At 63.7% G+C, this 57,671-nt stretch carries 41 protein-coding genes and 13 pseudogenes (2 of these 54 running past the window's edge); 16 read left to right on the top strand and 38 right to left on the bottom strand.

From position 1 onward, the window contains the following. The 6 genes and pseudogenes from ACETMP_RS31910 to ACETMP_RS31885 form a co-directional block, all read right to left on the bottom strand. Positions 1 to 1,080 (bottom strand): annotated as a pseudogene (locus ACETMP_RS31910) (AMP-binding protein); it reaches 463 nt to the left of the window's first position. Further along, a complete protein-coding gene (locus tag ACETMP_RS31905; protein ID WP_375159239.1) occupies positions 1,073 to 1,591 on the bottom strand; it encodes a (2Fe-2S)-binding protein in 519 nt (172 codons plus the stop codon). The pseudogene ACETMP_RS31910 and the gene ACETMP_RS31905 overlap by 8 nt, the downstream one beginning before the upstream one ends. Next, a complete protein-coding gene (locus tag ACETMP_RS31900) occupies positions 1,588 to 2,400 on the bottom strand; it encodes an FAD binding domain-containing protein (protein WP_375159238.1) in 813 nt (270 codons plus the stop codon). Before ACETMP_RS31900 ends, ACETMP_RS31905 begins: the two co-directional genes overlap by 4 nt. Further along, complete coding sequence (locus ACETMP_RS31895; RefSeq protein ID WP_375159237.1) at positions 2,397 to 5,402, bottom strand: molybdopterin cofactor-binding domain-containing protein; 3,006 nt, start codon at positions 5,400 to 5,402, stop codon at positions 2,397 to 2,399. The genes ACETMP_RS31900 and ACETMP_RS31895 overlap by 4 nt, the downstream gene beginning before the upstream one ends. 128 nt (positions 5,403 to 5,530) lie before the next feature. Then, positions 5,531 to 6,370, bottom strand: a complete 840-nt coding sequence (locus ACETMP_RS31890) for a helix-turn-helix transcriptional regulator (protein ID WP_375159236.1) — start codon at positions 6,368 to 6,370, stop codon at positions 5,531 to 5,533. Between the two features lie 124 nt (positions 6,371 to 6,494). Continuing rightward, positions 6,495 to 6,782 (bottom strand): annotated as a pseudogene (locus ACETMP_RS31885) (UbiD family decarboxylase); the annotation flags it as partial. A gap of 97 nt (positions 6,783 to 6,879) precedes the next feature. Here ACETMP_RS31885 and ACETMP_RS31880 point away from each other — a divergent pair. The 9 genes and pseudogenes from ACETMP_RS31880 to ACETMP_RS31840 all read left to right on the top strand — a co-directional run bounded on the left by ACETMP_RS31880 (position 6,880) and on the right by ACETMP_RS31840 (position 16,322). Beyond that, a complete protein-coding gene (locus ACETMP_RS31880) occupies positions 6,880 to 8,274 on the top strand; it encodes an ABC transporter substrate-binding protein (RefSeq protein ID WP_375159235.1) in 1,395 nt (464 codons plus the stop codon). A gap of 3 nt (positions 8,275 to 8,277) precedes the next feature. Further along, complete coding sequence (locus ACETMP_RS31875; protein WP_375159234.1) at positions 8,278 to 9,213, top strand: carbohydrate ABC transporter permease; 936 nt, start codon at positions 8,278 to 8,280, stop codon at positions 9,211 to 9,213. Continuing rightward, a complete protein-coding gene (locus ACETMP_RS31870; protein ID WP_375159233.1) occupies positions 9,210 to 10,049 on the top strand; it encodes a carbohydrate ABC transporter permease in 840 nt (279 codons plus the stop codon). The genes ACETMP_RS31875 and ACETMP_RS31870 overlap by 4 nt, the downstream gene beginning before the upstream one ends. Beyond that, positions 10,046 to 11,098 carry an ABC transporter ATP-binding protein gene (locus ACETMP_RS31865; RefSeq protein WP_375159232.1) on the top strand — a complete coding sequence of 351 codons (1,053 nt, stop codon included), beginning with the start codon at positions 10,046 to 10,048 and terminating at the stop codon, positions 11,096 to 11,098. Before ACETMP_RS31870 ends, ACETMP_RS31865 begins: the two co-directional genes overlap by 4 nt. Positions 11,099 to 11,102: 4 nt before the next feature. Beyond that, positions 11,103 to 11,591 (top strand): annotated as a pseudogene (locus ACETMP_RS31860) (GntR family transcriptional regulator); the annotation flags it as partial. A 49-nt stretch (positions 11,592 to 11,640) separates the two neighbouring features. Beyond that, the gene (locus ACETMP_RS31855) at positions 11,641 to 11,862 is read left to right on the top strand and encodes a UTRA domain-containing protein (protein WP_375162038.1); all 222 of its coding nucleotides are present in this window, start codon (positions 11,641 to 11,643) and stop codon (positions 11,860 to 11,862) included. 46 nt (positions 11,863 to 11,908) lie between these two features. After that, on the top strand, positions 11,909 to 13,552 hold the full coding sequence (locus ACETMP_RS31850; RefSeq protein ID WP_375159231.1) for an arylsulfatase: 1,644 nt from the start codon (positions 11,909 to 11,911) through the stop codon (positions 13,550 to 13,552). 3 nt (positions 13,553 to 13,555) lie between these two features. Further along, the gene (locus tag ACETMP_RS31845; protein WP_375159230.1) at positions 13,556 to 14,530 is read left to right on the top strand and encodes a formylglycine-generating enzyme family protein; all 975 of its coding nucleotides are present in this window, start codon (positions 13,556 to 13,558) and stop codon (positions 14,528 to 14,530) included. 1 nt (position 14,531) lies between these two features. Next, positions 14,532 to 16,322 carry a chloride channel protein gene (locus ACETMP_RS31840; RefSeq protein ID WP_375159229.1) on the top strand — a complete coding sequence of 597 codons (1,791 nt, stop codon included), beginning with the start codon at positions 14,532 to 14,534 and terminating at the stop codon, positions 16,320 to 16,322. Between the two features lie 748 nt (positions 16,323 to 17,070). On the opposite strand, the gene ACETMP_RS31835 is transcribed toward ACETMP_RS31840, so the two are convergent. The 9 genes and pseudogenes from ACETMP_RS31835 to ACETMP_RS31795 form a co-directional block, all read right to left on the bottom strand. Continuing rightward, entirely contained in the window at positions 17,071 to 18,474 is a 1,404-nt protein-coding gene (locus ACETMP_RS31835; RefSeq protein ID WP_375159228.1) for an amidase, read from the bottom strand. 87 nt (positions 18,475 to 18,561) lie between these two features. Further along, a pseudogene (locus ACETMP_RS31830) lies at positions 18,562 to 19,322 on the bottom strand (SDR family NAD(P)-dependent oxidoreductase). Between the two features lie 46 nt (positions 19,323 to 19,368). Continuing rightward, a complete protein-coding gene (locus tag ACETMP_RS31825; protein ID WP_375159227.1) occupies positions 19,369 to 20,094 on the bottom strand; it encodes an ABC transporter ATP-binding protein in 726 nt (241 codons plus the stop codon). Beyond that, a pseudogene (locus ACETMP_RS31820) lies at positions 20,084 to 20,804 on the bottom strand (ABC transporter ATP-binding protein). The gene ACETMP_RS31825 and the pseudogene ACETMP_RS31820 overlap by 11 nt, the downstream one beginning before the upstream one ends. Positions 20,805 to 20,806: 2 nt before the next feature. After that, on the bottom strand, positions 20,807 to 21,871 hold the full coding sequence (locus ACETMP_RS31815; RefSeq protein WP_375159226.1) for a branched-chain amino acid ABC transporter permease: 1,065 nt from the start codon (positions 21,869 to 21,871) through the stop codon (positions 20,807 to 20,809). A gap of 15 nt (positions 21,872 to 21,886) precedes the next feature. Continuing rightward, a complete protein-coding gene (locus ACETMP_RS31810) occupies positions 21,887 to 22,753 on the bottom strand; it encodes a branched-chain amino acid ABC transporter permease (RefSeq protein ID WP_135169740.1) in 867 nt (288 codons plus the stop codon). 90 nt (positions 22,754 to 22,843) lie between these two features. Then, entirely contained in the window at positions 22,844 to 24,085 is a 1,242-nt protein-coding gene (locus ACETMP_RS31805; RefSeq protein ID WP_375159225.1) for an urea ABC transporter substrate-binding protein, read from the bottom strand. Positions 24,086 to 24,118: 33 nt separating this feature from the next. Continuing rightward, positions 24,119 to 25,115: pseudogene (locus ACETMP_RS31800) on the bottom strand (acetamidase/formamidase family protein). A 17-nt stretch (positions 25,116 to 25,132) separates the two neighbouring features. Then, the gene (locus ACETMP_RS31795; RefSeq protein WP_375159224.1) at positions 25,133 to 26,533 is read right to left on the bottom strand and encodes an amidase; all 1,401 of its coding nucleotides are present in this window, start codon (positions 26,531 to 26,533) and stop codon (positions 25,133 to 25,135) included. A gap of 412 nt (positions 26,534 to 26,945) precedes the next feature. Between ACETMP_RS31795 and ACETMP_RS31790 the strand changes: the two genes are divergently transcribed. The 4 genes and pseudogenes from ACETMP_RS31790 to ACETMP_RS31775 all read left to right on the top strand — a co-directional run bounded on the left by ACETMP_RS31790 (position 26,946) and on the right by ACETMP_RS31775 (position 30,057). Next, entirely contained in the window at positions 26,946 to 28,121 is a 1,176-nt protein-coding gene (locus ACETMP_RS31790) for a transporter substrate-binding domain-containing protein (protein WP_375159223.1), read from the top strand. Then, positions 28,118 to 28,705, top strand: coding sequence for an ANTAR domain-containing response regulator (locus ACETMP_RS31785; protein WP_375159222.1), 588 nt, complete (start codon positions 28,118 to 28,120; stop codon positions 28,703 to 28,705). Before ACETMP_RS31790 ends, ACETMP_RS31785 begins: the two co-directional genes overlap by 4 nt. A 219-nt stretch (positions 28,706 to 28,924) precedes the next feature. Next, positions 28,925 to 29,137, top strand: a pseudogene (locus tag ACETMP_RS31780) (transposase); the annotation flags it as partial. A gap of 362 nt (positions 29,138 to 29,499) precedes the next feature. Next, entirely contained in the window at positions 29,500 to 30,057 is a 558-nt protein-coding gene (locus ACETMP_RS31775; protein ID WP_375159221.1) for a GNAT family N-acetyltransferase, read from the top strand. A gap of 99 nt (positions 30,058 to 30,156) precedes the next feature. On the opposite strand, the gene ACETMP_RS31770 is transcribed toward ACETMP_RS31775, so the two are convergent. After that, positions 30,157 to 30,351 carry a hypothetical protein gene (locus ACETMP_RS31770; protein WP_375159220.1) on the bottom strand — a complete coding sequence of 65 codons (195 nt, stop codon included), beginning with the start codon at positions 30,349 to 30,351 and terminating at the stop codon, positions 30,157 to 30,159. Between the two features lie 538 nt (positions 30,352 to 30,889). Further along, positions 30,890 to 32,117: pseudogene (locus tag ACETMP_RS31765) on the bottom strand (aminotransferase class III-fold pyridoxal phosphate-dependent enzyme). Positions 32,118 to 32,261: 144 nt separating this feature from the next. Between ACETMP_RS31765 and ACETMP_RS31760 the strand changes: the two are divergent. Continuing rightward, positions 32,262 to 32,966 (top strand): annotated as a pseudogene (locus tag ACETMP_RS31760) (GntR family transcriptional regulator); the annotation flags it as partial. A 109-nt stretch (positions 32,967 to 33,075) separates the two neighbouring features. On the opposite strand, the gene ACETMP_RS31755 reads toward ACETMP_RS31760, so the two are convergent. The 11 genes and pseudogenes from ACETMP_RS31755 to ACETMP_RS31705 all read right to left on the bottom strand — a co-directional run. Continuing rightward, a complete protein-coding gene (locus tag ACETMP_RS31755) occupies positions 33,076 to 34,752 on the bottom strand; it encodes a N,N-dimethylformamidase beta subunit family domain-containing protein (protein WP_375159219.1) in 1,677 nt (558 codons plus the stop codon). An 80-nt stretch (positions 34,753 to 34,832) separates the two neighbouring features. After that, positions 34,833 to 37,094 (bottom strand): N,N-dimethylformamidase beta subunit family domain-containing protein, encoded by a 2,262-nt coding sequence (locus ACETMP_RS31750; protein ID WP_375159218.1) that lies wholly within the window; start codon positions 37,092 to 37,094, stop codon positions 34,833 to 34,835. Then, complete coding sequence (locus tag ACETMP_RS31745) at positions 37,084 to 37,434, bottom strand: hypothetical protein (protein WP_375159217.1); 351 nt, start codon at positions 37,432 to 37,434, stop codon at positions 37,084 to 37,086. The genes ACETMP_RS31750 and ACETMP_RS31745 overlap by 11 nt, the downstream gene beginning before the upstream one ends. Positions 37,435 to 37,482: 48 nt before the next feature. Next, entirely contained in the window at positions 37,483 to 38,550 is a 1,068-nt protein-coding gene (locus ACETMP_RS31740; RefSeq protein WP_375159216.1) for an ABC transporter substrate-binding protein, read from the bottom strand. A gap of 34 nt (positions 38,551 to 38,584) precedes the next feature. After that, entirely contained in the window at positions 38,585 to 39,379 is a 795-nt protein-coding gene (locus ACETMP_RS31735) for an ABC transporter permease (protein ID WP_375162037.1), read from the bottom strand. Continuing rightward, the gene (locus ACETMP_RS31730) at positions 39,376 to 40,254 is read right to left on the bottom strand and encodes an ABC transporter permease (RefSeq protein ID WP_375159215.1); all 879 of its coding nucleotides are present in this window, start codon (positions 40,252 to 40,254) and stop codon (positions 39,376 to 39,378) included. Before ACETMP_RS31730 ends, ACETMP_RS31735 begins: the two co-directional genes overlap by 4 nt. After that, positions 40,251 to 41,359: pseudogene (locus ACETMP_RS31725) on the bottom strand (ABC transporter ATP-binding protein). Before ACETMP_RS31725 ends, ACETMP_RS31730 begins: the two are co-directional and overlap by 4 nt. Positions 41,360 to 41,452: 93 nt before the next feature. After that, positions 41,453 to 42,241, bottom strand: a complete 789-nt coding sequence (locus tag ACETMP_RS31720; RefSeq protein ID WP_375159214.1) for a shikimate dehydrogenase family protein — start codon at positions 42,239 to 42,241, stop codon at positions 41,453 to 41,455. A gap of 13 nt (positions 42,242 to 42,254) precedes the next feature. Then, positions 42,255 to 42,902 carry a class II aldolase/adducin family protein gene (locus tag ACETMP_RS31715; RefSeq protein ID WP_375159213.1) on the bottom strand — a complete coding sequence of 216 codons (648 nt, stop codon included), beginning with the start codon at positions 42,900 to 42,902 and terminating at the stop codon, positions 42,255 to 42,257. Next, positions 42,899 to 44,185 (bottom strand): 3-oxo-tetronate kinase, encoded by a 1,287-nt coding sequence (gene otnK, locus ACETMP_RS31710; protein WP_375159212.1) that lies wholly within the window; start codon positions 44,183 to 44,185, stop codon positions 42,899 to 42,901. The genes ACETMP_RS31715 and otnK overlap by 4 nt, the downstream gene beginning before the upstream one ends. 168 nt (positions 44,186 to 44,353) lie before the next feature. Further along, positions 44,354 to 44,467: pseudogene (locus ACETMP_RS31705) on the bottom strand (acyl-CoA dehydrogenase family protein); the annotation flags it as partial. 45 nt (positions 44,468 to 44,512) lie between these two features. Between ACETMP_RS31705 and ACETMP_RS31700 the strand changes: the two are divergent. Together ACETMP_RS31700 and ACETMP_RS31695 are read left to right on the top strand one after the other, a co-directional pair. Continuing rightward, the gene (locus tag ACETMP_RS31700; RefSeq protein ID WP_375162036.1) at positions 44,513 to 45,259 is read left to right on the top strand and encodes an alpha/beta hydrolase; all 747 of its coding nucleotides are present in this window, start codon (positions 44,513 to 44,515) and stop codon (positions 45,257 to 45,259) included. A 1,687-nt stretch (positions 45,260 to 46,946) separates the two neighbouring features. Next, entirely contained in the window at positions 46,947 to 47,807 is an 861-nt protein-coding gene (locus ACETMP_RS31695) for an alpha/beta hydrolase (protein WP_375159211.1), read from the top strand. A gap of 147 nt (positions 47,808 to 47,954) precedes the next feature. Here ACETMP_RS31695 and ACETMP_RS31690 read toward each other — a convergent pair whose 3' ends face one another. The 10 genes and pseudogenes from ACETMP_RS31690 to ACETMP_RS31645 all read right to left on the bottom strand — a co-directional run. Beyond that, the gene (locus tag ACETMP_RS31690) at positions 47,955 to 48,260 is read right to left on the bottom strand and encodes a Rieske (2Fe-2S) protein (RefSeq protein ID WP_375159210.1); all 306 of its coding nucleotides are present in this window, start codon (positions 48,258 to 48,260) and stop codon (positions 47,955 to 47,957) included. 74 nt (positions 48,261 to 48,334) lie between these two features. Beyond that, positions 48,335 to 48,939: pseudogene (locus ACETMP_RS31685) on the bottom strand (ABC transporter ATP-binding protein). A gap of 10 nt (positions 48,940 to 48,949) precedes the next feature. Next, the gene (locus ACETMP_RS31680) at positions 48,950 to 49,732 is read right to left on the bottom strand and encodes an ABC transporter ATP-binding protein (RefSeq protein ID WP_194388169.1); all 783 of its coding nucleotides are present in this window, start codon (positions 49,730 to 49,732) and stop codon (positions 48,950 to 48,952) included. After that, a complete protein-coding gene (locus ACETMP_RS31675) occupies positions 49,732 to 50,778 on the bottom strand; it encodes a branched-chain amino acid ABC transporter permease (RefSeq protein WP_375159209.1) in 1,047 nt (348 codons plus the stop codon). The genes ACETMP_RS31680 and ACETMP_RS31675 overlap by 1 nt, the downstream gene beginning before the upstream one ends. Beyond that, positions 50,775 to 51,647: a branched-chain amino acid ABC transporter permease gene (locus ACETMP_RS31670; RefSeq protein WP_028176798.1), complete on the bottom strand. Its 873-nt coding sequence runs from the start codon at positions 51,645 to 51,647 to the stop codon at positions 50,775 to 50,777. The genes ACETMP_RS31675 and ACETMP_RS31670 overlap by 4 nt, the downstream gene beginning before the upstream one ends. Positions 51,648 to 51,932: 285 nt before the next feature. Beyond that, positions 51,933 to 53,087, bottom strand: coding sequence for an ABC transporter substrate-binding protein (locus tag ACETMP_RS31665; RefSeq protein ID WP_375159208.1), 1,155 nt, complete (start codon positions 53,085 to 53,087; stop codon positions 51,933 to 51,935). A 77-nt stretch (positions 53,088 to 53,164) separates the two neighbouring features. Next, positions 53,165 to 54,352, bottom strand: a complete 1,188-nt coding sequence (locus tag ACETMP_RS31660) for a 2Fe-2S iron-sulfur cluster-binding protein (protein WP_375159207.1) — start codon at positions 54,350 to 54,352, stop codon at positions 53,165 to 53,167. Next, positions 54,349 to 55,185 (bottom strand): FAD binding domain-containing protein, encoded by an 837-nt coding sequence (locus ACETMP_RS31655; protein ID WP_375159206.1) that lies wholly within the window; start codon positions 55,183 to 55,185, stop codon positions 54,349 to 54,351. Before ACETMP_RS31655 ends, ACETMP_RS31660 begins: the two co-directional genes overlap by 4 nt. Beyond that, a pseudogene (locus ACETMP_RS31650) lies at positions 55,182 to 57,574 on the bottom strand (xanthine dehydrogenase family protein molybdopterin-binding subunit). Before ACETMP_RS31650 ends, ACETMP_RS31655 begins: the two are co-directional and overlap by 4 nt. A gap of 9 nt (positions 57,575 to 57,583) precedes the next feature. After that, on the bottom strand, positions 57,584 to 57,671 hold the end of the coding sequence (locus ACETMP_RS31645; RefSeq protein WP_375159205.1) for an amidohydrolase/deacetylase family metallohydrolase. It continues 1,190 nt past the right edge of the window; 88 of the gene's 1,278 nt are visible here — the last part of the coding sequence; the start codon falls outside the window, past its right edge; the stop codon is at positions 57,584 to 57,586.

The following is a 57,671-nucleotide window of genomic DNA, read 5'->3' as shown; positions in this document are numbered from 1 at the left end:
GTCGCCGGCCAGCGTTGCGATGATCTCACCCTCCTCACCGACCGCGGCAAGCTCCGCAGCCGAACGCGCACCGATGCGCACGACCTTGACGTGCTGGTTCAGGCCCGCCTTGCCGGCCGAGCCGGGTTTCGCCGCGGCCTTCTGGTCGACCGTGAAGGTATAGATCTCCGAGCTGCCGTAATGGTTGACGAACAGCTCCGGCCTGAACGCCTCATTCAGCTTCCTGAGCAAGCCATCGGTCATCGACGCGCCGGCGAAGCCGAGCTTGCGTACGCTGGAGACGTTGGTCGCGGCGAAGTCTTCGTGATGGACGAGATCATGATAGAGCGTCGGCACCAGATAAAGGTTGGTAATCTCTTCTCTCTCGATGAGGGCCAGCGCCTGACGGCTGTCATAGCGCGGCAAGCAGATGAATGTGCCGCCGATCAGCGACATCGCCAGCAGCGAGCGGACCCCCATGGTGTGATAGAGCGGCATCACCCCGAGCGTGCGCTCGCCGCGGCCGTAAAGATTCTGCGCGACATGGGCGATCGCTGCGGCGCGCTCGACGCGATGCCGCCGCGGCACGCCCTTGGGCCGCGAGGTGGTGCCCGAGGTGTACAGCATGATCGACCAGGCGTCGGCGCCGACGCGCGGATCGGCCTCCGGCGCGGTCTCCTTGATGAGATCGGCAAAACAGGTCGCACCCGCTCCGGTATCAACAGACACGCGCAGCAGCCTGCCCGTTCACGCCGAGCCCCGCACCGCCTGCGCGGAGATGTCCTGATAGAACACTGCGCAGGCTTCGGCATTCTCGATGCAGTAGTCGAGTTCGTCGGCCTTGGAGCGCCAGTTAATCGGCGTGATGACGAGGCCGGCGAACTGGCAGGCCCAGTGCAGCGTCGCCGCTTCCCAGCGGTTCTGCAGCAGCGTGAGGACGTGATCACCGGGCTTGAGCCCCAGACGGCGGAAGGATGCCACGAGCGAAGAGATCTTGTCGTACCATTGCCGATAGGTCAGGCGGAGATCGCCGTCGACCAGGGCAATGACGTTTGGATCGCGCGCGGCGCTGGCCACGAAGCTGCTGGCGAGATCAAGCATCGGACGTCTCTTTTGGGGATGAAGCGAGCCGGGCGGCAGCCTCTAAGGCGGCGCGAATGATCGGGGTGTAACCGGTACAGCGACAAATATGTCCGCTGAGGAGATTGCGGATCTCCGCTTCGGTCGGTGCCGGATGTGAGGCGAGATAGTGGTCGAGCGATATCAAGATGCCCGCGGTGCAGAAGCCGCACTGGAGCGCGTGGTTGCGGCGAAACGCCTGCTGCAACACGCCGAGCCGGTCGGCCGATGGCGCGAGGCCTTCGACCGACTTCAGCTCGCAGCCGTCGACTTGCGCTGCCAGCGTCAGACAGGACCGGGTCAGCATGCCGTCGACGACGATGGTGCAGGCGCCGCAGACGCCGTGCTCGCAGCCGACATGGGTGCCGGTCGCACCCAGCTGGTGGCGCAGGAAATCAGAGAGCAGCGTGCGCGGCTCGGCCTCGCCCTCCACGGACCTGCCGTTGAGCGAGACGCGAATGGAATGGCGGCGATCCGCCTTGAGTCGGGTCATTGCAGCACCTCGCCGATCAAGTCCCGGCCGATCATGCGCACGAGGTCGCGGCGATACCGCGCGGTGGCGTGGACGTCGTCGCGGGCGCCGAGCTCATAGGCAAAGGCGTTGAGCGCATCGTCGAGTGCGCTACCCTCCAGCCGCGGCCAGTCGCGCGCGGTCGGCACGTCAGCAACGCCGCCAACGGTGAGGCGCACGCCGGATGACGTCTCCATCGCGGCACACGCGACGATGGCAAAATCGCCGTGACGGCGCGCAACCTCGCGGAAGGCGACGCGCGATCCGCTGACAGGCAGCGAAATGCCCTCGATCAACTCATCATCGGCACGGGCGGTCAGCATCATGCCGGCGAAGAAGTCCTTTGCAGCGACGCGGCGGCGGCGCTTGACGCTGCGCAGGAGCACCTCGCCACCGAGCGCAACAAGCGCCAGCGGCATCTCGGCGCTGGGATCGGCATGCGCCAGCGAGCCGCAGATCGTGCCCCGGCTCCGGGTCTGCATGTGCCCGACCCAGGGCAGCGCCAGTGCAACCAGCGGCAGCGCCTCGGCGAGATCAGGCCATGCGAGCAGGTCCGCCTGGCGAACTCCGGCGCCGATGACGACAGCATCGCCCTTGCGCTCGACCTGGCGAAGCTCCCTAATCCGCATGATGTCGATCAGCAGCTTTGGCTTGGCGAGGCGCATGTTTAGCATCGCCATCAGCGACTGGCCGCCGGCGAGGACGCGGGCATCGCCACCCTGCTGCGCGAGGCCTTCGAGGACATCGCTGACGGATTCGGCGCGGAGATAGTCGAATGCGGGCGGTTTCATCGGCGCGCCCCCAACAGGCTGGCCACCTTTGCCAGCAGCGCGAACAGCGAGAAGCCGCCGCCCTCGGCGCCACCACCGCCGGCTTTGCGGGCCAGTGCGGTGAAGAACTGGCCGATGATCACGCGCGTCGCGCCATCGAGCAGACGGCCGCCGATGCTCGCGACCTTGCCGCCGATGGCGGCGTCATAGCTGTAGGTCAGCTTGGTTCCGCCGTTGCCGTCGGTCGCGAGCGTGATGCGTCCTTCCGCGTTGCCGAAGCCGAGCGCACCGGTGGCGCTGCCGCGCAAGGTGACGGCGCGCGGCGGATCGAGATCGAGCAGCTCGACATCGGCGCGATAGCGTCCGGTGACGGGACCGATGCCGAGCGTGACGTCGGCGCGGAAATGCGTCTCGGTGACCCTGTCGACGCGCTGGCAGCCGGGAATGACCGATTGCAGCGTGGCGGGGTCGAGCAGCATGGCCCAGACCTGCTCGGGCGCGCCCTTCACCAAGGCCTGTCCCTCGCCGCGCAGCCGCCGGTCGCCTTCGCGCACGGGCACGACGGTCGCTCCGCCTACGGGCGGCGGCGGCTCCGCGCCGCGCACGAGCTCCGCCAGTCGCGCCGGCACCAGCGGCAGGGTGATATCGGCGACGCCGAGGGCATCCGCGACCGCATTGGCAAGGCACACCGGTGTCGACATGCAATTGCCTTCGCCGACGCCCTTGGCGCCGAGCGGCGTGAACGGCGACGGCGTCTGCATGTGGAAGATCTCGGGCTCGGGGACCTCTGTCGTGGTCGGCAGCAGGTAGTCGGCGAGCGTTCCCGTCAGGAAGCTGCCGTCCTCGGCGTAAGCGTATTCCTCGTAAAGGGCAGCGCCGAGCGCCTGGGCGAAGCCGCCGCGGATCTGGCCGTCGACCATGCCGGGATGCAGGATGGTACCGCAATCGTGCATGGTGACGTAGCGATCGATCCGCGTCTGGAGCGTGACGCGATCGACCTCGACGCCGCAGAAGTCGAAGATGAATCCGTGACAGAGCGAGGAGTTGATGCGGTCATCCTCGTCCGGCGGTGTCAGCTCCGGCGGCGTCCAGAACACGGTCTCGCGGATGGTCTGGCCGGCATCGTCGGGCAGCGAGCCCGGCGACCAGTGGCTGAGGGCTGCGACGCGCGAGAACGCGATCCGGTTCTCCGGGTTCTGTCTTGAGGCAACGAAGCCGTTCGCGAACACGATGTCCGCGGCCGCGACGTTGAGCTGGCTGGCGGCGATGCGGGCAAGACGGCCGGCGACGCGTTCCGCCGCCAGCTTCGCCGTGCCCGCCACGGCCGCGGCGAAGCGGCTGGCGTAATTGCCCGACGCGATCGACCAGGCATCCTTGGCGGTGTCGATCTCGGTGTTGACGCGGATGTCCTTGGGCTGAAGGCCGAACACGTCGGCCACGACCTGCGACAGCACGGTGCGATGGCCCTGCCCTTGCGGCACCGAGGCGACGTGGACCGTGACGCTGCCGACCGGATCGAGACCGACGGTCGCGGTCGCCTGCGCGCCGTTCTTGGAACCTGCCTTGCGGCGCTCAGCCGCCGTCAGCACGGTCGTGATGTAGCCCATGTTGGACACGCTGGGCTCGACCACCGCAGTGAAGCCGATGCCGTAAAGACGGCCCTCCGCCCGCGCCTCGTCGCGCTTTGCCTTCAGTTCAGCGAGTCTGCCCTGCTGCACCGCCCGCGCGACGGCTTCCTGGTAATTGCCGGAATCGAGCAGTGCGCCGGTCGCGGTCCGATATGGAAATGCGCCCGCATCGATCAGGTTGCGCTTGATAACATCGAGCGGGTCGAGCTTGAGGCCTGTTGCAATCCGCTGCACCAGACGTTCCAGCGCGAAATAGACTTGCGGTCCGCCAAAACCGCGATTGAGGCCGGTCGGCGTCTTGTTGGTGACAACGACGCGGTTGCGGACGCTGACGTGGCTTATGTCGTAGGCGCCGGTCAGGTTGCCGTGCATGCGATAGAGCGTCGCGGGCTCGGGCGCGCGCAAGTGAGCGCCGCAATCCTCGACCTGGTCCCAGTCGAGCGCGAGGATCTCTCCGTCGGCAGCGACCGCCGCCGACAACGTCGTCGCGCGGTTGGTCGCCGACACCGACGCGGTGAGATGTTCGAGCCGGTCCTCGATCCATTTGACCGGACGCTGCGTGACGCGCGCGGCAGCAGCGATCAACACGATGTATGGAAACACGCCCTGCTTGACGCCAAAGCTGCCGCCGGAATCCGGCGGCGTGCGCAGCCGCAGGCGATTGCCCTGTACTTTCAGCGCGCGGGCGATCACGGTGTGGATGCTGAACGGACCCTGAAAATTGGCCAGCACCTCATAGGCATCCTCGCCGGCATCGTGCGAGGCGACGACACCATAGGTCTCGATCGGCGTGCAGGAGTTACGGGGATAGCGAACGTCGATCGAGAAACGATGCGGCGCGTCCGCAAAGGCCTTCTCGGGGTCGCCATAGCGGAACGTGCGATCGCTGGCGAGGTTGCCGGGAAAGCCTTCATGCAGCACGGGCGCGCCAGGCGCGAGTGCGCCGAGCGGATCGACGATGGCGCCGCGCGGACGATACTCGACGTTGATGAGCTCCGCCGCATCCTCGGCGCGGGCGCGGTCGATCGCCACGATGACCGCAACGGGTTCGCCGACATAGCGCACGCGATCGATCGCGATCGGCCAGCACTCGACCGGCGCCTTCACGCCGACGACGAGGCTGTTGGTGATGGCCTTGATGTCACTGCCGATCAGAACCGCCGCAACACCAGCCAGGCTCCTGGCAGCTTCAACGTCGATGGAAAGGATGTCGGCATGCGCGTACGGCGAGCGCAAGATCGTCGCGTGCAGCGTGCCGGGCGGGACGCCGAGATCGTCGATGAAGCGGCCGCGGCCAGAGAGCAGCGCGGCGTCCTCGACGCGCTCGATCGAACGCCCGACCCACGGCTCAGCGCGACTTTCCGAATTTGCGGATTGAACCGCAGCCTGCACCATGTCCCGCCATACCTCCCGACGCGTTCTTTGACGCGACGGTGACGTTTGTCAGGACAGGGTTGCAGGGCCCATACCGCCCGCTCTCACGACTTACCAAATCGTCTCATTCGAGAGCGTGCGGCGCAATATCAGCCAGCAAGACGCGAGACGTTGCGAAACTCGCGCGGGCTGACGCCGGCATGATCGCGGAAGAACCGCGTGAAATGGGCGGGTTCCGGAAAGCCAAAACGCTCGCTGAGCTCGCCGAGCGGAGTGTCCTCACGCATAACCGCATCGAGCGCGCGCTCCATGCGGACAACGTTCAGATAGATCTTTGGCGGCACGCCGAGCGAGGTTTCGAACAGGCGGAAGAACTGCGCGCGCGAGAGCCCGGCACCCTTCACGAACTGATCGACATTGCCATAGGAGTCGTGCGTCCGCATCGCGTCCATCGCACGCCGGATGCGCCAGTCGCAGCTCACCGCGCTCATGCCGCGGATCGAGGTCGGGAAGCTGCGCCACTCAGTGAAGCGCTCGATCACAGCAATCATCAGGTCGGACAGCGTCTCCTCATGGGTCCGCACCGCGTCCGGATTCGCCATCATTTCAGCCGCCAGATGCAGCGTGAGCTGGCGGATGCGCGGTGACACCTCGCCCGAAGGCCGCTCGAAAAAGCCCGGCGCGCCGCTTGCGGCCCAGCCGGGGCGGAACTCCTTCAGCCATTCCGGCTCGATATAGAGCGCCAGGATGAGCGTGCGCGGACGATTGATGTCGTGCACGTAGGCGTGCGGCTTCCAGCCGTCGACGAGCACGGCGGCGCTATCCGTGAGCGGCGTGACCTGATCGCCGACCATGAACTGCGTGTCGGCGCCCTCGACCTTGAGCAGGACGTGGCAGTGATGGTGGGCGTGGCGGACCAGCGAACGGTCCATGTCGAGCAGAGCGACCCTGCCGAAAGCGCCATGAGCGATGCGCAGGGCCGTCGACATCAGTTCCTTCCTCCCAGCATTGCGCTGCAAAATGGTTGCTTGGTTGGCGCGGCACGATAAGCAGCACCCGCTTCATATTCCAACGACGCAAACCGACGCAAGTCGCTTGGAGGCGCCAACCGGCTCATGTCCGAGCCTCCGCAAGCAGCCGCGCGACCGCGGCGCTGGGGTCGGCCTGCAACGCGGTGGCGTGATCCACATTCTCCTCGCCCTTGATGCGGATGCGCTTGAAGGCAAGCTCCGGCGCGTTGACCGGCGCGGTCGCATCGAGGCCCATCTTGGCGCCGATGCCGTTGTCGGTGGTCGGATCGAGCTTCGAGCCGAGCGCGCCGGAGACCACCATAAGGTCACGATCGGCCTGGAAGCGCATCGCCACCGCCCGTTCGATCTTCTCCGACGAGGAGATGTCGACGGCGCGAACCCGGACCGACACATATTGACTTGTTATAACATTCAGGCAAATGTTCTAACTAATCGGATATATAAATCCGGATTTTAGGGAGGACAGCATGCCGTCATTCAAGCCGACGCGACGAACCCTACTCCAGACCGGAACCGCAGCCGCCGCGCTCGCGATGGTCGGGCCGGCCTTCCTGAGGCGCGCTGCCGCACAGGACGCCGACCTCGCGCCCTACAAATCCGCACAGATCGACTGGCAGCAGGTTTCCGGCGAGACCATCACGGTGGCCGTGATTCCTGCGAGCTATTTCGAAAACCTCATCGCGCTGACGCCGCAATTCAAGGCGTTGACCGGCATCGACATCCGCTTCGAAAAAATTCCCCCGGCGCAGATCCGGCAGAAGAGCGTCATCGACCTGACCTCGAAGACCGGCACCTACGCGACTCACGCAGCGGATCCCATGTATTACGCGCTCTACGCCGCGAACAAATGGGTCGAGCCGCTCGACACTTATCTCGCCGACAAGTCGCTGACCGACCCGGCATGGTTCAAGCTCGACGACATCATCCCGGCCTGGCGCAGCGCCAACGGCATCGACGGCAAGCTCTACGGCATGCCCTATGACGGCGAAGTCACCATTCAGGTCTATCGCAAGGACCTCTATGATGCCAAAGGCCTGAAGCCGGCCGACACGCTAGAGGCCTACATGTCCAACGCGGCGGCGTTGAACACGCCGAACGATCGCGTCTGGGGCGCGGCGCTGCGCGGCGTCGCGGGTGCCGGCCAGAACATGTACATCTATCCGTCGATCTTCCGCGAGTTCGGCGGCGATTGGATGAAGGGCGGCAAGCTCACCGTCAACGGTCCCGAGGCGGAGGCGGCGCTCGCTTGGTACGTCGACATCATGAAGAAGTACGCACCGACCGCGGCAGCCAACTGGAACTGGCCGGATATCGCTGATGCCTTCTCGCAAGGCACCGTCGCCAGCTACATCGACGCGCATTCGTCGGCTTCGGTCATCAACAATCCCGAAAAATCCAAGGTGATCGGCAAGGTCGGCTATGCCCGCTGGCCCAAGGGTCCCTCGGGCAAGCGCACGACGTCGATCTGGAACTGGGGCTTCCCGATCAATTCCGCGCTGCCGGAGAAGAAGCGCAAGGCGACCTGGCTGTTTATCCAGTGGGCCGCGAGTGCCGAGACCCAGGCGCGCACCGCGCACAAGTTCGCCGGGCCCACCAAACGCTCCGGCGTCAACCGCACCTCGGTGTGGAAGGACCCCGACTACATCAAGCTGATGAACGGCTTTGGCGAGAACTTCGTCGAGGCCACGATGGGCGCCCTGCAGGAGGATACCGACGTCGACTGGCGTCCGCGCGTGCCGCAATGGCCGGCGATCGGCGACACCATGGCCACCGCGATTCAGTCGGCCCTCTCCGGCCAGGCCACGATCAAGGCCGCACTGGACGATGCGCAGCGCCGCATCGAGCCGATGATGCGCGGCTGAGCCATGGCGACCACAGCGGTGACATCGGCCGGGATCGCGAGCGAGGAGCCTCGCAGCGATTTCGGCCGCGTGCTGGCGCAGCGCGAGCGCCGGTTTGCGGCAACCCTGCTTGCACCGGCGTTTCTTGCGCTGCTCGCCACGACGACGTTTCCGCTGCTCTTTCTGGTGTACACCAGCGCGTTCCGGATGGATCTGGCGATGCCGTTCACCAACGGCTTCGTCGGATTCGAGAATTATCAGGTGCTGCTCTCCGACGAGCGCTTCTGGACCTCGCTGCTGGTGAGCCTCGTCTATACCGGCTCGACGGTCGTGCTGCAGGTCATCATCGGGCTGGCGCTTGCCCTGCTCGTCATGGACATGAAGCGCGGCCAAGGCTGGTTCAGGGTCATCGCCATCTTGCCCGTGGTGCTGTCGCCGGCCGTGGTCGGCATGATCTGGCGCACCTTCATGCTGGCACCGGAATTCGGCATCGTCGACTTCCTCGCCATCAATGCCGGGCTCGGCAGCAAGAACTGGCTCGGCGATCCCACGCTGGCGATGGTCTCGGTGATCGCGATCCACACCTGGCAGTGGACACCGTTCGCGTTCATGGTGCTCCTGGCCTCGCTCGCCTCACTGCCTGAGGATATCTACGAAGCGGCGCGGCTCGATCGCGCCTCCGCCTGGCAACGCTTTCGCCGCATCACCCTGCCCTTGCTGCGCCCGGCGATCGTCATGGTCATCATCATGCGGACCATGGTGGCGTTGACCGCGTTCGCGGCGATTTTCACTGTCACGGCCGGTGGCCCCGGCACCGCGACCGAGATTCTCAACCTCTATGCCTACCGGAAATCCTTCACCGAGTTGTCGATCGGCTACGGCTCGGCGCTCGCGGTCGCGCTGCTGATCGTGACCATCATGATCTCCGGCATCCTGTTCGCGATGCGGAGGGCGAAATGACCGCAAAGCGCCTCCGCATCATTGCCCTGCTCGCGATCTCCACGATCTTCCTGCTCGCCTGGGCGTTTCCGATCGTCTGGAGCGTGCTGAACTCGCTCAAGACCGATTCCGACGTACTGGCCTATCCGCCCAAGCTGGTGTTCGCGCCGACGCTGGAAGCCTATCGCGACGTGCTGTTCGGCTCAGGATCGATCCTGCCGAACCTGCTCTCCAGCGTCATCATCTCGGTCGGAACCACCATCGTCACCATGCTGATGGCGGTGCCGGCGGCCTACGCGCTGGCGCGCCTGCGCTTTCGCGGCAAGAAGTTCGCGGGCTTCTACGTCCTAGCCACGCAGATGCTGCCCCCGGTCGGCATCATCATCCCCTACTTCCTGGTGCTCCGGAACATCGGCTGGATCGATACCTATCAGGGCATCATCCTGATCTATCTGTCGTTCTCCCTGCCCTTCGCGATCTGGCTGCTGGTCTCCTATTTCGAGGACATTCCCTTCGAGATGGAGGAAGCCGCCTATCTCGACGGCGCCAGCCGACTGAAGACCTTGTGGCGGATCATCATTCCGCAGGTCCGTGGCGGCATCGCCGTAACGATCGTGTTCGTGTTCCTCAATGCGTGGAACGAATTCCTGTTCGCCGTCGTGCTCAGCGGCAACACAGTGCGGCCGGTCACGGTCGCCATGTTCAATTTCGTCTCCGTCGAACAGACCCTGTGGGCGAAGCTCGCTGCGGTGTCAGTCCTTGCCATGCTTCCCGTCGTCGTTCTCGGCGTGGTCGCGCAGAAGCATATCGTGAAGGGGTTGACGGTCGGTGCAGTCAAGGGCGGAGGGCGCCGATGAGCGGTCAGGGTCAAGTCAGTTTTCGCAACATCGTCAAGCTGCACGGCCAGTTTGCCGCATTGAAGAACGTGAATTTCGACATCAAGCCGGGGGAATTCTTCGCCCTGCTCGGCCCGTCGGGCTCGGGCAAGAGCACAACGCTGCGTATCCTGGCCGGCCTCGACGCGCCGACCACGGGCCGCGTGCTGATCGACGACAAGGACGTCACGTCCACCGACGCGCGCGACCGCGACATTGCCATGGTGTTCCAGAGCTACGCGCTCTACCCCCATATGACGGTAGCCGAGAACATCGCCTTTCCGCTTGAGATGGCCAAGCTGCCGAAATCAGAGATCGCGCCCGCCGTGAAAGACGCGGCGCGCAAGGTGAAGATCGATCATTTGCTCGACCGCAAGCCGGGCCAGCTCTCGGGCGGTCAGCAGCAGCGCTGCGCGCTCGCCCGCGCCATCGTGCGCAAGGCACGCCTGTTCCTGCTCGACGAACCGCTGTCGAACCTCGACGCAAAGTTGCGGCTGGAAACGCGCGCCGAGCTGAAGAAGCTGCAGCGCTCGCTCGGCGTCACTGCCGTCTACGTCACTCACGACCAGGAAGAGGCCATGACGCTCGCCGACCGCATGGCGGTGTTCATGTCGGGCGAGATCCAGCAGGTCGGCACGCCGGCCGAGGTGTTCGCCCGCCCGAACTCGATCGACATTGCCGGTTTCATCGGCAATCCCCCGATGAACCTCGTCCCCGCCCGGTACGTGGATGGCGACGTCATCATCGCAGGCCATCGCCTGAAGACAACGACCACGATCGCGGGCGAGCGCGACGTGGTGGTCGGCCTTCGGCCCGGCGCCCTGCGCAGGGCGGAAGGTGGACTCGACGCGCGCGTCGATCTGATCGAGGATCTCGGCGATACCGCCGTACTCGATCTCGACTGCGCCGGCACCATGATCCGCATGCGCGTCGCCGACGGAAACATTCCCGGCGAAGGCGACACGATCTCGATTACGGCCCGTCCGCAAGACATTCACCTGTTCGATCCAGCAACACGCATGCGGCTCTGACACCATGGCTGTTCAAACGCGCAAGAAGAAGCCCGTACCGCTCGGCAACGATGCGGTTCCGGAGGGCTCGACGCCCCTGCATATCAAGATCCGCGAATCCATTCGCAGGCAGGTCCGCGACGGCAAGTTGATCGACGGCACCGGCCGCCTGATGACCGAGGCCGAGCTCGGCCGTCATTTCGGTGTCAGCCGCATCACCATCCGCAACGCCATCGCGCCCCTCGTGAACGAAGGCATGTTCGACCGCTCGCGTGGCCGCGGTACCTTCCTGCGATCGAACCAGCCTGAGAACTGGGTCGGCCGTCTCATGGGCTTCTCGGAAACCATCCGCGACGCCGGCTACCAGGCCGGCGCCAAGATCCTGCAGCAGGGCATGACCAACCGGCACGACGCCGCTGTTCGCGAGCAGCTGCGCGAACGCGCCGTCTGGCAGCTTCGGCGCTTGCGTCTCGCGGACGACACGCCGATCGCCATCGAGCACGCCTTCTATCCCCCGGATATCGGACTCGAGCCTCGAGAAGCGCGACCTGGTCTCGATCATCATGTACCGCGTCTTCGAGGACGAGCTTGGCCTCGCCATCAAGGACGCTCAGCAGACCATCAGCGCCGACCTCGCCGACGCCGGCAGCGCCAAGCTGCTGGGGGTGAAGGTCGGCTCGCCCTGCTCTCCATCGAGCGCGTCACCTTCGGCAAGGACGGACGGGCTCTCGAGCTGCTGCGCGCCGTGTACCTGCCGAAATATTTCCGCCTCAGCATCAGCCTGACGCGCCGCCACTAGCAACGCCACACGTCAAGAACGAGGACACAAACATGCCGAATGGCGCAAAGACCCCCGATAGCCCCAACATCCTGCTCATCCTCAACGACGACATGGGCTTTTCGGACATCGGCTGTTACGGCGGCGAGATCCAGACACCGAACCTCGACCGCCTCGCGGCCAATGGCTTGCGCTATTCGCAGTTCTACAACACCGCCCGCTGCAGCCCTTCACGCGCCTCGCTGCTCACCGGCTTGCATCCGCACCAGACCGGCATCGGCATCCTCACCTACAGCAACGGCCCCGAGGGCTACGCTGGCAATCTGAACAAGAGCTGCGTGACGATCGCCGAGGCGCTGAAGAGCAAGAACTACACGTCCTATCTCAGCGGCAAATGGCACATTGCCAGCAGCCTGACGGAACCGACCGACGCATGGCCGATCCAGCGTGGCTTCGACCATTTCTACGGCACCATCATCGGGGCCGGCAGCTTTTACCATCCCAACACGCTCACCCGCGGCAACGACAATATCGAGCACGAGGCGGAGAAGGATCCGTCGTTTTTCTACACCGACGCGATCAGCGATCAGGCCGCCGCGTTCATCCGCCAGCACAAGGCGCAGAAGCCCAACGCGCCGTTCTTCCAGTACGTCGCCTACACGGCGCCGCACTGGCCGCTCCATGCCCATGACGAGGATATCGCCAAGTACAAGGGCCGCTTCGATGCGGGCTGGGACAGGCTGCGCGAGGAGCGCCTCAAGCGCCTCGTCGACGACGGCATCATCCATCCGAACTGGCGCCTGACCGACCGCGATCCGACCCAGCCGCCGTGGACCGACGCCGAGCAGCGCGAATGGACACTGCGCTGCATGGAGGTCTATGCAGCCCAGATCGACCGCATGGACCAGGGCATCGGCCGGATCCTGAAGGCGCTGGAAGAGACCGGCCAGATGGACAACACGCTGATCATCTTTCTCTCCGACAACGGCGCCTGCGCCGAGGACATTCCGGAAGGCGTCACGGCAAAGGAGCTGGTCGACCAGCTCATGATCGCCCAGGCCAAGACACGCGACGGCAGGCCGGTGCGTTTCGGGAATGACCCGACCCTGATGCCCGGCGCCGAGGACACCTACCAAAGCTACGGCATCGCCTGGGCCAACCTATCCAACACGCCATTCCGTCTCTACAAGCACTGGATCCACGAGGGCGGCATCGCGACCCCGTTCATCGTACATTGGCCGCGCGGCATCTCCGAAAAGGGCGGCCTGCGGCACAATCCGAGCCAGCTCACCGACGTGATGGCGACTATTCTCGACGTCACCGGCGCCACCTATCCCAAGGAGTACAACGGCAACGCCATCCTGCCCTGCGAGGGCGAGAGCCTCGTGCCTTCATTCGCATCGGCCTATGGCAACCGCGGCCCGCTGTTCTGGGAGCACGAGGGCAATGCGGCCGTGCGTGTCGGCAAGTGGAAGCTCGTCCGGAAGTATCCCGGCCCCTGGGAGCTCTACGACATGGAGACCGACCGTACCGAGATGAACGATCTCGCCGCGCAGCAACCCGATCGCGTACGCGAGATGGCGGCACAGTATCAGCAATGGGCCAGTCGCTGCGGCGTGATCCCGCGCGAGAAGATTCTGGAGTTGATGAAGGCGGAAGGCGGCACCGCTTTCTGGGAAGAAGAGAAGCAGAACTAGGACATGACTGGGGATCGCTCACATTGTTGCATCCAGCGTGCCGCCGGCAACGAATTGCCGACGGGCGAAGATACGCAAGCAGCGATCCCTCCCGGTCCAACCCCGATCCAATGCCGCTGGAGCTCGCTGATCGGCGGAACCTTCCACATGGGATCTGCCGGCATCGGCTTTGTCGAAGACGGCGAAGGGCCGGTAAGACCCGTCACGCTGTCGCCGTTTGCCATTGCCTGCCATGCCGTGAGCAATCTGCAATTCGGCGACTTCGTGCGTGCGACGGGCTACACGACGGACGCGGAACGCTTCGGCTGGAGCTTCGTCTTCGAGGGGCTGCTGCCGCAAGATACACGTGCGACCCACACGACGCGCGTTCAGGAAACGCCATGGTGGGTCCCGGTGACACGCGCTTACTGGGCACAGCCGGAAGGGCCGTCGAGCAGCATCCTCGACAGGCTCGATCACCCCGTCGTCCACGTCTCCTGGAACGACGCACAGGCCTACTGCCAATGGTCCGGCACGCGCCTTCCAACCGAGGCGGAATGGGAGATGGCCGCCCGCGGCGGGCTGGACCAGGCCACCTACCCCTGGGGCAACGAGCTTCAGCCCGGCGGCGAGCATCGCTGCAATATCTGGCAGGGCAATTTTCCCGACCGCAATACTGTCGACGATGGCTATTTCGGTACGGCGCCCGTTCACAGCTTTGCGCCCAACCGATATGGCCTGCACAATGTCGCCGGAAATGTCTGGGAATGGTGCGAGGACTATTTCTCGCCGAGCTATCACCGCCTCACGCCATCACGAGACCCCCTGAACCGCGAGCCGGCTCCCAATCGATCGATGCGCGGCGGATCCTTCCTCTGCCACGAATCCTACTGCAATCGCTATCGCGTCGCGGCGCGAAGCTCCAATACGCCCGACTCCTCGTCGAGCAATATTGGCTTCCGCGTCGTGCGCACCGAGCCGCCGCAGGATTCGGCCTAGGATGGCGCAGGCGTCAAATCCTGCGAAGCCTGCCACGGTACCCGGCATCCGCCTGCTGCCGTTGTTCCTGCGCAATTTCGTGCGTAACCGCGAGACCGGCCTTGTGCTGGTCGCCATCGTGGTCGGAATGCTCAGTGGCTTACTGGTGGCCGCGATCTCGAGCCTCAGCCAGGTCTCTCACGCCCTGCTGTTCGACATTCCCTTCGACACCCACCTCAGCGCCACCGGCGTGATCTCTTGGCAGCGCACGCTGCTCGTCCCGATGCTCGGCGGTCTGGTGCTCGCGCTGATCGGACTGTACTTCGCCCGGCGCGTGAGGGGACAGCAACTCGCCGACGCGATCGAGGCCAATGCGCTCTATGGCGGCCGGGTATCCTTTCGCGGCAGCCTGCTGATCTCGATCCAGACACTGCTGTCCAACGGGTTCGGCGGATCGGTCGGGCTGGAGGCCGGCTATACGCAGATCTGCTCGATGTTCGGCTCTCATGTTGGTCAGCGCCTGGCCGCCCGCCGCAACGACATGCGGCTGCTGGTGGCCTGCGGCGCCGCGGGGGCGATCAGTGCCGCGTTTTCTGCACCGCTCGCCGGCGCCTTCTACGCCTTCGAGGTCGTGCTCGGCGCCTATACGTCCGCCGGTCTCGTGCCGGTCATCGCCAGCGCCGTCACCGCGTGGCTCGTCGCGCGGCAATTGACGCACCAATCCTTCTTGATGGTGCCCGGCTTCCCCTCACCAGTTTCCGTCGAGATGATCGGCCAGACGGTGCTGATCGGCATCATCTGCGCCTTCGTCAGCATCCTCGTGATGCTCGCCGTCGCATTCTCCGAGCGCTGCTTTCAGCGCATCGCGGTGTTCAAGGGCCTGCTGCGGCCGATTCTCGGCGGTCTCCTGCTCGGTAGCCTCGCCCTGCTGACGCCGACCGTGCTCGGCGCCGGCCACGGTGCCATGCAGATCCTGCTGGTCAGCAATCCGACCTGGCTCCTGCTCACGACCACAATCGTGTTCAAGATCCTGGCCTCCGCCATCTCGCTCGGCTCGGGCTTTCGCGGCGGCCTGTTCTTCGCCTCGCTCCTGCTCGGCGCGCTGATCGGACAGCTCTACAGCGTCGTGTTGACGGGCCCTCTTCCCACGCTGGCGCTTCAGCCCGGTACCGCCGCGATCGCGGCGCTCGCTGCGCTCGGAACCGGCGTGCTCGGAGCGCCCTTCAGTATGGTCTGTCTCGCGCTCGAAATCACCGGCGATTTCTCCGTCACCGTTGGAGCGGTGGTCGCGTCATCGGTCTGCGCGCTGATCGTTCGCGAGCTGTTCGGCTACAGCTTCGCGACATGGCGCTTTCATCTGCGCGGCGAGGCGATCCGCGGCCCGCAGGACATCGGCTGGGTCCGGCAGATGAGCGCAGCCTCCCTGATGCGCACCGATTTCGAGAATGCGCTAACGACGATGCCGATCGGCGAAGCGCAAATGCTGTTCTCGCCGGCGCAGGTCCGCCAGATCGTGCTGCGCGATCCCAACGGCATCTATGCGGGAATCGTGCCCGCCGCGACGCTGCATTCCGTCGCCAATCAGGACGAGGAGCTGCTCGGGTCGCTGGCGCAGCAACAGGACGAATACCTGCTTCCGACCACGCCGGTTCGCGAGATCCTGAAGGCCTTCGAACGCAGCGAGGCTGACGTGCTCGCGGTTGTCGACCGCTCCGACCATCGCGCCACGATTGGCACCCTGAGCGAAGCTCACGTTCTGCGAACCTACGGGGAAGAGCTCGAACGCCGGAACCAGGAGCTGTTCTCACGTTAAGGTGTGCTGGGGCCGTAGATCCATGCCGGTCCGCAAGAAGCTCAGCGCAGTTTATAGGCAGGGACAGCAATGAACGTTTGGGATATGGAAGCAATTCCAGATGAAGGCGGTCCTCGGCCGCCAAGGCTCCTTCGTATTCGTCTGTCGGTCAACTTCCTCTCCACCATCTCCGACGGCAGCGGTGCACCTCGATTGTCGTGCCCGTTCACCGCGCGGGGGTTTGGGACGGGCGGAGATCGCGGTCGTGCGGAGGTGACACGTCGGGCGACCCGACCACCGCCGGCAGCTATGAGGACCCTTGGCATGTCCGTCCCCCATCGTCCCTCAATCCCGCTTCGTCTCGCCGTTCGCCCCGCTCCTCTTCAACCGTGTAGTGTCGATTACTTTTGCTGACAAACATTCACCTGAAGCCCGCCAGAGTACTTGATTCTACTCCACAGTACTCCTCCTCACTCCCACTCAATCATTTAGCAAGAGGCTTTGTCGTTGTCCTGCAATCACAAATCGCCACGTCTGACGGACAAATCCCGACGGTATATCCGCCGCAATTTTTCGATCTTGGATTTACAGGATAACTTGCGCCGCTCGAAGTCTTGGCGATTTCGCTACCTATCAGAGTCGATGGATTGAATAGCTTGTAGAAGTGGCGAAAATCTCAAATCTCCATTGCATGTACTCCACGGTGTAATTCACATACCGTGAGTGATGCGAAAATCGGTGGTTCGGCCCCCGACCGGGCCAAAAAAAGTCAATCGATCGGGGCACGACGAGTGTGCCAGTCCGTCACCGACTGGAACGCATGCCCGGCGCGGGCGAGCACATCCTCCGACAGATGCGGGCCGACGAGCTGCATGCTGAGCGGCAGGCTATCCGACGCCATGCCATTCGGCAGCGTGATAGTCGGACTGCCCGAGAAGTCGAACACCGCGGTGAAGCGCAAGATGCTGAGGAGCACGTTCGGATCCGCGCCGTACTCGCCCATCTTGGTCAGCGTCGGAATCGGCACGGGCATTGTGGGGATCAGGAGCAGGTCGATATCGGCAAACAGGGCCGCCAAGCTGCCACAGAACTTCAGCCTCTCGTGATGGATCTGCGCGATCTCGACGCCGCTCATCGATCTGCCCTGCTCGATCAACTGCGCTAGATCGGGGCCGTATTCCGACTTCCGGGACGGATAGGTTTCGAGATGCGCCTCTGCGGTCTCGATCGAGCACATCGGAATCCACATGCTTACGAGCTTCTCGTAGGCCGGGAACTTAACCTCGCGGATATCGGCCCCAAGCGCAGCGAGCGTCCGCTCGGCTTCCAGCAACGCGGCAACCACTTGCGGATCGATTCCGTTCTGGGTGTAGCTGCGGTCTACGCCGATCCGCAGGCCCCGGACCCCGCCACCGATACCTGCGAGATAGTCCGGCACCGGCGCCTGCAGGACCGTGGGATCGTTGACATCCGCCCCTGCGATGATGCCGAGCATGGCGGCCGCATCGGACGCGCTCCGGCACATAGGCCCGATATGGTCGAGCGAGTCCGCCAGGGGAAAGACCCCATAGCGGCTGACGCGTCCCCAGGTCGGCTTGATCCCGGTCAGCCCGCATGTTGCCGACGGAAACCGGATTGAGCCGCCGGTGTCGCTACCGATCGAGCCGAAGCAGAGCCCCGCCGACGTCGCCACGCCCGATCCGCTCGAGGACGAGCCGACCCAGTAATCGACACCCCAGGGATTGAGCGGCGCCTGGTCGTTCGGATGGTGGCTGGTGTAGGCGCCCTCGGTCATTTTTAGCTTGCCAAGCGTGACGGCGCCGGCCTGTTCGAGCCGGTCCACGATCGTCGCGTTGAAGGACGGGACGAATTTGGCGTGGATCGTGGTGCCACCGGCCGTCGGCGCAAAGGTCGTGTAGCAGAGGTCCTTCAGTCCGATCGGCACGCCGTGCAGCGGCCCGCGCCAGATGCCCTTGGCGAGCTCGGCGTCACAGCGCTTGGCCTGTGCGATGGCGCGCTCGGCAAGGACGAGCGCATAGCCGTGGAATTTGCCGTCGAGCCTGGCGATCCGGCTCAGCATGGCCTCGGTCACTTTCGAGGGCAGAAGCTCGCCGCGGCGGAACAGCTCGGAGAGCTCGGTGATCGACTTGTAGTGGATTGGATCTGCTGACATCTGACAGCCCTGTTATTGTCGGAAAATGGCCCTACCCGCCGGCGCCGCTGACGGCCCGGTTTCGTCGCTGCACGGCTCGGAATGCGCCTAAAACTGCACCCCGCGCGTGAGCGCACCGTCGACCACGAGGTTGGTCCCGGTGATAAAGCTCGCAGCCTTGCTGGCAAGAAAGACCGCGCCGTTTGCCATTTCCTGCGGCGTGCCCATGCGGCCGGTCGGATTGAGCGCCAGCGCAGTCTTGTACAGCTCGGGATTGCCGTCCTTGATCTGATTCCAGACACCGCCCTCGAAAATGTGTTGCCCGGCGACACCGAGTTGGCGCGGATGCCCTTGCCGGCAAGCTGGAAGGCGAGTCCCTGCGTGTAGTGGATAATCGCGGCCTTGAATGTGCCGTAGGGACCGCTGGCGAAATCGACCTCGCGGCCCGACACGCTGGAGATGGTGACGATCGCGGCGGCCTTGCTCTTCTCCAGATATGGCATCGCCGCATTGATCAGCCGCACCGTGCCCATCATGTCGGTGGAGAACTCCTTCTCCCAGCTCTCCTCGTCCTGCCCGATCGATAACGCGCTGACATTGGCGACGACGATGTCGATGCCGCCGAGCTTGGAGGCCATATCCTCTACCCAGGCCTTGAGCGCCGGACCATTGGAAACGTCGACCGAGCTGCCGAACGCGGCGACGCCCTTCGCCTTGATCGCAGTGACCGCGCTGTCGACGTCCGCCTGGTTGCGCGCGCAAATGCCGACATTGGCCCCTTCTGCCGCGAAGGTGTCGGCGATCGCCCTGCCGATCCCCTTGGTGCTGCCTGTGACGAGAACCTTTGCGCCCTTGAGTCCGAGATCCATGTTCGTTCCCTCCCTATTGACGACTTGAAAGCATGCCTGAGGCCGTTCAGAGCAGAAGCTGCTCGCGCACGTTGTCCTCGTTGACCTCGGCGCCTGCGAGCGACCGCGTAATCTTGCCCTTCTCCATGATGTAGCAGCGTTCGGCGATCGCCAGGATCGTGTCGAGGTTCTGCTCGACGAAGATGATGGTGGTTCCGAGCTCGTTGCGGAACGACCGAAGCGCCTCACAGATGTGCTGAACGATCGACGGCTGGATACCCTCGGAGGGCTCGTCCAGAATCATCAGGGACGGATTGCCGATCAGCGCGCGGCCTATGGCGAGCTGCTGTTGCTCGCCGCCCGACATGGTGCCCGCGGCCTGTCGCCGTCGCTCCTTCAGCCGCGGGAAATACTCATAAACCAGCTCCGGCAGCTTCTTGCCGCCCGGACCACCGATCAGCTCGCCGACCTGCAGGTTTTCCTCGACGGTCATTTGCGGAAACACGTCGCGCCCTTGCGGGATGTAGCCGAAGCCGGCCCGTGCCCGTGCGTCGGCTTCCAGCGCCGTGACGTCCTGCCCCATGAAGCTGATCGTCCCGCGCCAGGTTTGCAGCAGTCCGATCAGGCAGCGCATCAGGGTCGATTTGCCGACACCGTTGCGGCCGATCACGCCGACGATCTCGCCGCGCCAAACCGACATGCTGACGCCCTGCAGGATCGGCGTCGCGCCGTATCCCGCCCACAATTCGGCGACGTCGATAATCCGCTCAGGGGACGAAACATTAGTGAGCATGGGCCTTACCCAGATAGATTTCCGCGACCTTCTCGTCCTGCAGGATGCTTTCGAGCGTCCCGCGCGCAAAAATCCTGCCGAGATGCAGCACCGTGACTCGTTGGGCCACCTGGCGTACGAAGGCCATGTCATGCTCGACCACGAGCACCGTCATTCCCTCGGCATTGAACGACCTGATCAGCTCGCCGGTCTTGAAGGTTTCTTCCGGCGACATGCCGGCCGTCGGCTCGTCCAGCAGCAGGAGCTGCGGCTTCAACGCCAGCGCCATCCCGATCTCGAGGCCATTGTTGCTGGCCGTGCGACAGCGCGCCTGCGAGCTTGTCGCAATCCGCCGCGAGATTGAGCATCGTCAGCAGGCGGTCTTCCTCGGCGATGCGTTCCGGGCCGGACAGTCGCTCCTGCAGCGCGGTCTGGATGTTCTGGCGGACAGGCAATTCCTTGAAGACGCTCGGGGCCTGCATCTTGATGCTCATGCCCCGCTGCACCCGCGCGTAGGGCCGCTCGGCCGTGATATCGACGGTGTCGAACAGGATGTTGCCCTCGGTCGGCGGATAGAGGCCGACGATCAGCTTGAACAGCGTGCTCTTGCCGGCGCCGTTGGGTCCGATCAGGCAATGGATCTCGCCAGCATTGACCGTGAGGTCGACGCTCGAGACCGCCGTCAGCCCGCCGAAGCGCTTCGAAACGCCTTTGACTTCGACCAGCGCCATGATCAGGACTCTTCCGGTTGCAGGCGGCCGGCTTCGGCTACGTCGCTGCGCCGCCGGCGTGCCTGCCACCAGTCGGCGGCGAGCTTGCCGATGCCGAGCACGAAACCTTGCGGCGCCAGCATCACGGTCGCGAGCAACAGCGCCCCCATCAGCACCAGCGCCGCCTGCTGGCTGTAGACGGTGATGGTCTGAAAGCCGAAGAGAAGCAGGAACGACCCAACCAGCGTCGCAGTCAGATCGCTGCGCCCGGAGAAGGCCACCCATACGATCGGCATCGCGGCCGCCGGCAAGCCGATGCTGGATGGCGTGATGAACTGCCCCCAGGACGTGTAGAGCGCGCCGCTGAGGCCGGCGAGGCCGCTGCCGATCACGAAGGTCAGCAGCTGATACTTGCGGACGTCGTAGCCCAGCATCTCCGCACGCTGGGGATTCTCCCGCGTCGCCACGATAACGTTGCCGATGCCCGAATTCACCAGAATACGCAGCGCGAGATAGACGATCACGATCAGCGCGACCATGACGTAGTAGAGCGCCGATCCCTCGACGTAGACGTCACCCACCGTTAGAGGGTCCATGCCCTTCATGCCGTTGAAGCCGTTCAGCCGCGCCGAGCCGATGTGCCATTCCGGTCCGGCCGTTTGTCCGAGGAAGAAGGCGAGCACCAGCGTTGCGGACAGCGTCACGATGCCGAAGAAGATGCCGTTGATCCCGCCCCAGATCATGAAATAGCCGAGGATGCCGGCCGCGATCATCGCCAGGACGACAGAGAGCACGAGCGCGGCGATCGTCGCCGTGCCGCCGCCCATGTTGATGGCGAGCACGCCGTAGCCGTAACCGGCGATGCCGAAGAAGAGCGTCTGGCCGAACGACAGCATGCCGCCATAGCCCCACATCAGACAGAGGCCGAGCGCCATGAAGATCCAGATCAGGAAGTAGGCGAAATTGCCGACATCGTAGGAATCGGCAAACGAGGGATAGGCCAGCGCGCCCGCGAGCACGACCAAGATGCACGACCAGAATATCTTGCCGCGTCCGAGCGTTTGTGGGCCTTCAAGCAGCTTGAACATCACATATTCTTCCCTCTAACGCCCACGACGAACCAGCACGCTGGAGAGCCCTTCGGGTAACACGCGAATGATCAGGATGACGGCGACCAGCATACCGATCTGCCCTATTATCTGGCCGTAGCTAGCGTTCAGCGCCATTCGGATCATCGCCAGGAACACGGCGGCCGGCGCCGTTCCGAGCAGCACGTTGGCTCCTCCGATCACGACGGTCACAAAACTCTCGACTACGAAGGTCGCCCCCATGGTCGGGATCAACGTCATCGTCGGCGCATACAGCGCGCCGCAAAGCCCGGCAAGGCCGGTTCCGATCCCGAAGCTGATCGCATAGATGCGGCCGGTGCGTGCGCCGAGCGCCTTCGCCATCGCTGCGTTCTGCATGGTGGCACGAGCAATCACGCCGAACCGCGTCTTCATGAAGATGATGTAGAGACCGGCCAGCACCGCGACTGCGCAGCCGAACAGCACCAGACGGTAGGTCGAGAACGTATAGCCGCCAATCGCGAAGCTGCCCTCGGGCGTTCCGATGCCGCGCACGGCGGAGCCAACTATCAGGAGCATAGACTGCGTCACGATCAGGCTTAGTCCCCAGGTCGCGAGCAGCGAATCCAGCGGGCGCTTGTAGAACCGCCGCACCACCAGGAACTCGACGAGGACACCGATGAGGCCCGCCGTGAGCGCCGCCAGGATCTGCGCGACGGCGAGCGGCACCCCCAGATTGACCAGACCAACCGTGACATAGGCTCCGCACATGATGAACTCGCCATGCGCCATGTTGATGACGCCCATCATGCCGAACACGATGGCGAGGCCTGCGGCCGAGAGAATGAGGAACGCGAAGACGTCGGCGAACTGATAGAACAGCGAGAACAATTCAGCCGACATCGCGATCCCCTCGATAGCGGCGCCGCATCGTCGCGGCGCCGGCTTGGTTTGAAATCGTCGTGACCACCACGAGCAAGATCCGTGCCCGCCTCAGGACTTTTTGGGGAGGTGGCTTGGCGTGTATTGATCCTTGTCGTTCTTCTTCGTGAGATCGCATCCGATCTCGCCAAGCCAGTAAGGCTGGATCGTGCCGTAGTCCTTCTCGACCTTCACCTCATGCTTCGGCCCGACGGAGATCAGGCGCATGCGGTGCGAGGTGTGCTGGCTCTTCGGATCGATGCAGACCTTGCCCTCGGGCGCATCGATGCAGGCATCGCCGGTCGCGATGACCTTGCGCATGTCGTCGAGCTTGATCGACTTCGCCTTCTCGACCAGCGCCTTGTACATGTAGAGCGCGTTATAGGCGTTGTACCCCATGTCGTTGATGTAGAGTTCGTCGGGGAACTTGGCGCGCCAGCGCTTCTTGAACTCGGTCGCTTCGGGCGTGTCGATCTCCTCGAACCAGTTCGCGGTCGCGTGCATGTTGTTGAGCGCCGGCGGCTTGAACCGCTTGTGCTCGAAGCCGAGCATGACCTTGATCGACGAGCCCATTGGCAGGTTGAGGTTGGCCGCGGCCGCCTGCTCGAAGAACGAATCCTGCGCGGCACCGACGTTGATCGTCAGCAGCCAGTCGGGCTTTGCCTTCTGGATGTTCTGGATGGTCTGCGCGAACTGCGACACGCCGAGCGGGATGAACTCCTCGCCCACGACCTCGCCGCCCAGGTCCTTCATGATCTTGCGGTTCCACTCCGCCGAGATCTGACCGAAATTGTAGTCAGCGGCGATGACATAGACCTTCTTGCCGAACTTCTCGACCATCCAGGGAATCAGCGTCGAGAATTGCTGCTCGGGCACCGCGCCCATACTGATCATGCTGGCATCGCAGACCCCGCCCTCGTACTGGTTGGTGTAGAAATACGGCGTCGTGGTCCGATCGACGATCGGACGCAGCGCCTCGCGCGAGGCCGAAGTGATGCCGCCGATCAGCACGTCGACCTTGTCGCGATTGAGCAGGCGCCGGCCGAACTCCTGGTAGCGCGCATTGTCGCCCTGCGGATCGAGGTGAATGAGTTCGATCTGCCGTCCCAGGATGCCGCCGCTCTTGTTGATCTCCTCGACGGCGAGCTGCGAACCGTGCAGCTTCGGCATACCCATGAAGGCAAGGTCGCCGGACACGTCCTCGAGCAGGCCGACCTTCAGCGGCGGTTCCGCGGCGCTGGCAATACTCATCGACGCCACAGTGCCGAGCATGGCGCCGAGCAAAACCGTCCGTAACTTGCGTCCCGAGTTCATCGTGATGTCCCCTCTATTGAAAGCGGCTGGATGTCATGGCTTGAGATAGTTCTTCAGGATGGACGCCCCCATTGTGTATTTGGGGTCGACCATGTTGCCGAGGCGCATGCGGCCGGCCTGGCTGAGCAGCATGTAGGCGTCGATCTCATCGAAGCCGTAATCGGCCGCCATCCACCGCACGAGCTCGCGATAGGCGATGCGTGCGGCGTCCTCGAGCGGACGCGCGCTGCCGATCGTCATGATAAAGTCCTTCGTCTCGAGGCCGCGGCCAGGCAAAGTTCCAATTCTTGATCAGATCGACCTGGAGCGTGACGGTCGCGCGCTGCTCGAGCGCGACTCCGGAGAGCTCGCCGTCGCCCTGCGTCGCGTGGCAGTCGCCGACGTAGAGCATCCCGCCGTCGGTATGCACCGGGAAATAGATGATGGCACCCGGAGCGACGTCGGGCAGATCCATGTTGCCGCCGTGATAGTCCGGCTGTAGGGACGAAATCGCCTCGATCTCCGGCGAAACGCCGATGGTGCCGATGAACGGTTCGTAGGGCAGCGTGAGCTTGTCGTTCCAGCGCACGCCGTTCCTGTCGACATGCACCTTCTTCACGCGCTCGGGCAGCGGCGAATTGAGCATTGCCGTCGAGCTGGTCCCGACCAATCCGCCGAACTCCGGAATGATGCAGGTCGTCCCGGCCGGCTGCTCGCCCCGGGTTTCGACGTCGCGGATGTAGATCGCGAGGCAATCGCCCTTCTTGGCGCCCTTAACCGCGATCGGCCCGCATTGCGGGTTGAGATAGGGGAAATTGAGCTTGGAGGTGGGGCTGTCGGTCTCCTTGGTCAGCACGCCGCCAAAAGCATCTTCGGTCTCGACGACGACCACCCCACCGGGGTCGATCGTCAGGGTCGGCTTGGCATAGGGACCGTAGACGAAGTGGAAGTCCCCCTGCTGTTCGATCGTAAGGCTATTGGTCGCGCCGGCCGCGCCCCTGGCGACGGCGCGCTTGGCCATGATGGATGTCTTCAACCAGTCTTCGGACATGAGATCGGCTCCTCGGCTCAGATCGCGGGATGACGCTTGTGCCAGTCGGTGACGCGCTGGAACGCATCGCCTGCGCGAACGAGGCAGGCCTCGTCGAAATGACGGCCGACAAACTGGAAGCCGACCGGGCCGCCATTCGCCGCGAAGCCGCCGGGCAATGTCACTGTCGGACTTCCCGTCATATCGAACGGGCACGTAAAGCGGAGCAGGCCTCCGATCAGCGAGGCGTCCTCTCCGAGCGCTGCCATCTTGGCAAGCGTCGGCGCCGCGAACGCCTGGGCCGGTACCGCGAGGAGATCGACCGTCTCGAACAGCGCCCGCACAGCGCCGCGAAACGCTTCGCGGCGGAGCACGATCTTCTGGTAGTCCATACCGGACTGTTGCCGTCCGAGATCGAGCAGGCCGGCCAGCGCCGGGCCGTATTCGTCCTTGCGCGCCGGATAGGTATCCTCGTGCGCGACCGCGACTTCGATGCCGCAGAGCGGGAACCAGTCGTCGATGATCGCCTTGGGATCGGGAAACGCAATTTCCTTGATCTTCGCCCCGAGATCAGCCGCCACCCGCAAACCCTCGGCCAGCACCTTGGCCGCATCGCCGTCGGTGCCTTCGCTGGTCCAGCGTCGATCGACGCCGATGGTCACGTCGCGCAGATCTCCGGTCAGGCCGGCGAGATAATCGGGCACGGCCAGCGGCACCGCTGTCGTATCCTTGGGATCCTGCCCGGCGATCACGCCGAGGATGGCACCGCAATCGACCGCACTCCGCGCCATCGGGCCGATGTGGTCCAGCGTCGCCGCAAGCTCGAATGCGCCATAGCGGCTGACCCGTCCCCAGGTCGGCTTGAGTCCGGTGACGCCGTTCGCCGCGGACGGAAAGCGGATCGACCCGCCGGTATCGGTACCGAGCGAGCCGAAGCAGAGGCCCGCCGCAGTCGCAACGCCTGAGCCGCTCGAAGAGGCACCGGGCCAGAGATCCGCGTTCCACGGATTTCTCGGCGGGTCGATCTTCGGATGATGGTCGGCGTAAGCGCCTTCGGTCTGCTGCAGCTTGCCGAGGATGATCGCGCCGGCATCCTTCAGCCGCGCGACGACCGTTGCATCCTCAGTGGGGCGGAAGTCGCGATGGATCGTCATGCCATGCGCGGCGGGTGCGCCCTTCGCCCAGCAGAGATCCTTCACCGCCACCGGCACACCGTGCAGCGGCCCCTTGATTTTGCCGGAGGCGATCTCCTTCTCGGCCGCGGCTGCTTCCGCAAGCGCCGAGTCGGCCATGACATACGCAAAACTCCTGAGCTTTCCGTCGAGCTCGTCGATCCGGCCGAGCAACGCCTTGGTGACTTCGACCGATGACAGTTCCTTTGCCTGGAGCTTTTGTCCGATCTCGACGAGTCCAAGATAGTGGAGATCTGTTGCCGCCATTGCTCCTCATCCTCTCGCTCGACATGACACACGGCCGTCAGGCGCATGCGTCACCGTTCTGGCGATGCGGACGCATCGCCAGCTGTCCTGGCGGCAAAAACGAAAAAAGCCACCCGCCCCTCCCGAATGAGGTGACGAATGGCTCAAATGCCGCGGCTATGATCTGTCGCTTAGGGTCCGTGATCGAACGAAGCAATTAGGTAGCAAAGAGCTGGACGTCATCGGCCAGATCAGCGCACGCGAGGTTCGACAGGTCGCCCTGTAGGAGAAAAGTCTAAGTAACTGCCCATCATGTTGTCAACGATGCCGCCTGCCTAAATTTCGAGAGTGCTGCGCAGCAAAAGGGCAAGCCACTTGCGCTGTCGTCGGCGATGATGATCTCATGCTCGCGTTCCGCGACCGAAAGCCGTCAATGACAAAGCCGTCTGTTCCCGTTGGCATCGTCTGCTCGCAGTCCGGGCCATATCAGGCGATGGGCCGCGAGATCCTCAAGAGCGCGATCATGGCGGTCGACGAGATCAACGGCCAGGCGGAGTTCGACTTCTCGATCGCGCCCCATATCCGCGACCCCCGCGGCATCGTCTCCGAATATCACACGGTCTGCGACGACCTCATCCGCAACGTCGGCGTCGAGCACATCATCGGCTGCTACACCTCGGCCTCGCGCAAGCAGGTGCTCCCAATCGTGGAGCGCACCGATCGCCTGCTCTGGTATCCCGCCCGCTATGAGGGCTTCGAGTGCTCGGACAACGTGATCTATGTCGGCGCCTCGCCCAATCACAACGTGTTGCCGCTGGTCCGCTACGTTCTCGACAATCTGTCGCGGGAGTTTTTCTGCGTCGGCTCCAACTATGTCTGGACATGGGAGACCAATCGCGTCACCCGCGAATTGGTCAGCGCGGCAAACGGCCACATCCTCGCGGAACGACTGCTCGAGCTGGGCGAAAGCGCCGTCGGGCATATCGTCGATGAGATCGTTCGCCGAAAGCCGCCAATCGTGTTCAACACACTGGTCGGAAGCTCGAGCTACGACTTCATCCGCGCCTTCAACGCCGGCACCAAGGCCGCCGGCCTGGAGATTCCCATGCTAAGTTGCAGCTTGTGCGAGCCGGAACTAGCGATCGTCGGGCCTGCATCGGCCGGCTGCATCACCTCGTCAGCCTATTTCGAGAGCATTCGCTTGCCGGAGAACCGCGCCTTCGTCACGCGCTGGAGGGCGCGCTATGGCGAGGACAGCAGTCCCTCCGTCGATGGTCAATCCGCCTATGTCGCGGTGTATCTGCTGGCGCGCGCTCTGCAGCGCGCGGGCACGTCCGACATTGCCGAAGTGCGGCGCGCCGCGGCGGGATATCGCTACAATTCGCCGCAAGGGCCGGTGTGGATCGACGGCGGCAACAATCATTGCGTCCTTACACCGCGGCTTGCCGTCTCCAACCCGCAAGGACAGTTTGATATCTTCTGGGAAGCCGACGCGCCTGTTAAGCCTGATCCCTACCTGACGCAGCTCGACGTCGCCGTCAGCCCGTCGAAAGAAACCTCGGCGGGCGGCGCATTGCCGCACGCGCCGCATTTGCGGGTTGTGAAATGAGCAGACCGTCTTCATTTTCGCTACGCGGACGCAAGGCTCTCGTCGCCATCAAAGACGAACGCGACGCAACCATCGTGCGACGCCAGTTCGAGCGTCTGGGACTCGAGGGTGTCGCATGGACGCCGGCGGAGCCCGTCGACTTCGCACCGGATTTGTCGTTGATCGACGACGACTTCCTGCCCCTGCTGCAACCGGCGCAACGCGCATTCCTGACGCGATCACCTGTCATCGCCCTGGTCGGCACAGAGACGCCAAGTCGACTCAAGCTCGTGTTCGAACTCGATCCAGCTTCGTTCCTCATCAAGCCGTTGCGATCGGCCGGCATCTATGCAGCTCTCGTCATGGCATTCGAGCGGAACGAACGCACGAGCGAGTTGAAACAACAGATTTTCAAGCTCGAACAGCGTCTGCGGTCACGTCGCGTCGTGCTCGCCGCCGTTCTTCAGGTAATGCATTCGCATGCGCTCGCCGAACCTGCTTCCTTTGCACTGATCCGAAGAACTGCCATGGAGCAGCGCAAGACGATCGAAGAACTCTCGGCCGAGATAACGGCAAGGGGTATGCTTCCGCGCGCAACGGGTTAGATTGCTCCCTGTTGGGAACGATCCCGAGACGGAAGAATCGAGATCACCGATGCTCAAATCGGTCTATCGGCGTTTCGAGACGGCGTCCGTTCTTCTCTACGATCGCATGGCGCGCCTACCGCCAGGACAACATGAGGGTCCACGTCGACTTCAAGCACTATTTCGATGGCAGCGCGGCGTAGCTGCCCCAATGCGTCGCCAATGACATTGAACAGAAGTGGGAAAATGCCGGCTATGTCGGGCGGCGGCCCTGACCCAGATACAACATTGAGGAACGTACTCGCCTATGTGAGCTTCCCGCCTCAGAACCGTGCCAAGCTGTATTCGACCAATCCGATCGGGCGCCTCAACGGCGAAATCAAGCGGCGAACAGAGGTGGTTTGCCTCTTCCCAAATGAAGACGCCATCGTTCGCCTCGCCGTCGCGATCCTACAATTGACTCAAATCAAGAAGCTGCGCGTCAGGCTTGCTGATATGGGTTCAAGGATCAAATCGTTCCTCCAGCTGGTTTGGGTCGACCGGCGGTCCTAGAAGCGGAGACTTTGCCTGGCGAGGCCGTCAGGCGTGCGGCGTTCGTCGAGCCAACGCTATTCCGACGGTCGCGGTAACGTCCGAAACATACCTCAACTCGCGGAATCAAGAGAATGCCAAAGGCTACAAGAACTGAGCAGGGAGGCTCCACATCAACCCGTGAGACGACCCATCCACAAGCTCCCGAGTCGGAGAAAACGTGCACATCCAGCGTCAACTTCAGACCTGCACATGCAATTGACAGCCCCGACATAGCGCAGCACATGTGCACAGCAGGCGGCGGCCTCTATGAGTTCTTGTTTGACGATCTGATTCCCTTCGTGACGGCGGAAGAGATCCTGTCAGTCGGGATCGCCCGCGACGAGCCTCCGATTTCATACCGCAACTGTTTTGTGGCAACTCACACAGAAGACCGAGTGGTCGGTATCGCGAACGCGTTTCCCGCTGCCGCTATCGATGGCGAGACCTATCCTCTCGTGCCGAGGGAGCGCCTGGATCACATTCGTCCGATTTTAGGACTACAGGAGAAAGACAGCCTGCTCCTGAACGCGCTGGCGGTTCACGACAACATGAAGCACCAAGGGGTTGGCACGACGCTCTTGTCATGGGCACAAGCTCAAGCGCGTATGATCGGCCTGCCCCGAGTAAGTCTCCATGTCTGGGCGGACAACACAATTGCGCGACGCTTCTACAGCAAGCATGGCTTCGCGGAACGTGGGATCGCGCAGATCCCGTCACACCCGAGACTTCAGCACGCCGGAGGAAGTATCCTCATGAGCAAAGTAGTCTGCAACGAGACAGAGTTCGAAGCGTCGCTTTGAAGCGGTGAGCCGCGCTTGCGCGTTTGCGCATGCGACTCTTTGCGGAAGCCTTCGCGATAGCGCGGTGGTCGCCGTATCGTCCACGTGCAAAGCCTGCGATCAGTGCCACTCAGCGCCATCCGATCCATTAATCGGCTTGATGTCGACGATGTCTCCATCACACACATGGTCCCGGATCGCCTCGACCTCAGCTGAGTTGATTTCAAGAAGCCACTTCTTCCACTCCTGGGGATGTCCCTCGGGAGCGACGAACTCGCCGCCGGCTGCATACCGATATTTTGCCAGCGCTCCCATGGCCCGTTCCATCGCGCTGCCGTCTTTCAGAGTTACAACGCATCTCATCGCGAACCTCATCCGTTCAACAGACCGAAAAGATTCCATGGCCGTCGGGCCTCGTGTTGACAGGGATCAAACGGGAGCCAGGAGCAAGCCGCCGTCAGGTCGGAAACCCATCAGATGCGAGCATGCGCTTTCGCAACAGAAACGTGCAATGTGGGAGGGGCGCGTCGCAAGCGTAGTGAGCCGGTCTACGCGGGCAAACGTGACAAAGTCCAGCGGCGCAAACCTATCGATCCGTGACACCGCCAATGTTTCATGGGCCCCCTGAAACTCGTCGGATCGGAAAGGCCCGTTTGAAAACCAGAGTCCAAACGGTCTGCTGGCGAAACCATTGATGTGGTGGGCGCACCGGGGCTCGAACCTGGGACCCGCTGATTAAGAGATAGCGACGGACGGGTAAAGAACAATCAATCACTTGCTGGTCGCACCACTGGGCTTATCCGACCGAATATGGGCATTCGTCGCACCATCATGGTCTTTGCACCACGTGACATCAAAGTGCCGCCACTGTTGCAAACCCGTGCTCCGATGCCTCGAGAGCCACGGCGATGTCGGCTTCGGTATGAGCGGCGCAGAGGAACATGTTGTGCTTGGGATGGAAGTAGACGCCTCTTGCAAGCATCGCGCTGCAGAAGGCCGAACCTTTCCGATAGTTGGGGTCCCCCTCGAACAAAAGGGTCGGCATTTGCACCGGTCCCGATTGGCGGATCGAAAGACCGAACTGACGGGAGCGCGTCTCGAGGCCGTCACGCAGCGTTTGCCCGAGCTGCGCAAGGCGGGTCGGAACATCGTCCCTGCGCACGACTTTCAACGTCGCGACGGCAGCAGCCATGGCGACGGCGCCGGCCCAGAATGACCCCGTGACAAAGACCTGGGACGCAGCACGACGCAGCCAATCGGCTCCGGTCACAGCGGCGAGGGCATGACCATTGGCGATGGCCTTGCTCCAGGCCGACAAATCCGGGCGAACGCCGAGCGATTCCCAGCTGCCGGCGGCATTTAGGCGGAAGCCGGCACGAACTTCGTCGATGAGCAGCGCGGCCCCCTTGCTGTCGCAGATGTGACGCGCCGCGCGCGCGAACTCCACGGTTGGAAGTTCCTGGTCGAACCCGAGATCGTGGCGGAACGCCGAAATCAGAATCCCGGCAAGATCATCGCCCGCCGCCTTGGCCGCCGCCTCAAGGCTCTCCGACATCGTTGAACGTGAAATATTCGAGATGAGCGCGATCCTCCGCAGTCACGCCGAGAAGCGACGGTGAGCACCACGGCACGGCGCCATGATAGGCGCCCTTGGCGACGAGGATCTTTCGCCGCCCCGTCGCAGCCCTTGCGATCGTGACGCACGTCGTCGTCGCGTCGGTGCCGTTCTTCTGAAACTGCGTCCAATCGGCATGGCCCACCATATCGACGATGAGCTCGGCCAACTCGACCATGATCTCGGCCGGACCATTGAGGCAGTCGCCGTCACGCCGCTGACGCTCGGCGGCTTCCTCCACTTCGGGATGGTGATGGCCGAGCAGGTTGGGACCCCAGCTGCACATGAAGTCCACGTAACGGTGACCGTCGACATCCCAGAGCACGCCGCCCTCGCCGCGGCTGAAGAACTGCGGATAGGTCTCCGGCAACTTGGCCGCGTGGAGATGTCCCCACATCCCGCCTGGGACGACCTTTTCGGCCCGCGCCCGCAGGGCAGCATCCCTTGTTCTGATTATCTCCGGCATGCTCTCTCTCCGGTTTTGATATATCATATATTATGTTGTCGGTTACAAGGGAATTGTTGCTTTGCCGGCCCGGGCCCTTAGACCTCGTATCGAAGGCTAGGGTCCGGATCCGCCGAAACAGCCCAGACCTTGCGGGGACCGAGAATGGCTGACGTTGAACAGAGGCATGGCGAGGGCGGTGTGGGCCCGGTGGCTCGCGACAGCCTGACAAGCCTGGTCTACAACAATCTGCGTCAGGCGCTGATGGAAGGCCGGTTCTGGCCGGGCCATCGCTTCAAGATTCGCGACCTTGCCGCGACCATGAACGTGTCGGAGACGCCGATCCGCGAAGCCCTGATGCAGCTCGTGCGCGGTCGTGCACTCGAGGATGCAGGCGGGACGCTCGATCATGGTCGCCCACATGACGGCGAAGCAGTATATCGAGCTCAGGACTGTCAGGCTGTTTCTCGAAGGACTTGCCGCCGAGCACGCAACCACGCGCATCTCGGACGCCGATATCGACAAGATGGAGGCCACTCACCGCGAGCTGATCAGCGCCGAGAAGGAGCACAGATGGTCCGACGCGGTCCGCGCCAACTGGCAATTCCACCGCGGTCTCTATGATGGGTCGGGTCTTCCCGAGGTGCTCGCCATCCTCGACGACATCTGGATGCGCAACGGACCCTTGTTGAATTTCCATTACCCGCACGCGCCCCGACCTATCCCAACGAACATCAGCACCTGTCCGTTCTCAAGAATCTGCGGCAGCGCCGGCCGGACAAGGTTCGCGAGTCGATCCAAGCCGACATGATGGAGGGCGGCCAGAACCTCGTCCGCTTGCTGGAGAAGCATGGCGGCACGCGCTTCATGACTCCGGAGACGGCCATCGACGAAGGCGTCGAGATTGGAACGACGAAGATGCGCGCCGCACCACCCGCCAAGGCAGCACGCGCGAAATCCAGGCGTCGCTGAAAGTTGCTCATGCGGAGCGAGGCGCGGTGAAGCGATCGAGGATGTTGCGGGTGATCCGCTGCGTGAACGGATCGCCGCGCTTCAGCCCCATCACCCATTCGCAGGTCGCGGCCGTCAGCACCTCCCCCTTGCCGCGGGTCATGTGCACCATCATGCCGGAGCCGTATTTGTAGCGGGCCAGACCCTCGGGCGTGAGCTCGCCGGTGATGCATTCCACGAGGCCCTCGTGGTCGCTGCTGCGAATGTAGTAGCGGAAGCCCTCGCCTTCCGGCTCGTCTTCGGCCAGGACTGCGGGCGCCATCGCCAGGATCTGGATGGTCTCGGGCTGCCCATCGACGGGAACGGGAAACGGCAGGCCGTTGCGGAACGTGTAGTCCAGCCCGTCGACCTCGTAGGCAAAGATGTGCTGCTTGTCGCCGAAGATGTCGGCATAGTGCAGTCCCGTGCCGGCAAATGCCCAATGTTCGGGACGGTAGACCGTAAAGCCTCGTTGGCCGTTCGGCGCGAATCCGCCCCAGGACGCGTAGAGGCCGTGCGCACCGTTCACGCCGACCGTCGAGGCCCCGGGCCAACGGACGTTGCGATCTTCCCAGGCCGATGTCATCAGGCGCGCGCGGTCCGTGCCGACGACCGGGTCCTTGTGGATGGCCTTGAACTTGTAGCAGACTTGGCGCCTGCCCTCGTCCTCGAGCCGGATCTGCCACAGGAAATTGGCGCCGAAGCGCGCGAGCCGCCCGCCCCTCTCCACATAACGCTCGATCGCCTCGCGCATCTCCCATGTCCAGTACTCGTCATGGCCGATGATGGTGACGCAAGGGTAGGCGTCGAGCAGCTCGGGCCGGTAGTGAAGATCGGTCTGGGTGATCATGTCGAGGGCGTAGCCTTCCTTCTCCGCCCAGAGCACGAAATGCCGATCGAACTGGGCCCAGCCCGATGCCGCGTAATATTGGCCGAAGCCGTGGGAGAACGCCCACTCCTTCATCTGATAGCGGGGCGCGTCACCCATCTCGGGCGCGGGATCGGCGCAGATGCGCGGTGCGCCCGGCGGCAGCCAGACCATGCCGCGCGTCCATGGCCGCTGTAGCGACAGCACCGGCGACGGCTCGTCCCTGCCGGGACCTTCGACGCCAAAGTAGTGATTGGCACCACCGAAATCGTTATACGCAGTCCAGGTGCCCGTCGGCAGGATCATCAGGATCTTCGCGCGCCGCGTCTTCTCGGTCGGGCGCACGACGAAGAAATGATGCTGGATGAAGCGGGCCCCGTTCGCTCGCTCGCACGACGAAACTACACGATAAAAGCCCGAACGCAGATCCGGCGGCAAGGTCCAGCGATGAGCGATGGGCCAGTTACAGCCATTCCGATAGGCATCGGACGGCGTAGCCGCGAACACGCCGTCAAGCGCATCGACCTCATGCACCATCTCGGGCTCGATACCGTCGCGATAGATCTGCAGCCGCCAGGTCTTTGCTGTCGCGGACGAGCGAAAGACGACTTCGTCTCCCGGATCGTAAGACATCGCATCGGTATAGGTGTAGACCTCCGCAATATCGGGATCGCCGCGCGGAACCTCATACCAGGGCTGGCTGGCCCAGTGCTCGTCCGCATGCATCGGGCGCGCCTTGCGGGGAGCGACGTTGACGGATCCCAATTCCGGCGAGTGAAACTCGGGCTTGTCCGACATGACAGCCTCCCTGGTTCGAAAAGCCATCTCTGGCGACGAGATGGCGATTTTGCATGTTGGGCCGAATTCGAGGCCGCAGTCTAGGTTTCGGCAGGCATGACGAACGGCCTTGGATCGAGAAACCGATTCACGACGTTCAACGTGATGGTGCTGATGTTGTTGTCGTAGTTGTTGTGACTCAACGACATGCCGTAGGTGATTGATCCCGTTGCAAAGACGGCGCCGCCATGGGCGGTCTCGAAGAACACCATGTCGGCGCGCACCAGCGCGTTCTGCGTGCCGTCGAGGCCGTCGACCACGGTGCGAAATTCCTCCGGCGTGGGCAGCGCGCCCGCGCCCAATCCTTCCGACGTCGCGATCCGCAATGCATGCGGCGGAGTGCCCAGCTCGAGATCGTACCGGTCGATCTCGCTGCCGACGGCACCATTGTAGCGAAATCCAAAATCACCGAACTTCTCGTGGCGGCCCGTGCCCTCGAAGATGAACGCGACGCGCGCATCCTCGCTTTCGGCGGTGCGCAGATAATAGCCGCAGGTATCGTTGATCATGGCCGAGAAGCCGACGCCGACCAGCTTTTGCGGCGCAAAGCCCGAATGCCGCCATAGCGAGCCCGGCTCTCCGGTGCCGGCGAGATGCACTTCGCCCGGCTCTGATTCCCAGGTGCGCGTTCCGGCCATGCCGCGGCGGACCTCGAGCGCAGCGGGCGCGGCCGGATGAAAGCCGCAGCGCCAATAGAATGCATTACCCCCCATCGAGATGTGCCGTCCGCCGGCGTTCTGATACGCCATGATCGCGTTCATCATGTTGAAGCTGTAATATTCGGGATGTGTTGGCGTCATCATGACCCGATAGGGGGCGAGCGCCCGCGCTCCTTCCCGGTCAAGCTCGACATCCGTGATCAGATCGTAGGCGATCCCCTTCTCCTCGAGCCAGTCGAGGATATGGGTGTCGTTGATCAAATTGAACCAATAGCCGCGCGGACGCATGTTGAGGATGGGCCGCAGCCAGGAGCTGTACGCCCGCCCCGAGCCGTCGACATGGCAATCATAGGTCGACTGGCCGATCTCCGGGTTCTCCTGCATGAAGACGTCATCTTGCGGCAACCATAGAACGTGCTCCATCAGAGTCTCGAAGTGAACCTGATAGAGACGCAGCGCACTGTTGGCATAAGCCAGATATGTCGCAACCGAAGCAACCACGACGAGATCTGCCCGACGGGACGCCTTGCCCGGCGTCACGAAGAAGGTGACGTAGCTTTCACAGTTCCGGTCGGGATTGTCGCCGCCCATAGTCAGCCGGAGCGCATAGACGCCGGATCGCCAGTGGGCCGGCACATCGAGCGTGCAAGTGGTCTGCCACGCGCAATCGTAGATGTCGTCGCTGTGGAAATGAATCGCCGCATATTCCTGCGGCGACAGCCGCCAGTCGTGGACGGATCCGGACCAGTGAAAGCCGGTGACGCCCCGGCGGGGCAACTGGCGGAGGCTGCCATTGAGGTTGCTCGGCGAAAGGTCCTTTAACGACAGCGACGATATTCCGTTCGAGAAATCCCAGAAGGCGACAAGCCCAGCATCGCTTGCTCCCGTCCGCTGCCGGCCGTCGAATACCCGCAGCGCCTCTGCGTCCAACGGACACGAAAAGACGCGCGGAGCTTCGATCTTGCCGTCAAAGTGCGAGGTATATTGGCGATCGCCATTCGCATGATGGGCCGCGATCAGGAACGGCAGGCCGGAATCGAGCGCGGGCGCTTGCGGCAGGGCGAACGATTTCGAGTGACTGGCGGCTGGCCGGACGCCGTCCGCCGGAACGATCAGCGACAAGGAGGCCGATCCCCGCGCAAGATCAAGCGCACACGACACGAAGGCCCAGACGCGCGGGCGCAGCTTGACGTCGAGGGCAAAACGCGCCGGCGTACCGCTCACCCGGCCCAGCACCAGGACCAGATGCCCTTCCTCGTCGAGCTCCAGCGCGTAGCCGCGCGCCGAGCGCTCGCACCAGTTTCCCATCACGGCCTTGGCATTGTCCGCGATCCGCGTCGGATAGACGTAGGCTCCGAAACACCAGTGCCCGCCGGTCGGAACCAGTGCACCATCGTGGTCAATGACGGCGTTGGATCCGGGGCGGATCGGTTGGTCGCGGCAGGCATGCTCACCGTCGATGGGGCTCGTCATCACCTCATATTTGAAGCCTGGGCCGTTGGTATCGACATCGCCGCAGCGCAGCCTGAGCACCTCGACCTTCACGCTCGGCCGCTTGCTGCTGAGCTGGAATCTGATGGCCTCGCCTGCCGGAACGCTGATGCGATCCGGGTAGCCGAGATACTCGTTGGTCTTATAGATCACCGGAAACCTCCGCAGGCAGCGTCGTTCCCGTCATTTCCTGCCAGCGCAACTTGAAGACATGCCACTCTGCTTCAGCGAGAGAAGTAAAGACACGATCATCGACGAAAGGCATCGGATCGCCCCGACGCTTGGGGATGCGCGACAGCCGCCAGGCCTTGCCGGGTTCAAGCACGATCAGGACAAGCCGCCCTTCCGGCTTGCCCCATCGCATCCGGGCCAGCAACTTGCGAAGTTCCGGGCTATGCACGCCGAGCGGACTTGCGCGGAACTCCTCCACGAGATCGAGCCTTCCGGGATCGATCTCGTAGCGGAGCGCGGCGGGGTCACTGGTGTGATCCATGGTCCGTCCTCATCTTGCAAGCGCGAATGGCGGAGAGGTTGCCCCGGATCAGCGGGTCAGCCAAGCCATCCACCGCTCCCGCAGCTCATTACGATGTTCGCCGATCCAGGCGAAATCGGGCTTGACCAGCTTTTCGTAGTTCTCCGGCGAGGTCGCATAGAGATTGCGCTCATCCGGCTTCAACAGCTCGATCGCCGACTTGCTGGCGGTCGCATAGTTGACGGCGCGCATGAACGGCACGTGCGCGTCGGCGCTTGCATAGAAGAAATCGAGATAGGCCATGGCGGCATTGATATCAGGTGCGCCCTTGAGAATGGCCATGTAGCCGGTGTCGCGAATGGCCTGGTCCCAGGACATGGCCACCGGTACGCCCTCCTTCACGACGGCGAGCGCGCGGCCTGAATAGCTCATGGCCATGACGACCTCGCGGCTGCGCATGATCTGCTGCACTTGGTCGCCCGTCTTCCACCACACCGCGACATTGGGACGGATCTCGTCCAGTTTCTTGTAGGCGCGATTGATGTCCAACGGGAAAAGTTGGTCCGGCTTGACGCCGTCGGCGAGGAGCGCGGCGACCGGCACCCACCAATCGCTGTCTCCGGTATCCGGCAGGCCCCGCGGCCCGGGAAACTGCTTGACGTCCCAGAAGTCGGCCCATGTCTTGGGCGCCTTGGCCTTGAACGTTTCGGTATTGTAGGTGATCAGCATGCCGCCGGTCGTGCGAGCAACACCGTAGGGCTGACAGGCATCGGAGACGCCGAACTTTTGGACGCTGGGCAGTTTCGCACAGTCGATCTTCTCGAGCATGTCGGTGCGCCCGACCAGGTCGGGACCTGTCGCGGTGACGATGTCGAACTCCACCTTGCCGGTTCGCTGCATCGCCTTGGCGCGCGCCCATTGGTCGGGGACCTCGATTGCGACCGGCACGATTTCGACATTCTTGGCCTTGTTGAAGGGATCGTAAAAATATTTCGCGAGGGTGTTGCCCATCAGGCCACCAGTCGTGGCAATCACCAATTGGTCTTCCAGTTTTTCAGCGGCAGCCGGCAGCGCTCCACAAAGAACCGATGCAAGCACGACAGCTGCCGAGTTCCACTTCCAGCCAATTTTCAGCATCGACGGTCTCCTCTCTGGCTTCTCACCTGGCTTGCTACCGGGTGACGCTGCGGGATCTGAGGACATGGGCCCCCAGCAGAATCAGAATGGACAAGACGATCAGCAGTGTCGCGATCGCGGGAATCACCGGCGTCAGGTTCTGCTCGATATCCTCGAACATTCGGCGCGGCAGCGTCTTCTGGCGTACACCGGACAGAAAGAACGACACCACCGGCTCGTCGAAGGAGATGATGAAGGCGAACAGCGCACTGCTGGCCAGACTCGGCAGGACGAGTGGCAGCGTGACCAGGCGGAAGGCCTGGAAGCGCGTCGCGCCGCAGCTCATGGCCGCCGCCTCCAGATTGGCATCGACCTTTCCCAAGGCGGCGGCCATAGTGAAAACGACGAACGGCAAGGTGAGCACCGTATGTGCCAGCACGAAGCCGGGAATGGTCCCGGAAAGACCGATCGTCTGAAAGAATAGATAAAGACCGACGGCGAGCGCGATATGGGGCACGATGATCGGCCCGATCAAAAGGATCTGGAAGGCGGTGACGAGCCGGCTGCGGCCGCGGATCATTGCATAGGTCGCGGCCGTGCCGATGACCGAGGCGAAAACAGCGGTCAGCAAGGCCACCTGCACGCTGAGCCAGGTGGCGGCGCGCCATTGCTTGCTGTTAAAATATTCCGCGTACCATTTCAGCGTGAAGCCGGACGGCGGAAATGCCAGATAGTCGTTCTGGCTGAACGACATGGGAATGACGATGACGAGCGGCACGATGATGAAGGCCAGCACGGCATAGACATAGGCGCCCAGCACAAGCGATCTGCGGTCGGTTGGCGGCTTCACGAGGCATTCCCCATCAGCCGGTCGAAGCGAAGCGTCTTGCTGAAGATGACCGCCAGCAACGTCACGAATACGGTCAGCACCCCGACCAGCGCCGCGGCGAAGGGCCAATCGAGCACCTCGCGAATCTGCTTCGAGACCAGCGTCGAGATCATCATCTCCTGCGGCGAGCCGAGCAGCGCCGGCGTGATGAAAAAGCCAATCGCCGTGAGGAACACGAGCAGCGAACCGGAGACGACGCCCGGCAGGCTCAAGGGAAGAATGACTTCCAGAAAGGTCCGCAGGCGCGTTGCGCCGAGCACGGCGGCCGCACGCGAATAATCGCTCGGAATGCTGCGCAGTGCGCCGTAGATCGGCAGGATCATGAACGGCAGAAGGACGTGGGTCATGGCGATGACCACGGCGCCCTGGGTATAAAGCAGCTTGAACGGCTCGGAGGTCAGACCGAGAGACATCAACGCCGAATTGATCAGCCCGTTGCGTTGGAAGAGGAATGACCAGGCAGCGGTGCGCACCAGGACGCTCGACCAGAGCGGCAGGATGACACAGACCGCGACAAGGGCGGCGACCGTCCCCTTCGCCCGGCTCATGTAATAGCCCACCGGAAAGCCGAGGAGCACGGACAAGGCGGTCACCAGCGTGGCGATCCAGAGCGTGCGCATCAGGACGCGCATGTGAACCGGATTTTCGACCACGCGTGCGTAATTGTCCAAGGTCGGATGCGGCTCGAGGATGCTGATCACGAGGAGTTGCAGGATCGGATAGACGAAGACGAAGGCGATGATGACGAAGAACGGCAGGAGCAGCAGCAGCGTCGACAGGCCGCTCAGCCGGCGACCGTCGGAGTGCCAGAAATGGGACCGCCCCGCCGCCTTCATTGCCGCTTTCCTCGGTAGAGCAGCATCGCCTCCGACGGGATGGTGAAGGACGCAACGTGTCCCGGGATCAAGGCGCTGAGCTGCGAGGCGCCGGGGATGCGTGCGCGCATCTCGGTGCCGTCGGGCAGACGTCCGATCAGAAGCAAGGCTGCCCCGGCATAGACGATGTCGCTCAGCGTCACAGTGACGACATGCCCCGCGGAGTTGGCGCCGAGTTGCAGCCGCTCGGGCCTCACGGCAAGCACCGCCGCCTCGCCGGGCGCAACCGGCTCAACGCCGCTGTGGCCGGCAGGCGCCATGTTTCACCCCAGGGGAGCGCCACAGAGATGCCGTCGCCGACGCTTTGGACGGCGACGTCGATGAAATTCATCTCGCCGATGAAGCCTGCGGTAAAGAGATTCGCGGGTCGTTCGTAAAGCTGCCGCGCCGGCCCGATCTGCTGGATTTTGCCGTCCCTCAGGACGGCGATCCGGTCGGCCATGGTCAGCGCCTCGCTCTGGTCGTGGGTGACGAAGATGACGGTGATGCCAAGCTCGGCATGCAATCGCTTGATCTCGAGTTGCATGTCTTCGCGCAGATTCTTGTCGAGCGCACTGAGCGGCTCGTCCATCAAGAGGACGCGCGGCTGATAGACGATCGCACGCGCGAGCGCCACACGCTGCTGCTGACCGCCTGAAAGCTCATTCGGACGACGCTGGCCATAGCCTGCTAGACGCACGGTCGCGAGCGCGGCTTCGGCGCGCGCGTGGCGCTCAGCCGTCCGGAGACCGCGCATCTTCAAGGGAAAGGCAACATTGTCGAGAATCGACATGTGCGGGAACAGCGTATAGTTCTGGAACACCATTCCGAGGTTCCGCCGGTTCGAAGGGACATAGGTCAGGTCCTCGGAATCGACATGAATGGTGCCGCTGGTCGGGAATTCGAAGCCTGCGACATTCATCAGGATCGTTGTTTTCCCGGAGCCGCTTGGTCCCAGCAGTGCGATGAACTCACCGGCGGCAATATCGATATCGACGCCATCGACGGCGGACACGGCACCGAAGCGCTTCTCCAGGCGACTGATGCGGATCGAAGCGCCCGACGCCGATTGCCTGCCCGATGCAATATTCACGGACTTTCGCTTCCCTTCGTTGTCTTCGATGCGGGACTGCCGCAATCCATCCAAGTTCGTCCCTGATATAATATTTGATATATCAGGCTATCGCGCGATGAACCGCGCGACAAGGGCCATCTGCGCATCGAGCATCGGCTTTCCGCCGACGACCTTTGCGCCCTGCGCAGCCGCCTTTGCCAGAAGCCGGGTCACTGCCGGATTGACGATGATGTCACTGACGGTGGCGCCGGGACCGACACCTTCGATGTCCAGTGGAAGCGGATCATCCGGCTTCATGCCGAGCGACGTCGTGTTGACGACGAGATCGAATGCGCGCGCCTCCGCACGGCCGGCGCTGACCTTGGTGGCGGGATAGTGCGCCGCCACGGCTGCCGCAAGCGCGCGAGCTTTCTCCTCATCCCGGTTCATGATCGTAAGTTCGCGCGCGCCGGCCTCCGCCAGGCCGAATGCAGTGGCGCGTCCCGCTCCACCCGCGCCGACCTGGAGCACCTTTCGACCGCGCACGGCAATTTCATGCTGCGCGAGGCCGGCGATAAATCCCCTCGCATCCAGATTGTCGCCAACAAGGCGCCCTTCCGCCGTCCGCTTGACGAAATTGACCGCGCCAATCAGTCGCGCCGCCTGCGTAATCTCATCGAGATGCTCGATCACGCCGGTCTTGTGCGGGATCGTGACGCCGAAGCCGAAGACGTTGCGCATGAGCCTGAGGCTTGCGACGACCTGGCCGAGATCGCCGGGCAGGACATGGATCGGCGACACCGCCAGATCGTCGCCGATCGATCCGAAATAGGCATTCATGACCGCGCTCGCCCGCACATGATCGATCGGGTCGGCGAGCACGAACATGATCTTGGTCTTGCCGGTGATCTCCATGAAGCTGTCCTTCTCAGGCTGGCAGAGCGGCGCGGCCGTAACTGCCGTAGCGCTCGACCACCCGCGCCATTTCGTCGTCGGCAAGGATCGCGGGTGCGCCGGCCTGACAGGCGAGCAGATACTGCCGGGCCAGCGTTTCGAGCTTCACGGTGAGGTCGAAGGCCGCCTGCAGCCCTTTGCCGACGGCAATCATCCCGTGGTTCGCGAGCAGGCAGGCCTTGCGCTCCTTCAGCGCCGCGACGGCGCCGTCGGCGAGAGCCCGGGTGCCGAACGTGGCGTAGGGTGCACAAGGCACATCGCTGCCGCCAAAACCGGCGACCATGTAGTGGAATGCTGGAATTGGCTTTGCGAGGCAGGACAGCGCGACGCAGCAATCGGCATGGGTGTGCACCACCGCGTTCAGATGCGGATAGGCGTTCAAGATCGCCAGATGCATGTGCCATTCGCTGGAGGGCAAGCCGTCTCCAACCACCCTTCCGTCGCGCTTCAATTGGACGAGACCGTCGACGGTGGTGTTGCTGCTATTGCCGCCGGTCGGCGTGATGAGAATGTCTTCTCCGATGCGACAGCTGACATTTCCGCTGCTGCCGTGATTGAAGCCCGTGGCTTCCAGGCGCGCGACAATATCCAGCACGGATTGTCTGAGTTCGCGTTCGGTCAATTGACCCCCTCCGTATTCAACATCGCTTCGAGCGTGGTCGCGAACAGGTCGACGGGGCCCAGCTTGCCGGACTTCAGACAGAGGGCCACCGGATCCTCGTCCTCGGTCACCGCGGTGCCGATGCCGGGTCCGCCATAGGGACCGACCCGCAAGCGTCGAATGCCGAGCTGCTCGACGATCGCACCGGACGTCTCGCCGCCGGCCACGACGAAGCGCCGTACGCCGATGCTGCGAAGAGAGACAGCGAGCCGACCAAGTATGGCTTCGGCGAGCTGCGCCGCGCCTTCACGGCCGTATCGCTGCTGAGCCATCTTGACGGCCTCGGGCGCGCCAGACGTGGCGAACCCGACAGGATCGCGGTCCAGCCGTGGCCGCGCCCAGTCGAGGGCGTCGCCAACCGTCGCCGCCACATCTTCGGCATTGAGGAGATCGATGCGAAGCACGGGATGAATCTTCTCGAATTCAGCGAGTTGCTCCAACGTCCGCTCGGCGCAACTGCCGGCGAGAACCACGCCGCCACCGCCAACCGCGCGCAAGCCAGGTTGTCTCCTGACTATGGGGATGAGCTCCCGCGCCTTCCAGATGTCCGGGTAGTGCTGCACGATTGGCGCATTGCCCGTCATCAGCTTCCAATCGCAGGTGAGCGCGGCAAGCGTATCGAGATCCCGATCGTAGATCGCATCTGCAATGAAGTAGCGGATACCCCGAGCCGCCGCTTCCGCGATCGCGCGACCGGCCGTGTCCGCGCCGGCATTGACCTGCGCATGCGCGAGAAGACCAACCCTGGCCCGCGTTTGGCGCTGCAAAACCCGGACCAGATCGGGATCGGTCATCGGCGTCAGCGGATCATAGCGTTTCGGGGAGTCCGAGATCAGCTCGGTCCCGAGAAAGAGATGGCCGTTGTAGACGGTCCGCCGAAGGACAGGAGAAGCCGGGCAGAAGGCGGTGTATTCGGCGCCGGTCAGCCGCATCAGCAGGTCGGAGACCGGGCCGATATTCCCCCGGTCGGTGGAATCGAACGTCGCACAATATTTAAAGAAGATTTGCCTGGCGTCCCGCGCAAGCAGCGCGCTTGCCGCCTTCGCCGTCATGCTGACGGCTTCGCTCGCGGGGATCACCCGGGTCTTCTGCGCGATCACGATCGCCGGCACATCGCCGCAGCTGCCGACGAGATCGGGATCGGTGACAAATCCGCATTCGATGCCGGCAGCGACCAGCATGGCGGCTGTTTCCATGCCGCCCGTCAGATCGTCCGCAACCACCCCGAAGATGAGCTTCGTCATGCGTCTTGCAGGTCCCGCGCTGCTGCAAGCCTTTTGATACATGATATATCAAATATTGGCAACATCGGCCTGTCGTGCGAAGGCCACACCTACATTTCACGGTAAGGCATGAGGGAGTCGCAGATCCCTTCGCTGAAGGGACTGAAAAAGGTGAATGTAGCACGGGGCGGCGAGACAGCCGGTCCATTCGCCGCTGGCAAGGCGCGGGAGATAGGCCTGTTTCTGCTGCTCGGTCCCGTCAGCGACGATGGCCTCCGAACCGATGCCGGTGTTGGTGCCGACGCCCTCAAACGCTACGCATCTGCGAGCAAAGCAACTCGACAACACATTGGCGCTCCCCGGCGTTTAAGGTATGGCGCAACCCCAATCGAAGGAATCGACTGCTACGCGACAAGCGCGGAAAGCGCACCTATTCAGGTCTTCATACATGGAGGCGCATGGATACTTGAGGAAGCCAAAAACTTCGCATTTCCAGCAGAAATGTTTACCCAGGCAGGCGCCCATTTTCTTGCAGTCGACTTTACTAACGTGCGCGAGACCAACGGTGACCTTATGCCGCTCGCGAACCAGGTGCGCAACGCGATCGTTTGGATCTACAAGAATGCTGCAACCTTTGGAGGAGATCCGAATAGGATCTACATCTCGGGCCATTCATCTGGTGCGCATTTGGCAAGCGTCGCTTTTACCACCAATTGGGCTAAAGACTTTGCCCTGCCGGTGGACATAATCAAGGGCGGATTGTTTGTCTCCGGCATGTATGATCTGAAGCCTGTCCGGCTATCGGCGCGATCGAAGTATGTAGCATTCACCGATGCCATCGAGGAGTCGCTGTCTCCGCAGCGCCATCTTGAGAAGATGGCTTCGCCAATAGTCGTTGCTTACGGGACCCAAGAGACTCCCGAATTCCAACGCCAGGCTCGGGATTTCACGATCGCCGCGCGGAGTGAAGGCAACGATGTCACGCTCTTAGTCGGAGAGGACTTCAATCACTTTGAAATTATCGAAACGTTGGCCAATCCATACGGTCTTCTGGGTCGGGCCGCGCTCTCGCAAATGGGGCTTTCGCGTATGTGATCAATCCTTTACGCGTGTGGAGTCCCGTTGAGCTTACGCTCCGCGCGCGAGAGAGCACATCGTAAAGATTAGGCGACCTTGTGCGCGAGAGATGCAAACCGCTGACCCGAGCAATCCTGTTCTGCGGCAAGCGGTACCTTGGGCCTGGGCCCAGGGCGATTTGATTATGGCGCCTGAAGCCCTGTCCTACGCTGATGTTTGTAAACGGCGCCGGCGAACTTGACCAAGAGCACGACCAGGATCTACGCGATATCTGCGTCATGCTTCTCGATCGAGCTGGCTGCGACTGCTGACGATTTGCGATATCACTGGGCATTCATACCGAAGCGCGCAGACCATCGTGAAGCACTACCGCGCCGGAATGCGGCTCGCGCAGATTCCGGCATCGACAGGCTTGAATTGCAGGTGCGCAAGGAAGGCATGAAAGGCTGAACAGAGACCGGTAGGTCTCATGGCTGGTGTTTCAGCGGAGCATGGGCTCCGGCCCAAGGTCGGGCAGCGCGCGGCCAATCTCGCATTCTGTGTTTCGACTCATTCCTTCAACGAACCGAGCGCTTGGCACTGGGTCATCTGTGAAGGCGCAGGGTTTGCGATCTACGATTGCCCGCGCCCGACAACAACGCTCCCAATTATCTGACTCGTCGCACGGCGTGCGACGTACGACCACTAGAAGCGTCGCACGAGACCCGGTTTGTTCTGTCGCGCAAATTAGAAGGCCCTTGCGGGCCAATCCCTTGAGGGTGGTGGGCGCACCAGGGCTCGAACCTGGGACCCGCTGATTAAGAGTTCAAAACCATCGCTTCTCCGCAGATTTCAAATGCACGCCGCGCCACGACGAGCATTCGCGACGCCCTTTGTTTATAGGTGCTTCTCGCATACCTTCGCGCTTGGTCGAACTCAGACCCTCCAACTGCTCCTCCGCCAACACCGTTTGAAAACCGTTCTGGCGGCCGTGGACTCTCGTCATGACCGATATTCGACTCTCCCTCACCGACAAGACAATCGCTCAATTACCCGCTCCGAACGAAGGCTGGTACCTAGCGCGCGATACTGAATTGAAGGGCTTTGTCGTGGTCATTGGAAAACGAAAGAGGACCTTCACCGTCCAAGGTGACCTCAGACGAGGCGGCAAGCGGGCTTCATCCATTAGGGTTTCCATCGGCGACGCCAGCGAGATGTCGACCCGAGCTGCGCGCGCACTGCCGAGGAGTACCTGGCCCAGATTAGCCGGGGACGGGAGGTGGTAGCCGAAGAGCAACCTAGCGGGTCGCTTCAGACAAGGCGCGGCCCCGCCGGTTGTTCAAATTCCGCAAGGATCAATCGGGGCTCGGTGCGTTGACACTTCGATGATTTATCCGGGCTCACGAATCGCTCCAATCCATCATGGGGGCCACGGAAAAGCGATGGTGTTGCGATCTCAATTGGCTATTCTTTCATCGAGCGGAACAGCATGGAGGCCTTCGCGGCTGAACAAGTGGGTTACGAGTGTATATCCTCGGCCTGAATGGGCGTTTCGTGCAACTGCAACAACAGGGTGTTGCGGACAAGAATACAATAGTCATCATGCATTGCATTGGGCCACGCACCTTGGTCCAAGCTGGACAAATCTGATCCAGCACGTCTATAGATGGTGAATGGCCGGCCCAAATTGGACAAGGGTGCCATCCCGGGCTGCATCGGAGAGTTTGTGGTCTCGAATCCTCATTCGACATTTCGGCCGTTCGATCCCCGCAACAGGTGGGCCGAACTGTCCCAGGCAGAACGCAGCGCCGCCTATGACAACAACGCGGCGGTCAAGAACAGTGCGGCGCTGATCGTCGAGCGCAACGAAACGTCGGGCCGGCTACGGGGCACGCTGAGAGCCCATCTCGATCTGCCTTACGGCCAGCGGGCCAACAACAAGATCGACCTCTACCCGGCCACAAGGCCTGATGCGCCCTGCCTGGTGTTCCTGCACGGCGGCTATTGGCAGCGCAATTCGCGCGAGCTATTCGCCATGCTGGTCGAAGGCGTCGCCGCCCATGGCTGGTCGGTTGCGATCCCCGGCTATTCGCTGGCGCCCGAGGTGTCCCTCAGCGACATCGTCGCCGAGATCCCGCGCGCGCTCGACTGGCTCGCCGCGCATGGCGCATCCTATGGCGTTGCCGGGCCGGTCGTCTTGTCGGGCTGGTCCGCCGGAGCCCATCTCGTCGCGATGGCGCTGGATCATCCGCGTGTCCATGCGGGGCTGGCGATATCGGGTGTCTACGAGTTGGCGCCGATCCGCGATACCGGGCTGAACAACGCGCTGAAACTGACGGACGAGCAAGTCGACACGCTGTCGCCGCTTCGCCTGCCCGTGACGCAGAAACGGCTCGACATTGCCTATGGCAGCAACGAGCTGCCGGCACTCGTGAACGATTCAATCGATTTCCACGAGAAGCGCGCGGCGGCCGCAGCACCGGGCAAGCTCATCTCGGTCGAAGGCGCCGACCATTTCACCATTCTCGAGGCACTGCGCCGGCCGGACGGCATGCTGGTGGACGCCGCGCGGCGGTTGCTGGACTAAAATGTGCGAAAACAACCCCATGCACAGTAGGGATGTCGTTGTTTTCAAAGGCAAATGTCTGAAGACAGATCGATGCCGCCACCGTTTTGACTTGTCGGGCAAAACAGGGGCATGATGCCATCATCGCCCCGGCTGCCGCTCTTGCATCTAGATCCAGACTTGCTCGCCCATGATCCGCACCGGGTAGAGCCGCAGTGGCGGGCTCGGCCATCCAGCGGTGATTGCGCCATCGCGCAAGTCGAATGATGCTGCATGGCGGGGGCAACGGAGCCGCCCCGCTGCCACCTGCCCCAAGGCCAAATCCGCCTGTTCGTGCGGGCACGCACGTTCGCAGGCGACGACGTTGCCCTCGTTCCAGATCACGAGCAGGTCGCGCCCGGGGACGCGGACGATCGTTTCCGCCTTCAGCCGGTCGAGATCGCAGACGGCAATCCACCCGGCCCCATCACCCACCGAGATAGGCCTTGCGCACATGCTCGTTCGCGATCAACTCGGAGCCGGCTCCGGACAGCACGATACGGCCGTTCTCAAGCAGATAGGCATGGTCGCACATCTCGAGGCGCGGCGAAGGCGTTCTGCTCGACCAGCAGCACCGTGGTGCCGGCATCGCGGATGCCGCGGATGATGGCAAAGGTGCGCTCGACGATGTTGGGCGCAAGCCCGAGCGATGGTTCGTCGAACATGATCAGCCGCGGTCGCGACATCAGGGCGCGGCCGATCGCGAGCATCTGCTGCTCGCCGCCCGACAGCGTGCCAGCCGCCTGCCGTCGCCGCTCGGCGAGCCGCGGGAATTCCGCGTAGATGCGGTCGCGATCGTCCGCAATCTCGCCCGAACCACGACGGAGGTAAGCCCCCATGTCGAGATTCTCCTCGACGCTCATGTGCGGAAACACGCGCCGCCCTTCCGGACAATGCGCGATTCCGCTCGCCAGCACGCGCGGGGCCTCGCCCCGGTGATGTCGATGCCCTCGAACCGCATCTGGCCCGAGCGTGGCGGCACGAGGCCGGAGATCGCGCGCAGCGTCGTGCTCTTGCCGGCGCCGTTGGCACCGATCAGCGCGACCAGCTGGCCGGCTTTCACGTCCAGCGAGATGCCGCGCAGCGCGGTGACGCCGCCATAGCCACAAACCATCTCGCGGATCTCAAGCATGTCCCGCTCCATGTCCGAGATAGGCTTCGATGACCGCAGGGTCGTTGCGGATCACGTCGGGCGTCCCTTCCGCGATGATGCGGCCATAGTTGAGCACGACGATGCGGTCGGAGACCGTCATCACCATCGGCATGTCATGCTCGACCAGGAGGATGGTTATGCCGCGGTCGCGGATGCTGCGGATCAATTCGACGAAGCGATGGGTCTCCGAGGCGTTCATGCCGGAGACCGGCTCGTCGAGCAACAGCATCGACGGTTCCGCGGCAAGCGCCAGCGCGACACCGACGAGACGCTGCTCGCCGTAGGACAGTGAGCCCGCTGCATCGTGCGCGCGGCGTTCGAGCCCAACCCATTCCAGCAGCTCACCCGCCCGCTGCCGCAGTCGGCGCTCCGAGGCGCGCGCGCCGGGCAGGCCGAGAATGGCGTCGATCAGCCGGACGCGGCCCTGTCGATGCAGGCCGATCAGGAGATTGTCGTGGACGGTGTCGTTGGGGAATACGCTGGTGCGCTGAAAGGTGCGGATCAGACCGAGATCGGCGATCTGGTGCGGCTTCAAACCGGCGAGCGCAGTGTTGCGATAGGTCACGCGGCCGGCGCTCGGCGTCAGGAAGCCGGTCATAACGTTGAAGGCAGTGGTCTTACCGGCGCCGTTTGGCCCGATGAGGCTGACGATCTCGCCCTCCCCGACCGTAAAACTCATGTCGGAGATCGCGACCAGGCCGCCAAAGCGGACCGCCACCTGATCGATCGTCATGGCAATGCTGCGCGCCGTCATCACGCCGGCTCCTTGGCAGCGGTCTCGGCCAGAGCGACGGGCGACGGCGCCATACGCCCGGTCCGGCGCCGCCTAAATCGCTGCGCGAGCGACGGCACGATGCCTCGCGGCAGCACGAACAGGATGGCGATCAGCACGCCACCATAGGCGATCCATTGCGCTTCCGGCGCCATCACCGGACGGAGCGCGACCGGCAGCAGCCCGAAGATGAGCCCGCCGACGACGGGCCCGGCCAGCGAGCCTTTGCCGCCGGTGATGACCATGATCACCATGGTGACGGTGTTGATGAAGGCGAACACTTCGGGATCGATGATCCGGATGTAGTGCGCATAGAGGCTTCCGGCCGCGCCGGCGATCGCGGCCGAGATCACCGCCGCGATCGTCAGCGTCCTGGTCACGTCGATGCCGACGGAGACGGCGAGCGTTTCGTTCTCCATCAGCCCACGCATCGCGCGGCCGAAATGGGAATGAACGAGGCGCGCGATCAGGAGATAGGTGATGAGCGCGACGACCAGCACGAGATAGTAGTTCTGCAGCTTGGTGCGCAGCGTCAGTTCGCCAAGACCCGGCAATGGCAGCGCGATGGAGGGAATGTTGGTCAGCGCCAGCGGCCCCTGCGTCAGCTCCACCCAGTTCAGCGCGACCAGCCGGACGACCTCGGCGAAGGAGATCGTCACGATGACAAAATAGGCGCCGCGGACGCGGAACGAGAGCAGCCCGACGAAATAGCCGCACAATCCGGCAACGATGATTGCCAGCACGAAGCCCGCGATCGGCGGCCAGGGCGCGTGGACGAGGCGCACGTCTCCGGGCAGGCCGACGTCGAAACCGAGTGACGTCAGCGCGCTGACATAGGCGCCGATGCCGAAGAAGGCGATGTGACCCAGGCTGAGCTGGCCGGTGAATCCGAGCAGCAGATTGAGGCTCATTGCGCCGATGACGAAGATCCCGGTCGTGATCAGGGCATTCAGGAGATAGGGGTCGCGCAGCCAGAGCGGGACCGAGGCAAGCGCTGCGACGGCAAGAATGGTGATGGCGGTCCTCATCCGACGCGCTCCGCGCGCGCGAACAGGCCGGTCGGCCGGAAGATCAGCACAGCGATGATGATCAGAAAGCCCATGGCATCGCGGTAGCCGGACGAGACGTAGCCGGCGCCGAGCTCCTCGGCGAGCGCGAGGATGAAGCCGCCGATCACGGCGCCCGTGATGTTGCCGAGGCCGCCGAGGATGACGATGGCGAACGCCTTGACGGCGGCAAGATCGCCCATTTGCGGGAAGATCACGTAGACCGGCCCGAGCAGCGCGCCCGCGGCAGCGGCCAGGCTGGAGCCGATCGCGAAGGTCGAGGTGTAGATCATGTCGACATTGACGCCCATCAGCGAGGCCGTGTCGTGGTCCTGGAACGTCGCCCGCATGGCGCGGCCCAGGCTGGTCTTGTTGATCAGCAGATACGTCACGAGGATCAGAAGCGCCGCGGCGGCGAGCACGAACAGCCGCAGCCAGGACACCGACACCGGTCCGAGCACCAGCGGCGCCTCGGGAAACGGCGTCGTCACTGATTTGGCGACCCCGCCCCAGATCCACAGCGTGCCCGACTGCATCGCGATCCAGGCGCCGATCATCACCAGCATCGTGGTGTCGATGTCGGAGCCCCGCAACGGACGCAGCAAGGTCAATTCGATGGCCGCCCCGAGCAGCCATCCGGCCAGCACGGCCACGGGCAGCGCGAGAAAGAAATTCAGCCCAAGCTGCTGCACCACGATGAACATGATGTAGGCGCCGAACGTGTAGAGCACGCCATGCGTGAAGTTGACCACGTTCATGATGCCGAAGATCAAGGTCAGCCCGATGCCCAGCAGCGCATAGGTGCCGCCGAGCACGAGCATGTTGATCAGATGCTGGAGGAATTCGCTCAAGGTCGGTCCTGAATGTTGGATGACGGCGAGGGCCGCTACGTGCCGCCCTCGCCCGAGATTGACTGGTGCTAAAGCGGAATGGCTTTAGCTTGGATCGATGACCGTGGCGGCTCGTTCACCTCTCCCGCTTGCGGGAGAGGTCGGCGCAGGAACGCCGGGTGAGGGCTTTCTCCTCTAGGGGAAAGTCCCATTGCGGAGACATCCTCTCCCCAACCCTCTCCCGCAAGCGGGCGAGGGGAGCGCACCTGCATCACGACTCGCAATCGGACCTAGCTTCATCATGCTCTAGAGCGTCTTCATCTCGACCTTGCCGTCGTTGATCTCGATGAGATAAACGTTCGGCTGGCTCTGCCCGCTCTCCTTGCCTTCGGGGCCGGACTTGCGGAACACGATGTCGCCGTTGAGGCCCTTGATGTTGATCTGCCAGAGCGCGGCCTTGATCGCGGCAGGCTCGGCCTTGCCGGCCTTCTCGATCGCGGCCGCCGCGGTGCGGATGCCGTCATAGCCGCGGAAGCTCTCGGTGCATCCGGCGAAGTCGAAGCCGCGCTTCTTCCATTCCGTGATGAAGTAGTTGGTCGCTTCCGGGTTCGGCGTCTTGTCCGGGAACCAGGGCAGGAAGGTCGTCAGATGCATGGTGCCGTTGGCAGCGGCTCCCGCCTGGGCGATGATCTGGTCCGGGTTCTGCGAGCCGCCGGTGGTGATGATGCGCTTCTTCAGGCCCAGCGCCGCGGCCTGCTTGAAGATCAGGGTGAGCTGATCCACGGCGGTGGTGACGATGACCGTCTCGGACTCCGAGCTCTTGATCTTGGAGAGCTGCGCGCTCATGTCCTGCGCGCCCTGGTCCATGGTCTCGACCAGGCCGATGCTGATCCCCTTCTCCTTCATCATCTTGCTGAAGTCCTCGGCAGTGCCGCGGCCCCAGTCATTGTTGATGACGAGGAAATCGACCTTCTTCAGCGCGAGCTTGTCGACGATTCCCTTGAACGCCGCGGCCTCGACCGCCGAGGGCGGCGAGATGCGGAAGATGAAGGGATTGCCCGTCGTCGTGATCTTGCCCGAGGACGAGGTCTCGACCACCATCGGGGTCTCGTATTCCATCAGCTTCGGCATCACCGCGAGCGTCAGGCTCGAGCCCCAGGCGCCCATCAGCACCGGCACCTTGTCGCTGGTGATCAGCTTTTCTGCGACCGCGGCTGCTTCCGTCGGGTTGCTCTTGTTGTCCTCGATCACGAGCTCGATCTTCTTGCCCAGGATGCCGCCCTTGGCGTTGATCTCGTCGGCGGCGATCTTGGCGCCGTTGACGACGTAAGTGCCTGACGCCGCGAACGCGCCGGTGAGCGGCTCGTTGACGCCGATCTTGATGGTCTGCGCCCCGGCCGTGCCGCCGATCAAGGTCGTCGCCAGCGCGATTGTTCGAACCAATCCGAGTGCTCGTGTCATGTTGTCTCTCCAAATCCAACGCTGTTGATGTCTTAAGTCAGTCCAGGCTTCGTCACTCCCGGTGTGCGAGCACACCGTCACCCCGCCTCGCTCCGGCGGCCAAAGATGCGGGCGATCCGTGCGCGCAAAACGTCCGACGCAATCGACCAGAAACTCAGCTCCGCCGGCGTCCCCGACCCTGACGGCACGCCGGACATGTGGCGATCGAGATTGGCGGCGAAGTCCGCGACCAGGCGTTTGGCGAGATCGCGCACCAGGCCGGGACGGCCGATCTGGGCCAGCATTCCCGTGAGCGTGTAGCCGATCGACAGCTCGACCGCGGTCGCGGTGCCGCCGTCCAGCGGAAGCAGGCGATAACGGATCTCGCCTTGCGTCGCCGAATGGCTGCGGTGGTCGGTGCCGATACCGAGGATGCGCCCGGAGAGCGTCGCGGGCTCGCGCGCGACGCGCGCAGCCCCCTCGAAGCTTGCTGCGATCGGCCCGAGCTTCACGCGGATCGATCCTTCCACGCGCTCAGGCCGCGGCGGCGCTGTCAGCGACACGCCGGGAAGGCAGGCGGCGATGCCCGCGATATCGTCGAACATCGCGAACACCTTCGCCGGCGCGTGCGGCAGCGTGAAGCGCTGGTCGAGAACGGTCGCCGGGGTGAAATCGGCAATGGTGCCGCGCGCGACGCTCTCGGACGCCGGAGCCAGCAACGTACGCACAGGCTGCGGGTCGTATCGGCCGGATTCAGCTCGCCCCGAGCCGGCCGGACCGAGGACGGTCCTGCCGCCGTCGGCCAGCGGCGCGACATTGCGCGCGCGCCTCGCCTCGATCACGGCCTGCACCGCGCGCACGATGCCGACATAGCCGGTGCAGCGGCAGAGATTGCCGCTGAGACCGACGCGAATGCGCCGCTCGTCGGCATCCGGCAGACGCAGCACGAGGTCGCGGGCGGAGACCAGCATCCCCGGCGTGCAGTAGCCGCATTGCAGCGCATGCTCGCGGGTGAAGGCGGCGCGCAGCTCGGTCGTGACCTCGTCCTCGTCGAGCCCCTCGATCGTGGTGACGTCGGCGCCCTCGCAGGCCGCCGCATAGGTGATGCAGGAGCGCGCCGGCACACCGTCGAGCAGCACGGTGCAGGCGCCGCAGACGCCGTGCTCGCAGCCGAGATGGGTGCCGGTCAGGTCGAGCTTGTCGCGAACGAAATCGGCAAGGCTGGTGCGCGGCTCGGCCGACAGCTCCACAGCGCGGCGATTGACGTGAAGCGCGATCGTGCTCATGCCGCGGCCTCCTGGACGGCGCGCCTCAGCACGCTGACATGGATATGGCGTTGCGCAGCATCGTCGATGCCGGCCCTGGCCAGAAGGGCGTCGGCGACGCGGAGATCGAAGCGCGGCTTGTAGTCGGCTGTGATGCGGCCGCCGAACACCTCGGCGGCGTCGGTGATGACAATGGGGGTCGTATCGATCGCGCCGATCACGATGCGTGCCGAAGCCGCGGCGGGATCGATCAGGACCGCGCCGATGGCATGGGCGAACTCGCCGGTCTTGCGGCAGCTCTTGGCATAGCCCCAATGCGCCGAGGCCGATCGCGCCGGCACATGGACCGCCTCGACTATCTCGCCCGCGTGCAGCGCAGATTCCAGCGCACCTACCACGAACGTCTCGACGGGCATCGTGCGCGTGCCGGCAAGGCTGCGCAGCGTCACCCGTGCGCCCAGGGCGGCGAGCGCCGAAATCCAATCCGCGGCGGGATCGGCATGGCTGAGCGAGCCGCCGATCGTGCCGCGGTTGCGCACGGCGCGATAGGCGATGTTGGCGGCGACGCCGCGCATGGCGCCGCGGGTCACGTCGGCCGCGCGCCCGTCTTCGATATCGGCGTGGGTGACCAGGGCCCCGAGCACGAGCTCACCGCCGGAAACCTCGGCGCGCTTGAGCTCGGCCAGGCCGGAAATGTCCACGATCAGCTCCGGCTGCACCAGCCGCAGATTGAGCATCGGCCCGAGCGACTGGCCGCCGGCGATGATTTTCGCCGAGCCGCTGCCGGCCGCCAGCATCGAGAGTGCTGCCGTGAGATCGCGTGGGCGTTCATAGGCGAAGGGAGCGGGCTTCATGCCGCACTCCTTTCGGCCGCGCGCGCAGCCAGCACGGCCGCGACGATGCGATGCGGCGTGATCGGCGACTGCATCAGCTCGACGCCGAGCGGGCGGAGCGCGTCGTTGACGGCGTTGGCGATCGCAGCCGGCGGCGCGATCGCACCGCCCTCGCCGATGCCCTTGACGCCGAACTGCGTATAAGGCGACGGCGTCTCCATGTGGTCGAGACGCGCGGCGGGAACCTCGGTCGGCCCGGGCAGCAGATAGTCGGCAAGCGTTGTCGCCAGCGGCTGGCCGGAAGCGTCGAACGGCATCTCCTCATAGAGTGCGGTACCGATGCCTTGCGCGAGGCCGCCGTAGATCTGGCCGTCGACGACGAGCGGATTGACCAGCACGCCGCCGTCCTCGACGATCACGTAGTCGAGGATCTCGACCTCGCCGAGATCAGGATCGACCGCGACCACTGCTGCATGCGCGGCGTAGCTGAAGGTGCCACTATCGCGCACCGGCTTGTAGCCTTGCGTCACCTCGAGGCCGCCGGGATCGACGTCGGCCGGCAGATCCTGCGGGCGGCGGTACCAGGTGTGGGCGATCGCCTTCAGGCTGACGCTGCCATTGACGCCGCGCACCTCGCCATTCTGGAACACCACGGAGGCCGGATCGTGCTGCAACAGTTTTGCGCCGATGCGCCGGGCGCGTTCGCCGAGCTCACGGCACGCGGTCGCGACCGCGCCGCCCGCCATCACCATCGAGCGCGAGCCCCAGGTTCCGGTCGAATAGGGCGTCATCGCGGTGTCGCCGAGGATGATGCGGATCTTCGCGACATCCACGCCGAGGATCTCGTGCGCGACCTGGGCTAGCGTGGTCTCCATGCCCTGCCCGTGCGAATGCACGCCGACGCGCAGTTCGAGGCCGCCGTCGGGCGTCAGCCGGGCTGAGGCCTGCTCATGGCCCGGCACCATTGGGATGCCCCAGCCGGAATAGACTGACGTACCGTGCGCGGCCTGCTCGCAATAGATGGAGACGCCGACGCCGAGACGGCGGCCGTCGGCCTCGCCCCTGCGCTGGCGGCTGCGTATGGCATCGATGCCGATCTGCGCCAGCGCGCGGCGCATCGCCTCCGGATAGTCGCCGCTGTCGAAATGCTTCCGGGTGATGTTGTCGAACGGCATCTGCTCGGGGCGCACCAGGTTGCGCAGCCGGACCTCGCCAGGCTCGAGGCCTGCCTCCGCCGCGACGAGATCGAGCATCAATTCCAGCGCGAAGCAGACGCCGGTGCGCGCCACGCCGCGATAGGGCAGGATCGGACATTTGTTGGTGGCGACCGAGAAGGTGCGGCAGCGATAGGCCGGCATCTTGTAGGGACCGGGCAGGATGCTGGCGACCTGCGCGGCCTCCAAGCAGGCGGAGAACGGATAGGACGAGTAGGCGCCGGAATCCACCGTCGCCTCGCAATCGATGCCGCGCAAGCCGCCGTCGCGGTCGGCATAGAGAGTGATCCTGTAGTGATGTTCGCGGCAATTGGAGCTGGCGACGAGATGCTCGCGTCGGTCCTCGAGCCAGCGCACCGGATGGCCGCAGCGCATCGTCAGCCAGGACAGGCAGACCTCCTCGGGCAGCAGGATGCCCTTGTGGCCGAAACCGCCGCCGACGTCGGGCGAGATGACGCGGATCTGGCCCTCGTCCATGCCGAGGCATTCGGCAAGGCCGCTGCGCGTGATGTGCGGCATCTGCGCCGCCGAATGCAGCGTGAGCTGATCGAGCCGCGGATCGAACGTCGCGACCACGCCGCGGCCTTCGAGCGGCGACATGCATTGCCGCGCGGTCGAGATCTCGCGCGTCACCTTGATCGGGGCGTCGAGCGCGGCGGAGATATCGACCTCGTAATTGGTTTCGAGGAAGACGTTGTCGCCCCAATGCTCGTGCACCAGCGCGGAGCCGGGCTCGCGCGCTTTGAGCATGTCGGTGACCGCGGGCAGCTCTTCGAGATCAATGTCACGGATGCCGCGATGTCCTCCGCTTCGGCCCGCGTCGGCGCGAGGCACATCGCAACGAGCTCGCCGACCTGGCGCACCTTGCCGGTGGCGAGTACCGGCTGCTCCGAGATCTTGAAGCCCGGCAGTCCCGATACCGCGCGGATGGGCTTGATGCCTTCGAGATCGGCCGCCGTGAACACGCTGCCGCGATGGCGTTCGGGCACATGAATGCCGCGGATGCGTGCATGCGCCAGCGGGCTGCGCACGAAGGCGACGTCCTGAAGGCCGGCGAGCCTGACATCGCCGACATACTGGCCGCGGCCGCGCATCAGGCGGTCGTCCTCCTTGCGGGGCAGACGTGCGCCGACGCCCTGCCCCGACTTTCCGTGCGGAAATTCTCGCTCGTTGCGCACTCCGGCGTTCTCCTCCACCGCCCGCCCTTATGCCGCGACAGCTTGCGGCAGGATCGGCGCGATCGCATCGAACCGCGTACCGGCGCGCAGGCAGAAGGCCGGCTGCAGCAGACGT

The sequence above is a fragment of the Bradyrhizobium dasycarpum genome (assembly GCF_042019905.1).
GTDB lineage: Bacteria > Pseudomonadota > Alphaproteobacteria > Rhizobiales > Xanthobacteraceae > Bradyrhizobium > Bradyrhizobium japonicum_B.
This window is presented reverse-complemented; position numbering and strand designations above follow the sequence as displayed.

Bases quoted from the DNA above. Each gene is read 5' to 3' on its own strand.
- ACETMP_RS31905 (WP_375159239.1), bottom strand. From the start codon at position 1,591: ATGACCCGACTCAAGGCGGATCGCCGCCATTCCATTCGCGTCTCGCTC.
- ACETMP_RS31900 (WP_375159238.1), bottom strand. From the start codon at position 2,400: ATGAAACCGCCCGCATTCGACTATCTCCGCGCCGAATCCGTCAGCGAT.
- ACETMP_RS31895 (WP_375159237.1), bottom strand. From the start codon at position 5,402: ATGGTGCAGGCTGCGGTTCAATCCGCAAATTCGGAAAGTCGCGCTGAG.
- ACETMP_RS31890 (WP_375159236.1), bottom strand. From the start codon at position 6,370: ATGTCGACGGCCCTGCGCATCGCTCATGGCGCTTTCGGCAGGGTCGCT.
- ACETMP_RS31880 (WP_375159235.1), top strand. From the start codon at position 6,880: ATGCCGTCATTCAAGCCGACGCGACGAACCCTACTCCAGACCGGAACC.
- ACETMP_RS31875 (WP_375159234.1), top strand. From the start codon at position 8,278: ATGGCGACCACAGCGGTGACATCGGCCGGGATCGCGAGCGAGGAGCCT.
- ACETMP_RS31870 (WP_375159233.1), top strand. From the start codon at position 9,210: ATGACCGCAAAGCGCCTCCGCATCATTGCCCTGCTCGCGATCTCCACG.
- ACETMP_RS31865 (WP_375159232.1), top strand. From the start codon at position 10,046: ATGAGCGGTCAGGGTCAAGTCAGTTTTCGCAACATCGTCAAGCTGCAC.
- ACETMP_RS31855 (WP_375162038.1), top strand. From the start codon at position 11,641: ATGTACCGCGTCTTCGAGGACGAGCTTGGCCTCGCCATCAAGGACGCT.
- ACETMP_RS31850 (WP_375159231.1), top strand. From the start codon at position 11,909: ATGCCGAATGGCGCAAAGACCCCCGATAGCCCCAACATCCTGCTCATC.
- ACETMP_RS31845 (WP_375159230.1), top strand. From the start codon at position 13,556: ATGACTGGGGATCGCTCACATTGTTGCATCCAGCGTGCCGCCGGCAAC.
- ACETMP_RS31840 (WP_375159229.1), top strand. From the start codon at position 14,532: ATGGCGCAGGCGTCAAATCCTGCGAAGCCTGCCACGGTACCCGGCATC.
- ACETMP_RS31835 (WP_375159228.1), bottom strand. From the start codon at position 18,474: ATGTCAGCAGATCCAATCCACTACAAGTCGATCACCGAGCTCTCCGAG.
- ACETMP_RS31825 (WP_375159227.1), bottom strand. From the start codon at position 20,094: ATGCTCACTAATGTTTCGTCCCCTGAGCGGATTATCGACGTCGCCGAA.
- ACETMP_RS31815 (WP_375159226.1), bottom strand. From the start codon at position 21,871: ATGTTCAAGCTGCTTGAAGGCCCACAAACGCTCGGACGCGGCAAGATA.
- ACETMP_RS31810 (WP_135169740.1), bottom strand. From the start codon at position 22,753: ATGTCGGCTGAATTGTTCTCGCTGTTCTATCAGTTCGCCGACGTCTTC.
- ACETMP_RS31805 (WP_375159225.1), bottom strand. From the start codon at position 24,085: ATGAACTCGGGACGCAAGTTACGGACGGTTTTGCTCGGCGCCATGCTC.
- ACETMP_RS31795 (WP_375159224.1), bottom strand. From the start codon at position 26,533: ATGGCGGCAACAGATCTCCACTATCTTGGACTCGTCGAGATCGGACAA.
- ACETMP_RS31790 (WP_375159223.1), top strand. From the start codon at position 26,946: ATGACAAAGCCGTCTGTTCCCGTTGGCATCGTCTGCTCGCAGTCCGGG.
- ACETMP_RS31785 (WP_375159222.1), top strand. From the start codon at position 28,118: ATGAGCAGACCGTCTTCATTTTCGCTACGCGGACGCAAGGCTCTCGTC.
- ACETMP_RS31775 (WP_375159221.1), top strand. From the start codon at position 29,500: ATGTGCACAGCAGGCGGCGGCCTCTATGAGTTCTTGTTTGACGATCTG.
- ACETMP_RS31770 (WP_375159220.1), bottom strand. From the start codon at position 30,351: ATGGGAGCGCTGGCAAAATATCGGTATGCAGCCGGCGGCGAGTTCGTC.
- ACETMP_RS31755 (WP_375159219.1), bottom strand. From the start codon at position 34,752: ATGTCGGACAAGCCCGAGTTTCACTCGCCGGAATTGGGATCCGTCAAC.
- ACETMP_RS31745 (WP_375159217.1), bottom strand. From the start codon at position 37,434: ATGGATCACACCAGTGACCCCGCCGCGCTCCGCTACGAGATCGATCCC.
- ACETMP_RS31740 (WP_375159216.1), bottom strand. From the start codon at position 38,550: ATGCTGAAAATTGGCTGGAAGTGGAACTCGGCAGCTGTCGTGCTTGCA.
- ACETMP_RS31730 (WP_375159215.1), bottom strand. From the start codon at position 40,254: ATGAAGGCGGCGGGGCGGTCCCATTTCTGGCACTCCGACGGTCGCCGG.
- ACETMP_RS31720 (WP_375159214.1), bottom strand. From the start codon at position 42,241: ATGGAGATCACCGGCAAGACCAAGATCATGTTCGTGCTCGCCGACCCG.
- otnK (WP_375159212.1), bottom strand. From the start codon at position 44,185: ATGACGAAGCTCATCTTCGGGGTGGTTGCGGACGATCTGACGGGCGGC.
- ACETMP_RS31680 (WP_194388169.1), bottom strand. From the start codon at position 49,732: ATGACGGCGCGCAGCATTGCCATGACGATCGATCAGGTGGCGGTCCGC.
- ACETMP_RS31675 (WP_375159209.1), bottom strand. From the start codon at position 50,778: ATGAGGACCGCCATCACCATTCTTGCCGTCGCAGCGCTTGCCTCGGTC.
- ACETMP_RS31665 (WP_375159208.1), bottom strand. From the start codon at position 53,087: ATGACACGAGCACTCGGATTGGTTCGAACAATCGCGCTGGCGACGACC.
- ACETMP_RS31660 (WP_375159207.1), bottom strand. From the start codon at position 54,352: ATGAGCACGATCGCGCTTCACGTCAATCGCCGCGCTGTGGAGCTGTCG.
- ACETMP_RS31655 (WP_375159206.1), bottom strand. From the start codon at position 55,185: ATGAAGCCCGCTCCCTTCGCCTATGAACGCCCACGCGATCTCACGGCA.